The organism is Flavobacterium sp. RSSA_27, from assembly GCF_051547125.1.
Classification (GTDB): domain Bacteria; phylum Bacteroidota; class Bacteroidia; order Flavobacteriales; family Flavobacteriaceae; genus Flavobacterium.
The window spans coordinates 173,015-230,685 of sequence record NZ_JBPTTN010000001.1; the positions used below are offsets into that span (position 1 = coordinate 173,015).

Annotated in this window: 46 protein-coding genes (2 of these 46 running past the window's edge); 23 read left to right on the forward strand and 23 right to left on the reverse strand. The window is 33.9% G+C overall.

The features are described 5' to 3' along the window. A protein-coding gene (tpiA, locus tag ACSVH5_RS00760; RefSeq protein ID WP_438059553.1) for a triose-phosphate isomerase crosses the window boundary here: on the forward strand, nucleotides 1-301 show its end. Its footprint begins 452 nt before the window's first position; only the last 301 of its 753 coding nucleotides appear in the window; its start codon lies beyond the left edge, outside the window; the stop codon is at nucleotides 299-301. 359 nt (nucleotides 302-660) lie between these two features. Continuing rightward, a complete protein-coding gene (locus ACSVH5_RS00765; protein WP_438059554.1) occupies nucleotides 661-2,097 on the forward strand; it encodes an amidohydrolase in 1,437 nt (478 codons plus the stop codon). 61 nt (nucleotides 2,098-2,158) lie between these two features. Here ACSVH5_RS00765 and ACSVH5_RS00770 read toward each other — a convergent pair whose 3' ends face one another. Together ACSVH5_RS00770 and pta are read right to left on the reverse strand one after the other, a co-directional pair. Further along, nucleotides 2,159-3,355 carry an acetate/propionate family kinase gene (locus tag ACSVH5_RS00770; RefSeq protein ID WP_438059555.1) on the reverse strand — a complete coding sequence of 399 codons (1,197 nt, stop codon included), beginning with the start codon at nucleotides 3,353-3,355 and terminating at the stop codon, nucleotides 2,159-2,161. Between the two features lie 45 nt (nucleotides 3,356-3,400). Next, complete coding sequence (gene pta / locus ACSVH5_RS00775; RefSeq protein WP_438059556.1) at nucleotides 3,401-5,494, reverse strand: phosphate acetyltransferase; 2,094 nt, start codon at nucleotides 5,492-5,494, stop codon at nucleotides 3,401-3,403. Nucleotides 5,495-5,916: 422 nt separating this feature from the next. On the opposite strand from pta, the gene ACSVH5_RS00780 reads away from it, so the two are divergent. Then, entirely contained in the window at nucleotides 5,917-8,472 is a 2,556-nt protein-coding gene (locus ACSVH5_RS00780) for a zinc-dependent metalloprotease (RefSeq protein ID WP_438059557.1), read from the forward strand. 417 nt (nucleotides 8,473-8,889) lie between these two features. On the opposite strand, the gene dnaK is transcribed toward ACSVH5_RS00780, so the two are convergent. Next, complete coding sequence (gene dnaK, locus ACSVH5_RS00785) at nucleotides 8,890-10,773, reverse strand: molecular chaperone DnaK (protein WP_438059558.1); 1,884 nt, start codon at nucleotides 10,771-10,773, stop codon at nucleotides 8,890-8,892. Nucleotides 10,774-11,227: 454 nt separating this feature from the next. Between dnaK and ACSVH5_RS00790 the strand changes: the two genes are divergently transcribed. Beyond that, a complete protein-coding gene (locus tag ACSVH5_RS00790) occupies nucleotides 11,228-11,782 on the forward strand; it encodes a hypothetical protein (protein WP_438059559.1) in 555 nt (184 codons plus the stop codon). An 83-nt stretch (nucleotides 11,783-11,865) separates the two neighbouring features. Here ACSVH5_RS00790 and ACSVH5_RS00795 read toward each other — a convergent pair whose 3' ends face one another. After that, nucleotides 11,866-13,521 (reverse strand): M1 family metallopeptidase, encoded by a 1,656-nt coding sequence (locus tag ACSVH5_RS00795; protein WP_438059560.1) that lies wholly within the window; start codon nucleotides 13,519-13,521, stop codon nucleotides 11,866-11,868. A gap of 371 nt (nucleotides 13,522-13,892) precedes the next feature. Between ACSVH5_RS00795 and ACSVH5_RS00800 the strand changes: the two genes are divergently transcribed. The 4 genes from ACSVH5_RS00800 to ACSVH5_RS00815 are packed head-to-tail and all read left to right on the forward strand — an operon-like array spanning nucleotide 13,893 to nucleotide 16,831. Beyond that, on the forward strand, nucleotides 13,893-14,498 hold the full coding sequence (locus ACSVH5_RS00800; protein WP_438059561.1) for an RNA polymerase sigma factor: 606 nt from the start codon (nucleotides 13,893-13,895) through the stop codon (nucleotides 14,496-14,498). Continuing rightward, a complete protein-coding gene (locus ACSVH5_RS00805) occupies nucleotides 14,488-15,033 on the forward strand; it encodes an anti-sigma factor (RefSeq protein WP_438059562.1) in 546 nt (181 codons plus the stop codon). The genes ACSVH5_RS00800 and ACSVH5_RS00805 overlap by 11 nt, the downstream gene beginning before the upstream one ends. Continuing rightward, complete coding sequence (locus ACSVH5_RS00810; RefSeq protein ID WP_438059563.1) at nucleotides 15,017-16,078, forward strand: hypothetical protein; 1,062 nt, start codon at nucleotides 15,017-15,019, stop codon at nucleotides 16,076-16,078. Before ACSVH5_RS00805 ends, ACSVH5_RS00810 begins: the two co-directional genes overlap by 17 nt. 18 nt (nucleotides 16,079-16,096) lie before the next feature. Beyond that, complete coding sequence (locus ACSVH5_RS00815) at nucleotides 16,097-16,831, forward strand: head GIN domain-containing protein (protein WP_438059564.1); 735 nt, start codon at nucleotides 16,097-16,099, stop codon at nucleotides 16,829-16,831. A gap of 14 nt (nucleotides 16,832-16,845) precedes the next feature. Here the strand turns inward: ACSVH5_RS00815 and ACSVH5_RS00820 are convergent, their stop codons facing one another. From ACSVH5_RS00820 to ACSVH5_RS00870, 11 genes are all read right to left on the reverse strand, one after another. Continuing rightward, nucleotides 16,846-18,192, reverse strand: coding sequence for an MFS transporter (locus ACSVH5_RS00820; protein ID WP_438059565.1), 1,347 nt, complete (start codon nucleotides 18,190-18,192; stop codon nucleotides 16,846-16,848). Nucleotides 18,193-18,321: 129 nt separating this feature from the next. After that, the gene (locus ACSVH5_RS00825; protein WP_438059566.1) at nucleotides 18,322-19,137 is read right to left on the reverse strand and encodes a M48 family metallopeptidase; all 816 of its coding nucleotides are present in this window, start codon (nucleotides 19,135-19,137) and stop codon (nucleotides 18,322-18,324) included. A gap of 193 nt (nucleotides 19,138-19,330) precedes the next feature. After that, entirely contained in the window at nucleotides 19,331-19,753 is a 423-nt protein-coding gene (locus ACSVH5_RS00830; RefSeq protein WP_438059567.1) for a hypothetical protein, read from the reverse strand. A gap of 73 nt (nucleotides 19,754-19,826) precedes the next feature. Next, entirely contained in the window at nucleotides 19,827-20,699 is an 873-nt protein-coding gene (sucD, locus tag ACSVH5_RS00835; RefSeq protein ID WP_438059568.1) for a succinate--CoA ligase subunit alpha, read from the reverse strand. Between the two features lie 85 nt (nucleotides 20,700-20,784). After that, nucleotides 20,785-21,147, reverse strand: coding sequence for a nuclear transport factor 2 family protein (locus tag ACSVH5_RS00840; RefSeq protein WP_438059569.1), 363 nt, complete (start codon nucleotides 21,145-21,147; stop codon nucleotides 20,785-20,787). Nucleotide 21,148: 1 nt separating this feature from the next. Further along, nucleotides 21,149-22,078, reverse strand: a complete 930-nt coding sequence (locus ACSVH5_RS00845; RefSeq protein WP_438059570.1) for a UDP-3-O-(3-hydroxymyristoyl)glucosamine N-acyltransferase — start codon at nucleotides 22,076-22,078, stop codon at nucleotides 21,149-21,151. Nucleotides 22,079-22,251: 173 nt separating this feature from the next. After that, nucleotides 22,252-22,818 carry an elongation factor P gene (gene efp, locus ACSVH5_RS00850; protein ID WP_438059571.1) on the reverse strand — a complete coding sequence of 189 codons (567 nt, stop codon included), beginning with the start codon at nucleotides 22,816-22,818 and terminating at the stop codon, nucleotides 22,252-22,254. Nucleotides 22,819-22,848: 30 nt separating this feature from the next. Further along, a complete protein-coding gene (lpxA, locus tag ACSVH5_RS00855; protein WP_159684876.1) occupies nucleotides 22,849-23,634 on the reverse strand; it encodes an acyl-ACP--UDP-N-acetylglucosamine O-acyltransferase in 786 nt (261 codons plus the stop codon). A gap of 75 nt (nucleotides 23,635-23,709) precedes the next feature. Continuing rightward, entirely contained in the window at nucleotides 23,710-25,098 is a 1,389-nt protein-coding gene (locus ACSVH5_RS00860; protein WP_438059572.1) for a bifunctional UDP-3-O-[3-hydroxymyristoyl] N-acetylglucosamine deacetylase/3-hydroxyacyl-ACP dehydratase, read from the reverse strand. Continuing rightward, the gene (gene lpxD / locus ACSVH5_RS00865) at nucleotides 25,091-26,131 is read right to left on the reverse strand and encodes a UDP-3-O-(3-hydroxymyristoyl)glucosamine N-acyltransferase (RefSeq protein ID WP_438059573.1); all 1,041 of its coding nucleotides are present in this window, start codon (nucleotides 26,129-26,131) and stop codon (nucleotides 25,091-25,093) included. Before lpxD ends, ACSVH5_RS00860 begins: the two co-directional genes overlap by 8 nt. 130 nt (nucleotides 26,132-26,261) lie before the next feature. Then, nucleotides 26,262-27,491, reverse strand: a complete 1,230-nt coding sequence (locus ACSVH5_RS00870; protein WP_438059574.1) for an HD domain-containing protein — start codon at nucleotides 27,489-27,491, stop codon at nucleotides 26,262-26,264. 230 nt (nucleotides 27,492-27,721) lie between these two features. Here ACSVH5_RS00870 and ACSVH5_RS00875 point away from each other — a divergent pair, with 230 nt between their 5' ends. From ACSVH5_RS00875 to ACSVH5_RS00895, 5 genes are all read left to right on the forward strand, one after another. Then, the gene (locus ACSVH5_RS00875) at nucleotides 27,722-29,275 is read left to right on the forward strand and encodes a PglZ domain-containing protein (protein WP_438059575.1); all 1,554 of its coding nucleotides are present in this window, start codon (nucleotides 27,722-27,724) and stop codon (nucleotides 29,273-29,275) included. A gap of 85 nt (nucleotides 29,276-29,360) precedes the next feature. Then, the gene (gene tsaE, locus ACSVH5_RS00880; RefSeq protein ID WP_438059576.1) at nucleotides 29,361-29,768 is read left to right on the forward strand and encodes a tRNA (adenosine(37)-N6)-threonylcarbamoyltransferase complex ATPase subunit type 1 TsaE; all 408 of its coding nucleotides are present in this window, start codon (nucleotides 29,361-29,363) and stop codon (nucleotides 29,766-29,768) included. Nucleotides 29,769-29,783: 15 nt separating this feature from the next. Continuing rightward, a complete protein-coding gene (locus tag ACSVH5_RS00885; RefSeq protein ID WP_438059577.1) occupies nucleotides 29,784-30,263 on the forward strand; it encodes a GNAT family N-acetyltransferase in 480 nt (159 codons plus the stop codon). A gap of 171 nt (nucleotides 30,264-30,434) precedes the next feature. Continuing rightward, nucleotides 30,435-31,628, forward strand: a complete 1,194-nt coding sequence (locus ACSVH5_RS00890) for an alanine dehydrogenase (protein WP_438059578.1) — start codon at nucleotides 30,435-30,437, stop codon at nucleotides 31,626-31,628. A gap of 36 nt (nucleotides 31,629-31,664) precedes the next feature. Further along, nucleotides 31,665-32,039: a DUF4258 domain-containing protein gene (locus ACSVH5_RS00895; RefSeq protein ID WP_438059579.1), complete on the forward strand. Its 375-nt coding sequence runs from the start codon at nucleotides 31,665-31,667 to the stop codon at nucleotides 32,037-32,039. Here ACSVH5_RS00895 and ung read toward each other — a convergent pair whose 3' ends face one another. After that, a complete protein-coding gene (gene ung / locus ACSVH5_RS00900) occupies nucleotides 32,040-32,711 on the reverse strand; it encodes a uracil-DNA glycosylase (RefSeq protein ID WP_438059580.1) in 672 nt (223 codons plus the stop codon). Nucleotides 32,712-32,869: 158 nt separating this feature from the next. Here ung and ACSVH5_RS00905 point away from each other — a divergent pair, with 158 nt between their 5' ends. Continuing rightward, nucleotides 32,870-35,035, forward strand: coding sequence for an endonuclease MutS2 (locus tag ACSVH5_RS00905; RefSeq protein ID WP_438059581.1), 2,166 nt, complete (start codon nucleotides 32,870-32,872; stop codon nucleotides 35,033-35,035). 108 nt (nucleotides 35,036-35,143) lie between these two features. Beyond that, complete coding sequence (locus ACSVH5_RS00910; RefSeq protein WP_438059582.1) at nucleotides 35,144-35,566, forward strand: thiol-disulfide oxidoreductase DCC family protein; 423 nt, start codon at nucleotides 35,144-35,146, stop codon at nucleotides 35,564-35,566. A 209-nt stretch (nucleotides 35,567-35,775) separates the two neighbouring features. Here the strand turns inward: ACSVH5_RS00910 and glgB are convergent, their stop codons facing one another. From glgB to ACSVH5_RS00930, 4 genes are all read right to left on the reverse strand, one after another. After that, entirely contained in the window at nucleotides 35,776-37,683 is a 1,908-nt protein-coding gene (gene glgB / locus ACSVH5_RS00915) for a 1,4-alpha-glucan branching protein GlgB (RefSeq protein WP_438059583.1), read from the reverse strand. Between the two features lie 32 nt (nucleotides 37,684-37,715). Continuing rightward, the gene (locus ACSVH5_RS00920; protein ID WP_438059584.1) at nucleotides 37,716-39,350 is read right to left on the reverse strand and encodes a trehalose synthase; all 1,635 of its coding nucleotides are present in this window, start codon (nucleotides 39,348-39,350) and stop codon (nucleotides 37,716-37,718) included. Between the two features lie 2 nt (nucleotides 39,351-39,352). Beyond that, nucleotides 39,353-41,287 (reverse strand): alpha-1,4-glucan--maltose-1-phosphate maltosyltransferase, encoded by a 1,935-nt coding sequence (locus ACSVH5_RS00925; RefSeq protein ID WP_438059585.1) that lies wholly within the window; start codon nucleotides 41,285-41,287, stop codon nucleotides 39,353-39,355. A gap of 79 nt (nucleotides 41,288-41,366) precedes the next feature. Then, nucleotides 41,367-42,647: a glucose-1-phosphate adenylyltransferase gene (locus ACSVH5_RS00930; RefSeq protein ID WP_438059586.1), complete on the reverse strand. Its 1,281-nt coding sequence runs from the start codon at nucleotides 42,645-42,647 to the stop codon at nucleotides 41,367-41,369. Between the two features lie 352 nt (nucleotides 42,648-42,999). On the opposite strand from ACSVH5_RS00930, the gene ACSVH5_RS00935 reads away from it, so the two are divergent. Next, a complete protein-coding gene (locus ACSVH5_RS00935) occupies nucleotides 43,000-43,716 on the forward strand; it encodes an alpha/beta hydrolase (protein ID WP_438059587.1) in 717 nt (238 codons plus the stop codon). 373 nt (nucleotides 43,717-44,089) lie between these two features. On the opposite strand, the gene ACSVH5_RS00940 is transcribed toward ACSVH5_RS00935, so the two are convergent. After that, on the reverse strand, nucleotides 44,090-48,460 hold the full coding sequence (locus ACSVH5_RS00940) for a translocation/assembly module TamB domain-containing protein (RefSeq protein WP_438059588.1): 4,371 nt from the start codon (nucleotides 48,458-48,460) through the stop codon (nucleotides 44,090-44,092). Nucleotides 48,461-48,770: 310 nt separating this feature from the next. Between ACSVH5_RS00940 and tsaD the strand changes: the two genes are divergently transcribed. The 7 genes from tsaD (at nucleotide 48,771) to ACSVH5_RS00975 (ending at nucleotide 55,426) form a co-directional block, all read left to right on the forward strand. Next, complete coding sequence (gene tsaD / locus ACSVH5_RS00945) at nucleotides 48,771-49,793, forward strand: tRNA (adenosine(37)-N6)-threonylcarbamoyltransferase complex transferase subunit TsaD (RefSeq protein ID WP_438059589.1); 1,023 nt, start codon at nucleotides 48,771-48,773, stop codon at nucleotides 49,791-49,793. 1 nt (nucleotide 49,794) lies between these two features. Beyond that, a complete protein-coding gene (locus ACSVH5_RS00950) occupies nucleotides 49,795-50,499 on the forward strand; it encodes a 16S rRNA (uracil(1498)-N(3))-methyltransferase (protein ID WP_438059590.1) in 705 nt (234 codons plus the stop codon). 38 nt (nucleotides 50,500-50,537) lie between these two features. After that, complete coding sequence (locus tag ACSVH5_RS00955) at nucleotides 50,538-51,179, forward strand: DUF4159 domain-containing protein (RefSeq protein WP_438059591.1); 642 nt, start codon at nucleotides 50,538-50,540, stop codon at nucleotides 51,177-51,179. A 367-nt stretch (nucleotides 51,180-51,546) separates the two neighbouring features. Further along, nucleotides 51,547-52,503, forward strand: coding sequence for a zinc metalloprotease (locus tag ACSVH5_RS00960; RefSeq protein WP_438059592.1), 957 nt, complete (start codon nucleotides 51,547-51,549; stop codon nucleotides 52,501-52,503). Nucleotides 52,504-52,584: 81 nt separating this feature from the next. Continuing rightward, nucleotides 52,585-53,682, forward strand: coding sequence for an AI-2E family transporter (locus ACSVH5_RS00965; protein ID WP_438059593.1), 1,098 nt, complete (start codon nucleotides 52,585-52,587; stop codon nucleotides 53,680-53,682). After that, nucleotides 53,679-54,851: a THUMP-like domain-containing protein gene (locus ACSVH5_RS00970; RefSeq protein WP_438059594.1), complete on the forward strand. Its 1,173-nt coding sequence runs from the start codon at nucleotides 53,679-53,681 to the stop codon at nucleotides 54,849-54,851. The genes ACSVH5_RS00965 and ACSVH5_RS00970 overlap by 4 nt, the downstream gene beginning before the upstream one ends. A gap of 5 nt (nucleotides 54,852-54,856) precedes the next feature. Next, complete coding sequence (locus ACSVH5_RS00975; protein ID WP_438059595.1) at nucleotides 54,857-55,426, forward strand: hypothetical protein; 570 nt, start codon at nucleotides 54,857-54,859, stop codon at nucleotides 55,424-55,426. Here the strand turns inward: ACSVH5_RS00975 and ACSVH5_RS00980 are convergent. Continuing rightward, the gene (locus tag ACSVH5_RS00980) at nucleotides 55,423-56,082 is read right to left on the reverse strand and encodes a M15 family metallopeptidase (protein WP_438059596.1); all 660 of its coding nucleotides are present in this window, start codon (nucleotides 56,080-56,082) and stop codon (nucleotides 55,423-55,425) included. The two genes, ACSVH5_RS00975 and ACSVH5_RS00980, sit on opposite strands and share 4 nt — an antisense overlap. A gap of 479 nt (nucleotides 56,083-56,561) precedes the next feature. Next, on the reverse strand, nucleotides 56,562-57,671 hold the 3' portion of the coding sequence (locus ACSVH5_RS00985; RefSeq protein ID WP_438059597.1) for a Gfo/Idh/MocA family protein. The gene runs 270 nt beyond the window's last position; only the last 1,110 of its 1,380 coding nucleotides appear in the window; its start codon lies beyond the right edge, outside the window — the gene reads right to left on this strand; it ends in the stop codon at nucleotides 56,562-56,564.

Below are 57,671 nucleotides of genomic sequence, written 5' to 3' on the forward strand. Positions count from 1 at the left end.
GTTTCACATAGCAGCAGCTGATTGGGAAAAAGTAGTTCTAGCATATGAGCCTGTTTGGGCAATCGGAACTGGAGAAACAGCTTCCCCAGAACAAGCTCAAGAAATGCATGAATTTATTAGAGAAACAGTTCGTAAAGCCTTCGGTAGCGATATTGCTGAAGATTTAACGATTTTATATGGAGGTAGTGTAAAACCAGATAACGCCAAAGAAATTTTTTCTAAACCAGATGTGGATGGAGGATTAATTGGAGGTGCTGCTTTAAATGCAAATGATTTTGTAGCTATCGCCACAGCTATATAATCAAATTTATACCAACTCTTTTGTTGACTTTTAAAACATACGTAAACCTGATTGTTATTCAAATCAGGTTTTTTTTATGGTTATTTTGGATCCTATACTAAGTATTTGTTTTTAGGACAAACAAATAAATAACACAAATCAGACAAAGGAAGATAAAATTCGTTTCATTCAAATTTTAGTACCACAAAAATTAGTGCGTAGTAGTGTCATTCGTGCCGTAAAAGTAAATGGTGCGTTTTCCCTGAATCCTTTTACTAAAGTTCATGTTTTGTAGCAAAAAAGGAATATATTTGAAATATTATATGGGGTTATTTGATTTTGTTTTTAATAAAAAAAACTATAAAACGTAACATTTGAATATGAAAAAAACAATTTTGGTTATAGCTGCAACTACTCTATTTGTTCAAAATCATTGGTCACAAAAAAACACCGAAATCTTAAAGCAAAAAGTAAGTGCTAGTATTGAAAAAGAAAGGGATACTTATAAAAAAACGGCTTTATCCATATGGGAGTATGCAGAACTGGGTTATAAAGAAACCAACAGTTCAGGTTTGTTATCAATGCAATTAAAAAACAATGAATTTGAAGTGACCAATGGAGTTGCAGGAATCCCAACTGCTTTTGTGGCGACTTATGGAAGTGGTAGCCCGGTAGTAGGTATTTTAGCAGAATATGATGCTTTGCCAGGTTTGTCACAAGACACTTCGCCAAATAAAAATCCAATTCCAAACAAAAATAACGGACATGGTTGCGGCCATCATTTGTTTGGAACAGGTTCCATTGCTGCAGGAATTGCCATAAAAAATCTAATAAAAGAAGGTAAGCTTAAAGGAACCATAAAAATATTTGGTTGTCCTGCCGAAGAAGGCGGAAGTGGAAAGGTCTATATGGTTCGTGATGGCGTCTTTAATTCGGTTGATATTATGTTACATTGGCATCCATCAGATAACAATTCGGTAACTTACACAAGTGCTTTAGCCAACAAATCGGCCAAATTTAGATTTTATGGAATTTCTTCGCACGCTTCAGCCTCACCTGAACAAGGACGTTCTGCCTTAGATGCAGTCGAAGCTATGGATTATATGGTCAACATGATGCGAGAACATATTCCTCAAGAGACCAGAATTCATTATGTGATTACTAATGGTGGTAAAGCACCCAATGTTGTTCCAGATGTTGCAGAGGTATATTACTATATAAGAAATCCCGAAAAATCTGTTGCTGTTAGTGTTTTTGACCGAGTAGCCAAAGCAGCGGAAGGTGCTGCAATGGGAACAGGAACTCGTTCCGAATATGAAATTATTGGAGGAACACACGATTTACTTATCAATACTACCTTGGCAGATGCCATGCAAATTAATTTAGAAAAAGTTGGAGGCGTACAGTATACAGCAGAAGAAATTGCATTTGCCACTAAAATACAAAGTAGTTTTATAGATAAGAAACCTCCTATAATCAACGCTGCTAAAGTAAATCCAATGCATATTGAAAAAAATCTTGGTTCAACTGATGTTGGAGATGTGAGTTATACCGTTCCCACTGTTGGAATCGAAACCGCGACTTGGGTTCCAGGAACTGGAGCACATAGTTGGCAAGCTGTATCGTGCGGCGGAACTGATATTGGTATCAAAGGAATGCTTATAGCTGCCAAAACACTTTCATTCATGGCAATTGATTTGTTTACGAATCCTACTTTAGTTCAAAAAGCCAAAGATGAATTCAAATCCAGCAAAGGCGACTATCAATATAAACCTTTACTTGGTGACCGAAAACCCGCTTTGAATTATAGAGATTAAAAAATCCCCTAAACTTTTTAAAATAAGTTTAGGGGATTTTCTTTTTTATTTTTTCAACTAACTACGAAAGCAATTCATATACTTGATTGGCAATTTCAGCTTCTTCGTTGGTTGGAATAACCAAAATTTTAGTTTTAGAATTGGAAGTATTAATTTCTCTGATTTCTTTTGAGCGAATGCCGTTTTTTTCTTGATCCAAATCAATTCCAAAATAGTCCATATCAGTACAAACCATTCTTCGAATACATTCAGAATTCTCCCCTATTCCAGCTGTAAAAACAATGGCGTCAATGCCGTTTAAAACTGCAGCATACGAACCAATAGTTTTTTTAATTCTATAGGTATTCATTGCAAGTGCCAATTGACAATCTTTGTTACCAGCATTAGCATTACTTTCTATATCTCGTAAATCAGAATAGCCTGTTAGTCCGAGCATTCCACTTTGCTTTTGAAGCATGGTATTCACTTCATCCATGGAATATCCTAATGATTTTACCAAATAAAAAATCACGGACGGATCAACATCTCCACTACGTGTTCCCATTACCAAACCATTCATCGGTCCGAAACCTAGTGTATGATCCACACTTTTGCCATCTTTAATAGCTGTCATACTGCATCCATTCCCTAAATGAATTGTAATTATTTTGGAAGCGGTGTGATTGGCTTGTTTCGACAAATATTGAATTGCTTTTTCGGATACATATTTATGACTTGTTCCATGAAATCCATAAGCGCGAATTTTATTTTCGGTTAACAAATAATTTGGAATTGCATATTTATACGCTTCAACGGGCATTGTTTGATGAAATGCGGTATCAAAAACGGCAACTTGTTTTGCTTCATCAAAAATTTGTTCTGCCACGACTATGCCTTCCAAATTGGCTGGATTATGCAATGGAGCTAGCTCAAAAAGGTTTCGAATTTCCTCTTTGACTTCCTTTGTGATTTCAACTGTATTCGAAAAAGAACTTCCACCATGTACTACTCTATGTCCAACCGCCTTGATTTCTGAAGTAGATTTAATTACACCTACTTTTTCATCCATAAGTAATTGAGCGATTTTTTGTAAACCTATTTTATGATTTGCAATAGGCATTGATTCCTCAATTTTATTTGAATCGGTAGTATAGGTAAGGTTTGATGTGTCCAAGCCTATTCGGTCTATCATACCATTACAGATAACCTTTTGCTCTGGCATTTCAATCAATTGATATTTAATAGATGAACTTCCAGAATTTATAATTACAATTTTCATAGCAAACTTTTTTTGTTGTTAGTATCCGTTTTATTTTTCACCTTTTTATAATCCTTGAGCTTGAATGGCAGTAATTACCACAGTATTGATAATGTCATCAACAGTACATCCTCTACTCAAGTCATTCACAGGTTTATTCAATCCTTGCAACATAGGGCCAATTGCCAATGCGCCTGTTTCTCTTTGAACCGCTTTATAAGTGTTATTTCCGGTATTTAAATCCGGAAATATTAAAACGCTAGCTTGTCCAGCCACTTGTGAATCGGGCATTTTGCTTTTCCCTACATTCATATCTACAGCAGCATCATACTGAATAGGTCCTTCAATTTTAATATCAGGTCGTTTGGCTTTAACAATTTCGGTTGCAGTTCTTACTTTTTCTACTTCATCTCCTTTGCCTGAATTTCCAGATGAGTACGATAACATAGCTACTTTAGGATCAATACCAAATGCCAAACTAGAATCAGCAGATGAAATAGCAATTTCTGCCAATTGTTCTGCCGTAGGATTAGGATTAATTGCACAATCTCCAAAAACAGAGACTCTATCTTCTAAACACATAAAAAACACAGATGAAACCACCGATGAATTAGGCTTTGTTTTGATAAACTGAAGTGCTGGCAAAATAGTATGTTGTGTAGTATGTGCTGCTCCTGAAACCATCCCATCAGCATGACCTTTATACACCATCATAGTACCAAAATAAGAGACATCTTCTAATAAATCTCTTGCCATAGCTAAGGATACATTTTTAGCTTTTCGCAATTCGTAGTAAGTGTTTACATAATCTTCGTAATGTTCTGAATTCTTTGGACTTATTATGGCAATTTTATCAAAATCCAAATCAATTCCTAATTCAATAATTTTAGCTTCAATACTTTTCTTTGAGCCTATTATAGTTAGATCGACTACATTCATTTTTTGTAATCGAGCTGCAGCTATCAGAACACGATCATCATTCCCTTCTGGTAAAACTATATGTTTACGGTGCAATTTAGCGCGTTTAACGAGGTTATACTGAAACATTTTAGGAGTAATTCCTTCAGATTCAAAAGCAATAAATCGTTCTGCGAGGGCATCAATGGCTACATATTTATCAAAAGTACTGATTGATGTTTCGATCTTTTGAAGATTATTGGCATATATTTTAGAATTAATTGCCCCTACTTGATTGGACACGCTATAGGTTCCTCCTTCTACAGCAAGTATGGGGACAACTGATGAAAGCCCTTCAATTAATTTCAATACACTTTCTTCTGGCATAATATTTCCTGTTAAGAGAATACCAGAAACATTTGGATAGTTAGCCGACTCGTTTGCTTGTAGCGCTCCTAAAATAATATCAGCTCTATCTCCAGGAGTAATAATAAGACCATTTTCTTTTAAATTATTTAAATAATTTGGTAATTGCATGGCTCCTATGCTATAGCTCCCAATTTGATTGTTTAAAAATTCATGTCCAAATAAAATTTTAGCGCCTGTTTCGTCAACAATTTCTTGAATAGTAGGGTTATTTAAAACAGGAATTAATGGAATTGTATTTACCAAAATTCCTTCAGGCAAATGCTTTTGCAAATTTGTAGTAACTAAAGCAACATTTTCTGGTTGCACTTTGTTAGCAACAACTGAAATTACCTCGACATCTTTCACTTTAAAGGTATCATAAGCAAGATATAAACTATCAACTAACTCTTCTAACGTTTTACCCACTCCAGATCCAATAACAATTGCTGGAATCCCTAAGTTTTTAGCAATTAAAACATTGGTATCTAATTCAATTGCAGTTCCTTCACCAGTAAAACTAGTGCCTTCAACCAAAACAAAATCAAATTTCTCTTCCAGTTTCTTGAATTTTTCTATAATCACATCAAGTACTTCACCAATCTTGCCTTTATTTTTTTTCTTGATTAATTTGCTCTTGGTAAAAGCGTAAGCCTCATCAAACTTCATATCCAAACCAAAATGTGTAATAACAGTTTCTATATGGTTATCAAATTGCCCTTCTTCAAAATCCTCAATAATTGGTCTAAAATAAGCTACTCGTGGTGTTTTGCCAATTAATAATTGCATTAAGCCCAAACTAATGATCGATTTCCCACAATTTTGCTCACTTGTGGCTATGTATATTGCTTTATTCATTTAAATAAATTTTATTCAATTAATACTATGTTCTCTAAATTTAAAACCAATACTTACTTTTTAAAATATAACTCTACTACACTATTAGAATTGTGTTTATATAGTAATATTACAAAAAATAAATCAATATTTAACTGATAGTAAGATATTTGACTTTATAAAAAGTATTGCGTTTTAAATAAATCACATTACAAAGACTACAAAATTAGATAATTAAAAAATTACAGATTATGAGAAAAATCAGGTTTACTTAAAAAAACACTATTACTATCAACATTTGTTAATGTTTGAAGTTAAAATTACAAATTGCCATTTTTTTTGATTTTTTTTAATAGGTTTGGTACTAGAAATCTGTTTAAATGCAGAATCTTTAAAACTATATCAACTATCAACCTATTTCAATTTAAAAAATTCAAAGTAACATGTCAAAAACCAAATTACTCTTACTTAGTACCGCGTTACTTTTTTGCTGTACCGAAGTAACCGTTGCACAAAGCAAAAAAAAGAAGGATGCAGGTAAAGAAGCTCCGAAAGTAGAACAAAAGGCTCCTGAAAAAAAAGGACCTAAACCGTATAACAAAGTAGTCGACTCTACGGCAGTTACTCAAAAAGGACTTTTCAATATTCACAAAACAACCGATAATAAGTTCTTGTTTGAAATCAACGATACGCTTATCGGAAAAGAAATAATGACGATTACACGTTATTCTAAAACTCCAGCTGGTGGAGGTGTTTTTGGAGGTGAAGAAGTAAATCGTCAAGTTATCAAATGGGAAAAAGGATTGAACAACAACCTTTTGTTACGCTCTATTACACACGTAATTACTTCTCCAGATGAAGACAAACCTATTGCTCAAGCAGTAAAAAATTCATCAGCAGACCCAATTATTGGTAACTATGAAATTTTAGCCTTTAAAAAAGAAGGAAAAGAAACTACAGGTTATGTAATTGATGTAACTCCAACATTTGAATCGGATTTACAAACTTTCTCTTTGGATCCTATCAAAAAACAATTACTCAATATTCAAGGGTTTCAAAAAGACCGCTCTTTTATTCAAAAAATGAGCAGCTACCCAATTAATGTTGAAATCAAAACCGTAAAAACGTACGCTACAACAGCGCCGCAGTTATCGCTGAATCCAACACCTAGAATTGGAACCAACTTACCTGCTGGTTTAGATGCAGGTGTAGTAACCATCGAGCTGAATACTTCGATGTTGTTGTTACCAAAAGTGCCAATGCGTAAAAGAACGTTCGATGCTCGTGTTGGTTTCTTTGCTAACCAAATCGATGTTTTTGAAGAAGAATCTCAAAAATCGGATACTGAAATTTTTGCCGTTCGTTGGAAACTAGAACCTAAAAACGCTGAAGACGCTGCCAAACAAAAAAGAGGCGAATTGATCGAACCGAAAAAACCAATCGTGTACTATATCGACCCTGCTACTCCAATCAAATGGAGAAAATTCATCAAACAAGGAATTGACGACTGGCAAGTAGCTTTTGAAGCAGCAGGTTGGAAAAACGCTATTCGCGGTGAATATTGGCCAGAGAATGACCCAACTATGAGCTTAGAAGATGCGCGTTTCTCAGTATTGCGTTATTTTGCTGCCGATATTCAAAATGCTTACGGTCCGAACGTTCACGATCCAAGATCTGGAGAAATCCTAGAAAGCCATATCGGATGGTACCACAACATCATGAGTTTGTTGAGAAACTGGTATTTAATCCAAACTGCGGCTGTTGATCCAGCGGCAAGAAAAAAACAATTTGATGACAACCTAATGGGCGAATTGATTCGTTTTGTATCTTCTCACGAAGTAGGACATACTTTAGGTTTACGTCACAATATGGGAGCAAGTACCGCTACTCCAGTAGAAAAACTTAGAGATCCTGCTTTCCAAGAAAAGAACGGTCACACTTCTTCTATTATGGATTATGCTCGTTTCAACTACGTAGCACAGCCAGAAGACGGGGTAAAACACTTATTCCCAAGAATTGGAGATTATGACAAATGGGCTATCAAATGGGGCTATTCTTATTTTGCTGACGCCAAAGATGAAAAAGCAGAAAAAGCCATCTTGAACGAGATGACCAAAGAAGCCTACAAAAACCGTCGTTTGTGGTTTGGAACAGAAGCTAGTCCTTATGACCCAAGATACCAAACAGAAGATATTGGTGATAATGCTATGAAAGCTTCTGCTTACGGAATCAAAAACTTAAAACGCATTTTGCCAAACTTAATCATTTGGAGTGCCGAAAAAGGAGAAAGCTATGCAGAATTAGAAGAAATGTACAATGCTTTGACAGGACAATTCAGACGCTATATGGGACACGTGACCAAAAACGTTGGAGGTATTTATGACACACCAAAAACCTATGATATGTCAGGTAACCAATTTGAAGTAGTTCCAAAAAGCATCCAAAAAGAAGCAGTTACCTTCTTAAACACTCAATTATTTGCTACACCAAAATGGTTACTAGATACTAATGTTTTATCTAAAATTAGTCCAGAAAGTGGTGTAGAAGCCATCAAAGCGATGCAAGACGGAACCCTTTCTAACTTATTAGCTGGAGACAGAATGGTACGTTTGATGGAAAGCGCAAGTAATAGTCCTGAAAACTATTCTGTAGACGAGTTAATGACCGACTTGAAAAAAGGCATCTTCTCAGAATTAGCTGGTGGCGCCAAAATAGACATTTACCGTAGAAACATTCAAAAATTGTATGTAGACAAAGTAATTGCTATGCTAAAACCAGGTAATGCAGTAGTACGTTCTAACAGTGTAGGTGCTGCTTACGGTATGAATTCAAGAACTGTAAATTTAGCCCAAACCGATTTGCCTTCTATCGCTAGAGGACAATTGGTAGGATTGAAAAATGAAATGAAAGTGGCTGCGGCAAGAATGGATCGTTTGAGTAAATTCCACTTATTGGATTTAGTAGCTCGAATCGATGCTGCTTTGAATCCAAAATCATAAGCAACCTTTTAGTGTAATATCAAAAGGTCTCGTTTTATAGCGAGACCTTTTTTTGTATGAGTTAATATTGTCTATTTATCCCGCTAGGAAAACCATAAAACTGAGCATCTTGTCAGTTCGAGCGCAGTCGAGAACCCTCTTTATATCTCTACTGCGATACCATTGACGTTTTTTGTTTTAAGAAGGGTTTCGACTGCGCTCTACCTTACAAAGTTAATATCATTTTATAGCATAAAAACACCTCGATATGACAAAAAAACGATAAGACTATATCCAATAACGGTTGTATTACTTTTCCTTTTTCTATATAATTAAAAGCAAACCATTTGCATCAAAATCTGAGTCTAGGGCACAAAAAAAACCGAGCCATTACTGACTCGGTTTCAATCTTACTACTTAGTACAAAGTACTTAATACTTATTTTACTTCTTCGAATTCAACGTCTTCAACATTGTCTCCTTGTGCTTGAGCTTGTGGCTCAGCAGCAGTTTGACCTTGTTCACCTTGAGCGTACATCGCTTCAGTTGCTTTTTTCCAAGCAGCGTTGATGTTATCCAAAGCAGTTTGAATAGCTGGAATGTCTTGAGATTGGTGTGCCATTCTCAATTCAGTTAAAGCGTACTCTACAGCCACTTTGTTATCGTCAGATAATTTATCACCAAGTTCTTTCAATTGAGATTCTGTTTGGAAAATCATTGCGTCAGCTTCGTTCAATTTTTCTGCTTTTTCTCTCGCTTGTTTATCAGCCTCAGCATTTGCTTCAGCATCTTTTTTCATTTTCTCGATTTCTTCAGCAGTTAAACCAGAAGAAGCTTCGATACGAATGTCATGCGATTTACCAGTTCCTTTGTCAGTAGCCGATACTTTGATGATACCATTAGCATCAATGTCAAAAGTAACTTCAATTTGAGGAACACCTCTTGGGGCTGGTGGAATTCCGTCTAAGTGGAAACGACCAATAGTTTTGTTATCAACAGCCATTGCTCTAGCTCCTTGCAATACGTGGATTTCAACAGATGGTTGAGAATCAGCAGCTGTTGAGAAAACTTGAGATTTTTTTGTTGGGATAGTAGTGTTAGCTTCGATCAAAGTAGTCATTACACCACCCATAGTTTCGATACCTAAAGCCAAAGGTGTAACGTCAAGTAACAATACATCTTTTACATCTCCAGACAAAACACCACCTTGAATAGCTGCACCAATAGCTACAACTTCATCAGGGTTAACTCCTTTAGACGCTTTTTTACCGAAGAATTTTTCAACTTCTTCAACGATTCTTGGGATACGAGTAGAACCACCTACTAAGATTACTTCATTAATATCAGAAGTAGACAAACCTGCATCCTTCAATGCTTGAGCAACTGGAGCCATTGAACGTTTAACTAAACTGTCAGACAATTTTTCGAATTGTGATCTAGTTAATTTTTTTACTAAGTGTTTTGGTCCTGAAGCCGTAGCCGTAACGTATGGCAAGTTGATTTCAGTTTCTGCAGAAGAAGACAATTCAATTTTTGCTTTCTCAGCAGCTTCTTTGATACGTTGTAATGACATTGGATCTAAACGTAAATCAATACCTTCTTCAGCTTTGAATTCGTCTGCCAACCAGTCAATGATTACTTGATCAAAATCATCACCACCTAAGTGTGTATCACCATTAGTAGACAATACTTCGAAAACTCCGTCTCCTAATTCTAGAACAGAGATATCAAAAGTACCTCCACCTAAATCGTAAACAGCAATTTTTTGATCCGTTCCTTTTTTATCCAATCCGTAAGCCAAAGCCGCAGCAGTTGGTTCGTTAATGATACGCATAACTTTCAAACCAGCGATTTCACCAGCCTCTTTTGTAGCCTGACGTTGTGCATCGTTAAAGTAAGCAGGAACAGTAATAACTGCTTCAGTTACTGTTTGACCTAAATAGTCTTCAGCAGTTTTTTTCATTTTTTGAAGTGTCATAGCTGACAATTCTTGAGCAGTGTACAATCGACCGTCAATATCCACACGTGGTGTATTGTTGTCACCTTTTACTACTGTGTAAGGAACTCTTTTTGCCTCTTCTTGAGTTTCAGCAAAAGTGTGTCCCATAAAACGTTTGATAGAAGCAATAGTCTTAGTTGGATTAGTTACTGCTTGTCTTTTTGCAGGATCACCCACTTTAATTTCTCCACCTTCTACAAAAGCGATGATAGATGGCGTTGTTCTTTTTCCTTCTGCGTTAGGAATAACAACTGCTTCATTACCTTCCATTACAGAAACACAAGAGTTGGTCGTACCTAAATCAATTCCGATTATTTTACCCATTTTTACTATATTTAATTTTTATTGTATACTCGTTTTAACAACTCGAGGTCGGTAAGTCAAGTACTGTGCCAAGCCGATGTCAGTCTATAAATTGTCAGTTTACTCCAAAAATGGCGGAAAAAATATGACAAGATGACATTTTTAATTCCAAAAAGCAAAAAGCAAATTCCAAATTCCAAATTCCAAAAACGTCACCCTGAACGCAGTTGAAGGGTAAATTCCACACAAACCCTTGTTTGAAAAAAAGGGCCACTTACTAAATAGTAGTCGCACCATTTCTGAATTTTGTTTTTTGGCTGAGAAAATTTAATAAAAGCTACAACTGTGTATTCTTTTGGTGCTTAAAAAAAAGCTTTCGGTTAATTAATTAGAGACCCACAAAATCCTGTAACTATTCTGTTTTTTTGCTACTAATGACTAAAGATTTAAACAAAACCCATTAAATAGGAAAACTTTGCAGCAATCATCATCTTTAAAAAAGCGTATTTATTGTACTATCCTAGTAACAGTGTTCATTTGGACTTTATTGCTTTGGGATTATTTTCACGGAGGCGTGACCAGTCATCATCTTTTGCAAAACAAAGACTTGCCTTCATTTTCGAATTGGTGGAGTGGTATTTTGCTTCCTTTGCTAACTTGGTTCTTGCTGTACCGCTCACAAGTACGAATAGCCAAAGAAGCAACGAGTAGTGCTTTACCAAGCAGTTTTATTGCTTATTTTGTAGGCGCTCTTCTTTTTGGGATAGTACTTTCGGTATTTTTTACACTTAGCAATCAAGATGTCCCATTTTATATGATTGTCGGCTTGTTAATGCTTGCTTTATTCTTGCCCATTTATCGTTCAGAATGTTTTCTTGGTTTTGTAATTGGAATGACCTTTACTTTTGGGGGTGTACTCCCCGTTCTTATTGGAACTATTTTAGTACTCATTTGTAGCATTCTGTATTTAGCACTTCGACCTATGGTACTCTTTGTTTACTCGAAAATTGCCAATCTACTTCATAAATAATTCCATCACTGAATAACAATAAAAAAAGCTTTCTGAACTATTGCTAGAGATCAGAAAGCTTTTTTTATTTTTTGTTCTTGGAACTACTCCGTTATATTGTAGCTGCCCACATAATAGTTGTTATCCACTTCAAGTGTTGGTTTTTCTTTTGTTACTAAAGGCAACATTTTCCACTCGTTATTAGGCTCCAAAATTTGTGCGGTACCATTCAGATAAACTTTTACAGGGAGATTGAAATTGGCCACACTATTCGCCCAACGATAACCTAACTGATTATTTTTAAAGAAATACTCCAAAGTTGGAATGCGCGTATCACGCAAGTACTGATTAAAAACAGGTGTCAAATCTCTACCTATTTTTTCGCTCAAATAACTTTCAATTTGTTGAGTAGTGACTGTTTGATGGTAAAAAGTAGCATTTAAACCTCGCAAGATAGCACGCCATTTTTCGTCATTGTTTACCACTTGTCGCAAAGTATGCAGCATATTGGCGCCTTTGTAATACATATCGCCAGAACCCTCATTGTTTACGTCATAGTTACCAATAATTGGTTTGTCATTTTCGATGTTTTTTCGAATACCACGCACATAAGTGTAGCCCGCTTCTTTACCAAAATAATACTCCAAAAACAAACTCTCAGAATAATTGGTAAAACTTTCGTGAATCCACATATCCGCGATGTCTTTATAGGTAATGTTGTTCGCAAACCACTCGTGCCCCGACTCGTGAATTATGATAAAATCAAACTTCATTCCCCAACCTGTACCACTCAAATCACGTCCTAAATAGCCATTCAAAAATTTATTGCCATAGGTAACGCTACTTTGGTGTTCCATTCCTAAATAGGGAGCCTGTACCAATTTGTAACTGTCTTCATAAAACGGATAAGGACCAAACCAATGTTCGAAAGCCTTCAACATTTTGGGTACATCTTGAAATTGCTTTTTTGCCTTTACCAAATCATCACGCAATACGTAATAGGTACAATCTAAGTCGCCTTTTTCACCCTCGTATTTTTCAGAAAAAGAGACGTAATCGCCAATATTAATATTCACACCATAATTATTGATTGGATTCTTAACCACCCAATGAAAGGTTTTGGTTCCATCTTTTTCCTTTTGTACGCTTTGCAAGCGACCGTTAGAAACATCCGTCAGATTTTCAGGAACGTTTACACTAATTTTCATTCCCTCATCAACTTCATCATACATATGGTCTTTGTTGGGCCACCAAACACTAGCTCCCAAACCTTGACAAGAGGAGGCGATAAAAGGATTTCCATTTTTATCTTTTTTCCAAGTAATCCCTCCATCCCAAGGCGGATTGACCCCTACTTTTGGTTTTCCTTCATAAAACACCACTATTTCTTTGGTAGTACCTACATTTTGAGGTGCTGCTAAAGTGATAAAATAAACATTTCCCTCTCGCTTGTAGGTCAACGGTTTTCCGTCTTGGGTTACATTGGTAATGGCCATCGGATTTTGCAAGTCAATTTGCAGCACAGAATTTTCCTGAAGCACTTGATAGCGAATCGTATTCGACCCCAAAATAGTGCTATCCGATGGATTCACTTTTATAGCTAGGTGATAGTGCTTCAAATCCCACCACGCACGCTCTTTGGTAACACTTCCTCTAAGACTGTCTTGTCGGGTAAAAGTGGTTTCATTTTTATTCAATAATCCTTGCGCTTTAATGATTGAAAACGAACTCATCAAAAGAAGGATAGCAATTTTTTTCATTGGGTATAGTTTTTTTCAAAACTACATACTTTTTTAGATTTTAGGTATTAAAGAAATAAGAATTCCATAAATTATAGTTATTTGGAACAGAGAAAATTTACTTTTGAAGTTATAATTTGGGGTTTGAATTTAATAAAAGTAAATACAAGAAAAGAAATGATAATACATCAAAATTGAAAAGCATATAGAATGGCAGCGGTATCCTTTACATTTTTACTTTTAAAAAACAAAAATAGAAAGAACATACAAAGGTTTACAAATACAAAAACTTTCTGCTTCAAATCAACTAAAAGAAATTAAGAATTAAGCATTTCATCTTCTAAACATTTAATTTGATACCTTTAAAATTCTTTTTTTTACAAAACTGTAACATGGCTCAAAACGAGACGTCTTTCATTAAAACGATCAATCACTACTTGTCCTATCAGCAATTACATATCGAAGAATTGGTAACCCTTTGCCAACAACAAAACCAAAAGGCTCAGTTTGAAGTCTATAATAGGTATTGCAAGGCTATGTATAATGTGGCTTTTCGTATGGTAAAAGATGAGCATTTTGCTGAGGATGTGATGCAAGAGAGTTTTTTGAAAGCATTTACCAAAATTGACTCGTATAAAAAAGAAGTGGCTTTTGGCGCATGGTTGAAACGTATTGTAATTAATTACAGCATTGATTTTTGTAAAAAGAACAACAAACTAAAAGTAGATGATTTCGAGAAAAATTTATATAAAATAGAAGATAAAGAGACCGAATTTACCGATGTTATCAATTTTGATGAAATAAAAGTAAAAGAGGTTTTGCAAGCTATACAATCGCTAAAAAGCAGTTACAGTACAGTATTGACTTTGTTTTATATTGAAGGTTACGACCAAGAAGAAATTAGCGAAATTCTAAAGATAAGCTATGCAAATTGTAGAACAACTTTGAGCAGAGCTAAAGAAAGTTTAAGAAATAAATTACGTGAATATGACCAATGAAGATGAAAAATTAGAACAATTGTTTAGCAAATTCGACTCAGAATGGGATGTTTTAGCAATGCCCAATAATCATGAGAGTCGTTTTTTGAACAAGCTTGAAAACACAAGCCTCAAAAGAAAGAAAAGAAATATTTATACCATGATTGCAATTGCGGCATCATTAGTAGTGATGTTCAGTTTATCTTTCTTTTTTAAGCCCGAAGCCAAGACCAATCACTTGACATTTGCCTCTAAAGAAACCAAACAAACGGATTCGATTTTTACAGTTTTGATTAAACATGAATTGAATAAATTGAAGGAGAAAAATTCGCCTAGTAATCAAAAAATTATTGCTGATGCGCTACAACAAATGAAAATTTTAGACAATGATTATCAAAATATCATCAAGGAAATTGCCACCAATGGAGAAAACAAACAAATTATTTATGCGATGATTAGCAATTTGCAAACTCGAATTTCATTCTTACAAAACGTACTGACCCAAATAGAAACAACAGAACAACTTAATACTTCAAATGATGAAAAAACTTTATAAAACTATCATTGTTTTCTTGCTATTTCCACTACTTGGTTTTGCCAATGATGATGCAATTATTACTAAGCAAAAAAACATCAAAAAAGCTTTCATGGTCAACGCTGATGCAGGTATTGATATTACTAATACCTACGGAACTGTGTTCGTAACAACTTGGGATGAAGATAAAATTGAACTTGACATTTTGATAAAAGTAAGTGGTGATAATGAAAGCTGGGTTACTCAAAAACTAAATGATATTACCATAGACATCAACGCACTAAAATCAATGGTAACCGCCAAAACCCTAATTGAAAATAATAATTATCGCTCTAAAGGAAGAAACAACAGTTTTGAAATCAATTATGTAATCAAAATTCCAAAAAATGGAAGCGTAACAATTGATAACAAATACGGAAATATCTCTACTAGCGATTTGAATGCTCCCACAAATATCATTTGCAAATATGGAAAAATTACTTTGGGTAGATTGAATAGCAACAAAAACAACATCACAATAGAATACTGCTCTAATTCCAGCATTTCTTATTTAAAAAATGGTTTCATCACTGGACGTTATTCAGGACTTAGTATTGATGCCCTCTCTAAAATTGATTTAATTTCTGACTACACAGACACTTCGATTGACGAAGCCGGTGATGTAAAATATACCAGCAAATACGGGACAGTAAAAATAAAAGAAGTGAATTCGCTTGAAGGAATCGGAAATTATTTAACCATTAAAGTGGGAACGTTGAACAATCAATTAAAATTACAAACCAAATACAGCAGCATAGATGTTGGATTAGTGCAAGCCAAAGCCAATTCAATTGCAATTAATGCTGGATATACTGGAGTAAAAGTAGGTTTTAGCCCAAATTATGCTTTTGATTTTGATGTAACCCTTCGTTATGCAGACTTCAAATACGATAGCGATTTTGAATTCTCAAACAAAGCGGAGACCAATTACACCAAAAATTTTAACGGCTATTATAAGAAAAAAGGAGTGAATACGGTCGTTATTACTTCTGAATATGGAAATGTAACATTAACTAAAAAACTATAACTATAAAAAATAACACCTATGAAAAATCTATCTATTGCGAGTGTTTTACTACTCACTTTTAGCACTTTTTTGTCTTATGGACAATGGAATATGGGAAAACAAATTAAAGGCAACGGCAATGTGATTACAGAAACCCGAACTACTACAAGTTATGATGCAATAAAAGTTTCTGGCTTTTTTGATGTGGATTTAGTATCTGGAAAAGAAGGAAGTATCACTATCAAAGGAGAAGAAAATATCTTGGATTATATTGATGTAGAAGTAGTTGATAATGTCTTAAAAATTGGAACTGAAAAAGGATATAATTTCAAGTTATCTCCAGGGAAATCAGTTCATATTACCATTCCTTTCGAATCGATTAATGGCTTGGTATTAAGCGGTTCAGGCGATATTGTTTGTAAAGATGTTATCAAAACGGATGCTTTCGACGCCAAACTTTCAGGTTCTGGGGATTTAAAACTAGCAGTAGATGCTCAAAAATTCAACATGAGTTTGAGCGGTTCTGGAGACATTGTTTTAAGCGGAACTGCCAATGATTTTACTAGCAGTATTTCTGGTTCAGGAGACATCAATGCTTCAGACTTAAAATCAAAAACAGCCTCAATCAGCATTTCAGGTTCTGGTGATACGAAAGTAAGTTGTTCCGAGAGTCTATACGCACGAGTTTCTGGTTCAGGAGATATTGTGTATTATGGAAATCCAACCAAAAAAGACACTAAAGTGGTTGGTTCTGGAGAAATATCTAAAGGGTAATTATTTTTTTCAATTTAATGATCAAAAGCGTCTTTATTTAGGACGCTTTTTTTTGGTGGTACACGTTTTAACAAAAGAACTGCAATAAAAAAGAATAAAGCCAAGAAAACAATGGCAAATCTTGGACTACCAGTCACTTGGTCGATTATGCCATACACACACATACCTATTACGATACCCACTTTTTCAGCTACATCATAAAAACTAAAAAAGGAAGCAGTATCAGTAGTCTCTGGTAAATATTTAGAATAAGTGGATCGCGATAAAGCCTGAATCCCTCCCATTACTAGACCTACAAAAGCAGCCATAATATAAAACTGAATAGGTAATGTTATGATAAAAGCACCAATACAAAGTAATAACCAGAAACTATTAATCACGATTAGGGTTTTGATATTCCCAAATTTCTCTGAAGCTTTTGATGTCAAATAAGCACCAAGAACCGCCACCAATTGAATCAATAGAATACATATTATCAATCCTGTCGTGCTATCTTCCTTTGTTTTCCATTCGATTTCTTGAGCTCCAAAATAAGTAGCCACTAACATCACTGTTTGCACCGCCATACTTGAAACAAAAAAACCATACAAATAACGCTTCAAAGGCAAATTTTCACTCAGTATAAACCATACTTTTTTTAGTTCTTTAAAGCCATTGAAGATGATATCTCTATTGATAGGTTCATCTGCTTTTTTATTCCCTTTTGGTAAAAAATAATAAGTATACTGACTGAATAAAATCCACCAAACTCCAACCATTACAAACGAATAGCGCATTGCTTTCATTGCTGCTTCACCTTCAGTTCCTGTGATTCCAAATAATTTTGGCTTCATAATCATAGCCAAATTGATAATCAATAAAATCACACTACCTATGTATCCCAAAGAATAACCTTTGGCACTAATCGCATCTTGTTGCTCTGTAAAAGCAATATCTGGTAAATAGGAATTATAAAAAACTAAACTTCCCCAATACCCTAGTAATCCAAGAAAATAGAATAATAATCCACTGTAAATTGAATCTAAATCAAACCAATACAATCCCATACAAGACAAAGCTCCTAAGTAGCAAAAAAACTTCATAAAGCTTTTTTTATTCCCCACATAATCAGCAATTCCTGATAACAATGGCGAAATAAAAGCTACCACCAAAAAAGCCAAAGCAGTTATAAAACTTATCAAAGCTGAGTTTTTTAAATGCATTCCAAATACATCAATATAATGACTCTTACCAGTAAATAAAGCTTCATAAAATATTGGAAAAACAGCCGATGCAATGGTTAAAGTATATACTGAATTTGCCCAATCATAGAATGCCCAAGCATCTAGTAATTTTTTATCTCCTTTAGGTAAGTTTGCCATAGATTGTTGGTTCTTTTTATGTGGTGTAAATGTATCTTTTTTCTTTGATTATAAAATAATTCTCTTTAAACAATAGCAAAATAAAAGCCAAGTCAAAGCTTGGCTTTAGCATCAATCTACTACATTAACTTAATATATTTTTCCAAATTTCGCAGCCATTGCTTTAGCTTGTGGTACTAAATTTTGCAAATTAGCGACACGAGTTGCGTCTGAAGGGTGAGTACTCATAAATTCTGGTTGTGTTTTACCACCAGATTGCGCTGCCATTCGTTTCCAAAAAGCTATGGCTTCTTGTGGGTTATAACCTGCTATTGCCATTAAAGTTAACCCAATTTGATCAGCTTCACTTTCATGCGCTCGACTAAATGGGAGCATTACTCCTACTTGAGAACCTACGCCATATAGCTGTTGCCATAAAAATTGATTCTCAGCTGATTGACCCCCAGTTGCCAATGCAACACCTACAGCTCCAAGTCCTTGAAGCTTTGAGGCACTCATGCGTTGAGCACCATGATTTGCTAATGCATGTGCAACTTCATGAGCCATTACTGTGGCCAAACCTGCTTCATCTTTAGTAACCGCTAAAATACCTGTATAAACTACAATTTTTCCTCCTGGTAAACACCAAGCGTTTAAATCTTTACTTTCAACTAATTTATATTCCCAACGGTAGTCGTTCAAATATTGATTTTGACCAACAGAATTTAAATACTTTTCTGCTGCTTCTTTTATTTTAACACCAATATTTTCAACTTGTTTGGCTTCTGCAGTTCCTTGAACTACTTTATTTTCTTTAATGAATTTGCCATATTGCTGAAATGAAGCTGGAAACAATTCGCTATTCGAAACAAGATTTAATGTTTTTTTTCCAGTCATTGGATTAGTGGCACATGAACTGTAAATCAGCAATACAAAAATTGTAAGTAATAAAGCATACTTTTTCATAATTATAATTTTTTTGAATACACAAAATTAAGGCATTTTTTAAGCCATTTACCATTTTTTAAACAACTAAAAGCATTTTACTTTTCAGTACAATTGCAAAGCAAAACAAAACAAATGATACTGCTATATAGAATAAATAAAAAAATCTCACAGCTAATAAACTATGAGATTTTTTTAGAGTTATTTTTTTTAATTAAAAAGCAACATTCCATCGAGGTAATCTACCCTTTTCATCTAGAAAATACTGTAAAATCTGACCTTCAACACTAGTAGGTATTGCTTTTACTTCATCATTAAAGGTTTCATACCAAACCACTTCAAGCGAGGTGATGCTTTCTAATTTCATTTGTGCTGGCCATGAATACTTTCTTCCTGTTTTAGCGAATTGATGTCCTTCAATAATTTTATCTGCCAATCCGCCTTTTTTTATTTTCAACGTCCCGTTATTTTGAACTGTCCCTGAAGACCCCACCATAATCAACTCCCTGTGGGCTGTTAAATCATAGACCAAAAAAACACCACAACCATCAGAAGCATTACAAACTTGCTCTAAACTATCCTCTGTAGAAAACATAAAACTATTGGTAACTGTAAACTTTTCTAATTCTTTATACATTTTACTTTATTTAAACAAAATGCCTCACAAAATCGTGAGGCATTTTGAGATTTATAATTTTTAAATTAGGAAACTATCCTAAAACTTCTTTTACTTTTTTACCAATTTCGGCTGGAGAATCAACAACGTGAATTCCGTTCTCTCTCATGATTTGTTTTTTGGCAGCAGCAGTATCATCAGATCCTCCAACAATTGCTCCAGCATGTCCCATAGTTCTACCTGCAGGTGCTGTTTCACCAGCAATAAAACCTACGACTGGTTTACGGTTACCATCTGCTTTAATCCATTTAGCAGCATCTGCTTCTAATTGACCACCAATTTCACCAATCATAACAATACATTCTGTTTCAGGGTCATTCATCAATAATTCTACTGCTTCTTTTGTAGTAGTTCCAATAATTGGATCTCCACCTATTCCAATAGCTGTAGTGATACCTAATCCTTGTTTTACAACTTGGTCAGCTGCTTCATAAGTTAAAGTACCAGATTTAGAAACAATACCTACTGTACCTTTTTTGAAAACGAAACCTGGCATAATTCCAACTTTAGCTTCTCCTGGAGTAATAACACCTGGACAATTTGGTCCTATTAATCGAGCATTTCTTTCTTTTACATAAGCATTAGCTTTGATCATATCTGCAACAGGAATTCCTTCTGTAATTGCAATGATAACTTTAATACCCGCATCAGCAGCTTCCATAATAGCGTCGGCAGCAAAAGCAGGTGGAACAAAAATGATAGTAGTATCTGCTCCAGCTTGTTCTACAGCGTCTTTTACTGTATTAAAAACTGGCAAATCTAAGTGTGTAGACCCTCCTTTACCTGGAGTTACACCACCCACAACATTTGTTCCGTATTCAATCATTTGAGAAGCGTGGAAAGTTCCTTCGCTACCAGTGAATCCTTGAACAATAATTTTAGAATCTTTATTAACTAAAACACTCATGATATATTTTTTATGTAGTTTTTAAAATTGTGTTGCAAAAGTAAGGTTTTTGAAATTATTTCAAACTCATTTGGTCTCAAATTATTTAGGATAATTGACTCATTTGATACCCTCGGTATAATTTATCATCTTTAATTTCCCAAATTGTCATAAAATGTGCCAACAACATTTCTTCTCTTGGGTTTTCAATTGTTTTTACAAAATGAGAATAACGTACAGAAATCATCTCATTTTCTTCCACAATATGACTAATTCTGGCTTTGGATCTAACATAGGCTTTATGAAGTTGATTGGCTAAATTGATCAAAGAATCATAATTTAATTGAACAAAACCTTCTGTAGAATACCAATCAATAATAATTTCTGGATGAATAAACTCTTTTAAAATTGAACTATCAATCAAAGCATCCGACTTGTAAAATGCTTTAACAAAATCTTTTGCAGACATATTATTTTAATTTATTTAATATTTCGGGAATCTTTTTAATATTCGCTAATTGTTTTAATTTTTCTCTAGATTCTTGTATTGGTGTTCCAAAATAAGACTTTCCTCCTTCTACAGATTTTGTAACACCTGTTTGCCCCATAACAACTGCTTTAGAACCAATTGTTATTCCGCTAGTGGTTCCTACTTGTCCCCACAAAGTAACCTCGTCTTCAATAATGACACAACCTGCAATTCCTGTTTGAGAGGCTATCAAACATTTTTTACCGATTACTGTATCGTGTCCTACATGAACTTGATTATCCAGTTTAGTTCCTTCTCCAATAGTTGTATCACCAGTAACTCCTTTATCTATCGTACAAAGAGCACCAATACCCACATTGTCTTCAATAACAACTCTTCCACCAGAAATGAGCTGATCAAAACCTGTTGCTCTTTTTTTGTAATAAAAAGCATCCGCGCCTAAAACCGTTCCTGCATGAATAATTACATTGTTTCCTATTACTGTATTGTCGTAGATGGCAACATTTGGATGGATAAAACAATCGTCACCAATAACTACTCCGTTACCAATGAAAACATTAGGCTGTATTACCGTATTTGCACCAATCTTTGCCGATGGTGAAATCGCAGTATTTGAAGCAACAAATGGCTTAAAATGCTTCGTTAACTTGTTAAAATCCCTAAATGGATCATCAGAAATCAAGAGCGCTTTGCCTTCTGGACAGGCTACTTCTTTATTAATTAAAACTATAGTTGCAGCAGATTGCAAAGCCTTGTCATAGTATTTCGGATGATCAACAAATACTATGTCACCAGGCTCTACTACGTGTATTTCATTCATCCCAAAAACGGGAAACGCAGGATCTCCAACATATGTACATTCAATTAAGGTAGCTATGTCTTGTAAGGAATATTCTTTGTGAAACTTCATATGTGTATTTTTGTTGGGTGATCACATATGGTATCGCCAAATTTCAAGGTAGTATGCAAAGAAATTACTATTGGCGATTTCATAAAATCATTTGTTTTAAAACAAAGTATTCAGTCATAGCCCATATATATATTAAAATTGTAAGCCATGACTGAAAACCTATACTTATAGAATTATTCCTTTACACGTTCCATATAAGAACTTGTAGCGGTATCGATTTTAATTTTATCTCCTTCATTTATAAAAAGAGGAACGTTTACAGTAGCACCAGTCTCTACAGTAGCTGGTTTAGTAGCATTTGTTGCCGTGTTCCCTTTTACACCTGGTTCGGTGTAAGTCACCTCTAAAACTACTGAAGGAGCCATATCAACAGAAAGTGGCAAATCTGTCTCAGTATTGATCTGAATCATTACATTTTCACCTTCTTTTAATAAATCTGGAGCATCCAAAACATTTCTGTTTAATGTAATTTGCTCGAATGTTTCAGCATTCATAAAATGAAATTCGTTCCCTTCTGGATACAAAAATTGGAAAGTATGTGTCTCTACTCTTACCACATCAATCTTATGTCCAGCAGAAAACGTATTATCCAACACTTTACCATTCGTCAATGATTTTAATTTAGTTCTTACAAAAGCAGGACCTTTTCCTGGCTTTACATGAAGAAACTCAATGATTTTATAAATATCGTGGTTGTGTTTGATACAAAGTCCGTTTTTAATATCTGAAGTAGATGCCATTGTTTTTTATTTAATAATTTTTGTTTGTTTTTAATAATTTCCTGAGTAGCCTTTCATTACTCCTCTTGAAGAGTTACGAATAAAATCAATTATTTCGTCACGCTCTGGAGTCGCTTCCATTTCTGCCTCAATAATACCTAAGGCTTGGGTTGTATTGTAATTTTTTTGGTACAAAATTCTGTAAATATCTTGAATTTCTTTGATTTTTTCGGTAGTAAAACCTCTTCTTCTTAATCCAACCGAGTTAATACCTACATAAGATAATGGTTCTTTTGCTGCTTTTGTAAAAGGAGGAACATCTTTTCTAACCAATGAACCACCAGAAACCATCGCATGATCCCCAATATGAATGAACTGATGTACAGCTGCTAAACCTCCAATAACGGCATATTTACCTACAATTACATGACCTGCTAAAGCAACTCCATTTACAATAATTGCATTGTCACCGATATGACAATCATGAGCGATATGTGCTGTTGCCATCACTAAGCAATTATTACCTAAAGTTGTTTGTCCCGAAGCAATTGTTCCTCTATTAATGGTAACACATTCTCTAATGGTGCAATTATCTCCGATGATAGCTAAGGAATCCTCTCCACCAAATTTTAAGTCCTGTGGAACTGCTGAAATTACTGCTCCTGGAAAAATATTACAATTTTTACCTATTCGAGCTCCTTCCATAATGGTCACGTTCGAGCCTATCCATGTTCCGTCACCAATCACAACATTATTATGTATAGTAGTAAAAGGTTCTATTACTACATTTTTGGCAATTTTTGCCCCTGGATGAACATATGCTAATGGTTGATTCATACTTTTTGTTTAATCGTTTACCTGATGAATTGAATTAATATATTCCTTCTTTAACAGATCAATTCAGCAAAAAAATTATTGTTTTCTAGCAATTTGAGCCATTAATTCTGCTTCTGCTACTAATCTACCATTAGCATAAGCATTGGCTTGCATATGACAAATTCCACGTCGGATGGGTGTAATTAAGTCACATTTAAATATTAATGTATCTCCTGGTAAGACTTTTTGTTTGAATTTAACATTATCTATTTTCATGAAATAGGTAAGGTAATTTTCTGGATCGGGTACTGTACTTAAGACCAATATTCCTCCTGTTTGTGCCATGGCTTCAACAATTAAAACACCAGGCATTACAGGTGCGTCTGGAAAATGTCCCACAAAAAAGTTCTCATTCATGGTTACATTTTTCATACCGACAACATGGCTTTCAGACATTTCAATGATTCGATCAATCAGTAAAAATGGTGGTCTATGAGGCAATACCGACATAATTTTATGGATATCCATTAAAGGCTCCAAATTCAAATCAAAAACGGGAACATGATTGCGTTGCTCAATTTTGATAAGCTTAGCCATTTTTTTGGCAAATTGAGTATTCACAAAATGTCCTGGTTTATTGGCGATAACTTTTCCTTGAATTTTGGTTCCAATTAAAGCCAAATCACCCACTACATCAAGTAATTTATGACGAGCCGCTTCATTAGGATAATGCAATGTAAGATTATCTAAAATGCCGTTTGGCGTTACAGAGATCGAGTCTTTACCAAATGCTACTTTAAGATTTTGCATGGTGTTTTCAGAAATTTCTTTATCAACATACACTATCGCATTATTAAGATCTCCTCCTTTGATAAGACCATTATCTAAAAGAGATTCTAATTCATGTAAAAAACTAAACGTTCTTGAGGCACTAATTTCAGTTTTGAAATCAGCTATGCTTTTCATATTTGCATTTTGAGTTCCTAAAATTTTAGTCCCAAAATCAACCATGGTAGTTACGCAATAATGATCGTTAGGCATTACCAAAATTTCACTACCCGTAGTTTCATCAGTAAAAGAGATTATTTCCTTAACTACATAAACATTTCGTTTAGCATTTTGTTCTTCAATACCAGCTTTTTCAATGGCCTCAACAAAAAACTTTGAAGATCCATCCATAATTGGTAACTCCGAAGCATTCAATTCAATGATAACATTGTCTAAATCACATCCTTCTAAAGCCGCCAACACATGTTCAGGAGTTTGAATCTTGACCCCTAATTTCTCAAGATTTGTCCCTCTTTGAGTATTTACAACATAATTTGCATCAGCTTCAATGATTGGCTGTCCTTCCAAGTCAATTCGAACAAATGTAAAACCATTATTTACGGGAGCAGGTTTAAATGTCATGGTCACTTCTTTCCCTGTGTGTAATCCAACACCAGTTAAAGAAATCTCCGTTTTGATGGTTTTTTGTTTAACCATTATTTCCATTTTTTTGATTTATTATTTTTTTCAATTCTTCTATTTCTGCCACTAACTGTGGTAACTTTTTAAAATAAACATACGATTTATTAAAATCATTGTATCCAAATGTAGGACTCCCTTGAAGTACTTCATCATCTTTTATGTTTCTAGTGACACCGGACTGTGCTTGAATTCTAACATTATCTCCAAGAATAACATGTCCTGAGATCCCAACCTGGCCGCCAATCATGCCGTTTTTTCCTATTTTTGAAGAACCTGCAATACCGGTTTGAGCTGCAATTACTGTATTTTCACCAATTTCAACATTGTGAGCAATTTGAATTTGATTGTCTAATTTCACCCCACGCCTAATAACTGTAGAGCCTAAAGTAGCTCGATCTATGGTTGTATTGGCTCCCACATCTACCCCATCTTCTAAAACCACATTACCTATTTGCGGAATTTTATCAAAAGTTCCGTCTGGTTTAGGCGCAAAACCAAACCCATCGGACCCTAGCACCACTCCAGAATGTAGAACACAATCATTTCCTATCACAGTTTCGGAGTAAACATTAACACCGGCAAAAATAGTAACATTATTACCAATGACAACATTATCTCCAATAAAACAATTGGGATAGATTTTTACATTGTCACCTATAATTACATTTTGACCAAGGTAACTAAAACTACCTAAATACAAATTGGAACCGTATCTTGCAGTATCAGAAATAACAGAAGGTTGTTCTATTCCAGATTTATTTCTTTTAACTTCATTGTAAAATTCTAAAAGTTTAGTAAATGAAGCATATGCATCTTTAACTTTAATTAAGGTAGTGGCTATTGGAGACTCAGGTTCAAAAGTGTCATTTACAATAGTTATGGATGCTTGTGTTGAATAGATATAATTCAGATACTTGGGATTGGAAAGAAAAGTCAACGACCCTTCTGTACCTTCTTCAATTTTGGATAATCTCGAAACAGAAGCGCTTGGATTCCCCACTACTTCCCCTTCTAAAATACCTGCTATTTGTTCTGCTGTAAATTTCATCTTATTGGATTGTTTTATTCATTAGAATAAGATGGAACTCACTATAAAATGGTCTGTTTATTTTAAAAAATAGAGTACCGGTTCGTTTCATCGCGACAAAAATATAAAAAATAGGTTTTAATTGTAAAAATTATAACAGTTGTTTTGGGAAACAGAGGTAATACTTTGTTACAAACTTAGATACAGACTTAAAATTCAATTGGTCAGATGCATCAACAATATCCTCAATGGTCTTGTCTTTTTTGAGTATCCGAATAGGCTCAGCTTCCTTGCTGTATGCTTGATTTTTGATTTTTCCTCTATAAACAAAGTAATTAGCCTCGGCCAATGTAATTCCATTTTCTAAAACAATTCGTTCTTTTAGTGGTAATAATTCTTCAGTAGTAACTTTTTCACTACTCAACTTTATTTTTAATAAATCCCGATTAATAATCATTTTACTCAACGATGATAAAATAAAATCAGGATGTTCCTGCCACGATTTTAAGGCACTAATGATATCAAAATCATCTAGTTTGGAAAATAGATTCAAGGTTTCTGCATCAAACGTTTCCATTGTTACTTTTTTATGCATAAAAAATGACAGAGGAGAACTTGCCGTTAACTCTTCACCTTTCATAGTAAGCTCTTTGGCTCTCTTTAAAATTTTAGTCAAAATTAATTCAGCAACCAAACTCGTTTTATGAAGATACACTTGCCAATACATCAATCGGCGAGACATCAAAAACTTTTCAACAGTATAAATTCCTTTTTCTTCAATTACCAAAACATCATCAACCACATTCATCATTTGGATAATTCGTTCAGAATTAACATTACCCTCAGAAACTCCTGAATAGAAACTATCTCGTTTTAAATAATCCATTCGATCCATATCCAACTGACTCGAAATCAACTGCAACATAAACTTTCTATGATATTCGCCCTTAAAAACCTGAATCGCTAAGCTTAATTTACCATCGAATTCTTTATTCAATTGCTGCATAAACAACAAAGAGATTTCCTCATGATGTACATCTTCTACAATACTACTTTCCATAGCATGAGAAAAAGGTCCGTGACCTATATCATGCAATAATATGGCAATATACAATGCATTTTCCTCCTCAAAAGAAATCGTAACACCTTTAAAACGAAGTGATTCTACTGCCTTTTGCATGATATGCATACATCCTAAAGCATGATGAAAACGAGTATGATTAGCGCCTGGATAAACCAAATAAGAGAGACCCATCTGAGAAATACGGCGGAGACGTTGAAAATAGGGATGTTGAATTAAATCGTAAATGAGCGCATTGGGGATAGTAATAAACCCATAAATAGGATCATTAAATATTTTTAATTTGTTGATTTGACTCACTTGTACTTGTTTTTTTTTTAGGACGACAAATATAAACAATTTAGACCTTATGCTATTTACTTCAACAAAGTAAAAAATAGTAAGCTTACTGTAAACCAATACGAAAGTCGATTTACCAATACACAAAAAACAAATAAATAGCTAAAAAAATCACAATACCTCCTCAAAGCCTAAGATAATTAATTAATTTGGCTAAAAGTTTTACTAATTTTGATACTTTACCACCAAATATGGATACAATAAAAATACTTTGGGTAGATGATGAAATCGACTTGCTCAAACCACATATTCTGTTTTTAGAAAAGAAAAATTATAGCGTTACAACCTGTAATAATGGTCTTGACGCAGTAACTATTTTTGAAGAAAATAATTTCGATATCGTGTTCTTGGATGAAAATATGCCTGGAATGAGCGGTTTAGAAACCCTTTCTGAAATGAAAGAAAAAAAATCTGCTATCCCCATGATTATGATTACCAAAAGCGAAGAAGAATACATCATGGAAGAAGCTATTGGCTCAAAAATCGCGGATTATTTGATAAAGCCCGTAAATCCAAACCAAATCTTACTTAGTTTAAAAAAGAACTTAGACCACTCTCGATTAATTTCTCAAAAAACAACTTTAGATTATCAAAAGGAATTCAGAAAAATTACCCTAGAGATGGCTATGGTTAATACTTATGAAGACTGGATTGAGCTATACAAAAAACTGTTGTTTTGGGAATTAGAATTAGAAAACATTGATGACCAAAGTATGATCGAGATTTTAGAATCTCAAAAAGTAGAAGCCAATTCGCAGTTTGGTAAATTCATTGAACGTAATTACGAAGATTGGTTTGCACCTAAAAGCGATAAGCCTATACAATCCCATACGCTATTCAAAGAATTGGTCGTACCTGAAATTCTAAAAAAAGATAAACCAGTACTATTTATAGTCATTGACAATTTAAGATACGACCAGTGGAAAGCCTTCGAAAATGTAGTAGCCAACTATTACAAACTTGAAAAAGAAGTCCCCTACTACTCGATTCTTCCTACAGCAACGCAATATGCTCGAAATGCTATTTTTTCTGGATTAACACCACTAGACATGGAGAAAAAGTTTCCACAATACTGGAAAAACGATCCCGAAGAAGGCGGCAAAAATCTTTACGAAGCTGAATTCTTAACCGCCCAACTCAAACGATTAGGACTTGATATTAAAGAAGATTATTTCAAAATCACCAACATAGCTGGAGGAAAAAAACTAGTTGAAAATTTTAAAGCACTAAAAAATAATGACTTGGTAACTATTGTTTACAACTTCGTAGACATGCTTTCACATGCCAAAACAGAAATGGAAGTTGTTAAAGAATTAGCCGCAGATGATAAGGCCTATCGCTCTTTAACCTTGAGTTGGTTCAAAAATTCTCCTTTGCTCGAAATTATCCAACAGGCTCAAAAATTAGGCTTCAAATTGATTTTAACTACCGATCACGGTACTATCAATGTAAAAAACCCATCCAAAGTAGTTGGTGACAAAAACACCAGCTTAAATTTAAGATACAAAACAGGAAGAAGTTTGACCTATGAGCAAAAAGATGTGTATGCAGTAAAAGAACCAAAAGAAATTGGATTACCCGCTATAAATATGACCAGTTCGTATATTTTTGCAAAAAATGATTTGTTTTTGGCCTACGTAAACAATTACAACCATTACGTTAGCTATTACAAAAACACTTATCAACACGGCGGTATTTCATTAGAAGAAATGATTATACCCTTTTTGGTATTCAATCCAAAATAATTGTTGCTTAATGTTTTATAACAAATCACTAAAACTAAAAAGTAAACTCAAAATAGCTAATAATAGCCTGTAAATTTTTACAAAAATGACTGTACTATTTTCAATTGATGAGCTAGATCAAGTAGCTAAACAAATACTAGAACAAAATCCAAATAAAGTACTCTTATTCAATGGAGAAATGGGTGCAGGAAAAACTACCTTGATAAAAAAGCTTTGTGAGAATCTGGGAGTAAACGAACCTACAAGCAGCCCAACTTTTTCTTTAGTTAATGAATACTACACTACTAATAATCAATATATTTATCATTTTGATTGTTATCGATTAAAAACAGAAATCGAAGCTTTAGATATGGGAATAGATGAGTACCTCTACTCCGGACATTGGTGTTTTATTGAATGGGCCGAAAAAATCACGAATCTCATTCCAGAGCAACATTCAGTAATTACCATAGAAGTACTTGATGACGGAAATCGAAAACTGGTTTTAGAATAAAAAGCGGCATCCAAAATGAAAAATCATAAAAACAATAGTAACATCATTCCTTTTTCTATTGCCCATAAAGAAGCCATTAAAACATTAAATTTAGAATGGCTGCAAAAATACTTTAAGGTCGAACCAAAAGACGAATTGGTACTCAGCAATCCTGTCGAAGAAATTATAAACAAAGGCGGGAAAATATTTTATGCGCAATATTTAGACGAAATAATTGGCACAGTTTCGTTGTTAAAGATAAACACAAACACATTCGAACTATCCAAAATGGCCGTTACCGAAAAAGTTCAAGGATTAGGAATCGGGCGACAATTAATAGAATTTTGCATAGAAGAAGCTCAAAAACACGGAATTCAGAAGTTAATTTTATACTCCAACAGACAATTAAAAACAGCATTACACTTGTATGAATCATTTGGTTTTAAAGAAATTCCTTTAGAATCTGGCGTATACGAAAGAGCCGATATCAAAATGGAATTGCTTTTACCTTTATGAAATCGCCATTAACAACAGGTTTGTTGCAAACAAACACCAATAAGTAAGAGGCGATACCATATATGACCTATAAAAAAACAAAATTTACATATATGAAAAAGAGTTCCAGCATTCTAAACCCCAAAAACTTAAATACTTTTTGTAAATTGTACGCTTAAATTTTTAACAATTATGTCGATTAGCCCATTCACCAAACAACAGTTGATGCCCCAAGAAGAAAAATTGGAAGTTGCCAGACATAAAAGTGAACTTTTTATTGGAATTCCCAAAGAAACCAGTTACCAAGAAAAACGCATTTGCTTAACTCCAGATGCTGTTAATTCCTTGACTTTTCAAGGGCATCGAGTAATGATTGAATCGGGTGCTGGAGAAAGCTCAAGCTACACAGACAAAGAATATAGTGATGCTGGAGCCGAAATAACTAAAGATACTGCGAAGGTCTTTAGTTGTCCGATGATTTTAAAAGTAGAGCCGCCTACTCTAGCAGAAATAGAAATGCTCAACAATAAAGCGATTGTTCTCTCTGCTATTCAATTAAAAACAAGACAAAAAGCCTATTTTGAAGCTTTGGCAAGAAAAAAAATTACCGCTTTAGCTTTTGAATACATTAAAGACGAAGACGGTTCTTATCCAGCTGTAAAATCATTGAGTGAAATAGCTGGAACAGCTTCTATACTCATTGCTTCAGAATTAATGATTACTACCGAGTTTGGTAAAGGATTATTATTTGGCAATATTACAGGTGTACCTCCAACAGAAGTAGTGATTCTGGGCGCCGGAACTGTGGGTGAATTTGCAGCCAAAACAGCTATTGGACTTGGTGCTAATGTAAAAGTCTTTGACAACTCAATTACCAAATTAAGACGTTTACAAAACAATTTAAACCAACGCATCTTTACTTCAACCATACAACCCAAAACTTTATTAAAAGCATTAAGGAGATGTGATGTCGCTATTGGAGCCATGCGTGGTAAAGAACGATGCCCAATTGTAGTTACAGAAACTATGGTCGAACACATGAAAAAAGGGGCAGTAATCGTTGATGTAAGTATTGACACAGGAGGCTGTTTTGAAACCTCAGAAATAACCACTCACGAAAAACCAACATTTATTAAAAGTAATGTTTTGCATTATTGTGTTCCCAATATTCCCTCACGCTATTCCAAAACAGCTTCTCTATCCATAAGCAACATCATTACTCCTTATTTGTTACAAATAGCTGAAGATGGCGGAATTGAAAGCGCGATACGGTGCAACAAAGGGCTTAAAAATGGCGTGTATCTTTACCACGGAATACTAACAAATAAAGCTATTGGGGACTGGTTTGACATTCAGGATAACGATATTAATTTAATTGTTTTTTAAGCTAAGTTTCAATTACCTTTGCAAAAAAAATACTTCATGAAATTTACATATCGTTTCGCTTATTATTTGATTGGTTTGTTGATGGGATTATTTGTGGTAGCTGCTATATTTTCTGGCAAAGACACCCGCTGTAATTATTTTCCAAACGCCCGTGTGTTGAATGATTTAAGAAATAAACCTTTTGTTTACTCAGACAAAGCTTCTCAAATTCTAAACGAAAAATGGGTAGACACCGCTGATATTAAAAATACCCTGAAATTCGGCGATGTAGATTTTGACAAAAGTAACCTTCCCCTTGAAAAAGGAAAGCTATATACAATTTACGGAAAAACTGCCAAAAATCAAGAAATCACTGTAGAAGTAATTAATTACTCAGACAAAGCAGTTTTAAGAGATATTATCAAGAGATAATTACAACCAATCAATAGGTTGCAACCCTTTTGAAGTTAAATAGGCATTGGTTTGTGAAAAATGTTTATTTCCAAACCATTTTCCTTGGTTAGCACTCATAGGCGATGGATGACCCGATTCTAAAACCAAGTGTTGCGTTCGGTCGATTTTGTTGCCTTTTTTTTGCGCAAAACTTCCCCAAAGTAAAAAAACAAGCTGTGGTTTTTCAGAAGCTAATTTTTCGATAACGGCGTCTGTAAATCGACTCCAAGCTAAGTGTTTATGGCTATTGGGACTGTCTTTTCTGACACTCAAAGTAGCATTCAACAACAAAACTCCTTGTTTTGCCCAAGCCTGTAAATTTCCCGAAGTAGGCATAAAAATAGCGCCCAAATCATCTGTTAATTCTCTATAAATATTACGCAAAGACGGTGGAATTTTTACTCCATCATTCACAGAAAAGCTCAGACCATTAGCCTCGCCTTCTCCATGATAAGGGTCTTGACCAAGGATAACTACTTTTACATCTTCGAAAGCACAATGATTAAAAGCCGAAAAAATCAAGTCTTTTGGCGGAAAACAGTTATAATTTTGATATTCTTCATCAACTTCTTGCATCAAATTTAAGAAATAGTCTTTTTCAAGTTCTTCGGATAAAAAGGTTCGCCAAGAAGGATTAAGGTTGGATAGCATATTCTAAATTTATTCTACAAAGATACACTAAGAATCAGAAAAAAGCTTCGAGAAAATGAGATACAGTATAACGTAGTAGCTTTGTGAAGCTGCGTGAAATAACATTATGTTTCTCCTTGAAATAGTCTTATTTTTGCATACCAAAATTAAACGATTTCATGATTGCTATCACCGAAAAAACATTACAAGATTTACAATTCCCCACTGTACTCGAAACCCTATCGGACATTTGCAATACCGATATTGGTAAAGAGAAAGCATTAAAAATTACGCCTTTTAGAGAGAAAGAAACATTAATGCAATCTTTGTTGCAAACTTCAGAATATGTTTCTTCTTTTCAAAATAACAATGCCATACCCAATCACGGCTTTGACGCCATTACTTATGAAATCAAATTCCTTGGAATTGAAGATAGCTTTCTTGAAGTAGGCAGTTTTAGAAAAATTGCTACGCTCTCCAGCACAAGTAATTTCTTGTTGAATTTCCTAAAAAAATTCGAAGACTATTATCCTAATTTGAATGCTAGAGCCGCTAGAGTAGAATACACCAAAAACATCATTACGCTAATTGATGAAGTCGTAGACAAATATGGTGAAATCAAAGACAATGCTTCTCCAGATTTACTCAATATTCGAAGAAACATGAACGTGGTTCGTGGTAAGGTAAACCAAAGTTTTGGCGTTGCTTTGTCACAATACAATGGTTTGGGATATTTGGATGATATCAAAGAGAGTTTTGTTCAAAATCGTAGAGTTTTGGCCGTTTTGGCGATGTATCGTCGTAAAGTAAAAGGAACCATTTTAGGAAGCTCGAAAACAGGCAGTATTGCTTACATCGAACCCGAAGCTACTTTGAGATATTCACGCGAATTGAGCAATCTCGAATATGAAGAAAAAGAAGAAATCACCCGAATCTTAAAGCAATTATCAAATGCTATTCGTCCCTATTTGCCTTTACTTATTGAGTACCAAGAGTTTTTGAGTGATATTGATGTTATTGCAGCCAAAGCCAAATATGCCAACAAAATCAATGCTATTTTACCTCAAATCAGCGAAGAAAGAAGGTTATTTCTAAGAGATGCTTACCATCCTATTTTGTATTTGAACAACAAACAAAAGAACGAAGTCACCCATCCACAAACAATAGAACTGAACCAAGATAACCGAATCATCGTTATTTCTGGTCCTAATGCGGGTGGAAAAACCATTTCCTTAAAGACCGTTGGCTTATTGCAATTAATGTTGCAATCGGGTATGTTGATTCCGGTACACGAACGCAGCGAAACCTTTTTGTTTGACCGAATTTTAACGGATATTGGCGACAATCAATCCATAGAAAATCATTTGAGTACCTACAGTTATCGCTTAAAAAACATGAATTATTTTCTAAAAAAATGCAACAGAAAAACCATGTTTTTGATTGATGAATTTGGCACAGGTTCCGACCCTGACTTGGGTGGTGCGCTTGCCGAAATTTTCTTGGAAGAATTCTACCATCGTGAAGCTTTTGGAATTATTACAACGCACTACTCCAATTTAAAAATTTTGGCCAATGAATTGCCTTGTGCTCAAAATGCCAATATGCTTTTTGATGAAAAAACGTTAGAACCCATGTACAAACTCGTTCTGGGTCAGGCGGGTAGTTCTTTTACTTTTGAAGTAGCACAGAAAAACGGTATTCCGTTTGGCTTAATCAATCGTGCCAAGAAGAAAATCGAAACCGGAAAAGTACGTTTTGACAAAACCATTGCCACGCTGCAAAAAGAACGTTCTAAACTCGAAAAAACCTCTCAAGTACTAAAAGAAGAAGAATCGAAAGCCAGAGAGGAAAGTAAAAAAATGGAAAGCATCAATGTAAAAATCAAACAAAAATTGGAAAGCTATCAAGAATTGTATGACAGCAACCAAAAAACGATTTACATTGGCCAAAAAATAGAAGATATTTCAGAGAAGTATTTCAACAATAAAAACAAAAAAGAACTGATTGGTGAGTTTTTGAAAATTATTGAAATAGAAAATTCTAAGCGTAAAAAGATTTCGGCCAAAGAAGCCAAAGTCATCACCGAAAAGAAAAAAGAGATTATCAAAGAGGTTGAAGTGAAGGTAGAGGAAATCAGAACAATCAAAAAAGAAAAGAAACTGAAACCCGTTGTTGAAAAACCAAAACCAATCTTAAAATTAGGCGATAGAGTACGGATGGCTGATGGAAAAGCAGTAGGAACGATTGATAGTATTGAAAAAAACAAAGCCACTGTCAATTACGGTATTTTCACCTCGAAAGTAAGTTTAGACGAATTAGAATTAGTGGAAGCGGTTAAGAAATAAAAATTCATACCGCAAATTCGCAAATTTTTATTGCATAAGCCTCAAATTAATTTGTGAATTTGCGGTAATTCAACATATTCTCAAACCTAAATTAAGACCAACAAACAAATGCAACATTCCTTATCACTTCCTGAAAACAAGAAAATCGTCCTATTTGATGGGGTTTGTAATTTGTGTAATACTGCTGTGCAAACCATTATACAACACGATAAAAAAGATGTCTTCCGTTTTGTCGCTTTGCAAAGTGAAATGGGTATAGCCATACAAAAACATATTGGGATTGACACGCGCAAAATAGACAGTCTTGTTTTTTATGCGCCTGGGGTTTCGTATTCGTATAAATCGGAAGCAGTTTTAGATATTGCAAAGGAACTTGGAGGCATTTACAGTTTGGCTATTGTTTTCAAAATCCTTCCTACTCCCCTTTTGAATTCCGTTTATGATTATGTGGCGAAAAATAGATACAAATGGTACGGTCAACAGGAACACTGCTGGATGCCGACTCCTGAATTGAAAGCTAAATTTCTATAATTCCAATGATTGTCATCTCGAAGACGCTTGCGTGTGTGATGGCAGTGGAGCTCTTTTTATATTTTTCTTTTTTCGGAAAAATATAAAAAAGCGGGAACGTACAGCACGACCTCCTCTAGCCTTTTTCTGGCTAGAGGAGGGCACGCCCAAATAAAAAAACGTTTGTAAAAACTAGGTCTTACAAACGTTTTTATTTTGAATACGTTATGTTATTTCATTTTGAATACGGAAATAGCCAAAGGAGGCAACGTTAGGGCGATAGAATAATCTCTGCCATCATAAGGTGTGGCTTCAACTTTTAGCTTTCCGCTTTGTTGCACGCCACTGCCACCAAATAACTTCGCATCGCTATTGAATAGTTCAACTAATTCTCCTTTTCTAGGAATCCCTATGCGATAATTTTCTCGAACTACTGGAGTGAAATTGCAAATCACAATCAAATCGTTCTTTGGATTGTTCCCTTTTCGGATGTAGGTCATAACTGCATTCTCGTGGTCAGAATAATTAATCCATTCAAATCCCTCGGGACTAAATTGCTTTTCGTACAAGGCAGGCTCAGACTTATACAAAGTATTCAAGGCAGTTATCACGGCTTTGATTCCTTGATGAAAAGGATATTGTAACAAATGCCAATCGAGACTCGCTTCAAAATTCCACTCGTTGCTTTGCCCAAACTCACTACCCATAAACAACAGTTTTGTTCCTGGATGTGTGAACATGTACCCATACAACAGCCTTAGATTTGCATACTTTTGCCATTCATCACCAGGCATTCTTCCTGCTATAGAATGTTTACCATAGACCACTTCATCGTGTGAAAGTGGTAACATAAAATTCTCAGAAAAAGCATAAGTCATAGAAAAAGTCAACTCATTTTGATGGTATTTTCTATAAACCGTCTCTTTTTGAAAATAATGTAAGGTATCGTGCATCCAACCCATCATCCATTTCATTCCGAAGCCTAATCCACCAGCAAAAGTTGGTCGAGAAACCATAGGAAATGAGGTGCTTTCCTCAGCTATGGTTTGTACGCCTTCATAATTGGCATAAACGGCTTCATTAAAATCTTTAAGGAAACTTATTGTATCGAGGTTTTCACGTCCACCAAAAATGTTGGGTTCCCATTCCCCATCTTTTCTAGAATAATCTAAATACAACATAGAAGCTACAGCATCAACTCGAAGTCCATCCACATGATAATGATGTAACCAAAACAAAGCATTACTTATCAAGAAAGAGCGCACCTCATTACGACCATAATTGAATACCAAACTCTTCCAATCGGGATGGTAGCCTTTTCTGCGGTCTGGATGTTCAAACAAGTTAGAGCCATCAAAAAATCCTAACCCGTGTGCATCATCAGGAAAATGAGACGGTACCCAATCCAAAATTACCCCAATTCCTGCATCATGTAAACGATCCACCAGATACATGAACTCTTGAGGGTTTCCAAAACGAGAAGTTGGCGCAAAATAACCAACCAACTGATACCCCCAAGAAGGATCGTAGGGATATTCCATTACGGGCATAAACTCTACGTGTGTAAATCCTGTTTCTTTGACATACCCCACAAGGTCTTCGGCCATTTCAGTATAACTCAAGAAACTATTATCATCCGCATGGCGTTTCCAAGATCCCAGATGCACTTCATAAACAGAATAGGGTTTATCTAGCGCATTGTGCTCTTTTCGAGACTTCATCCATTTGTCATCATCCCATTTATAATCCAAATCCCAGATTACTGAAGCGGTGTGTGGTGGTTTTTCGCAATAAAAAGCAAAAGGATCCGCTTTCTCAGTAATTATTCCGTTGTTGGATGACTGAATTTTGTATTTATAAGTTGTGCCTTTATTGATATTAGGAATAAATCCTTCCCAAATTCCTGAAGAATCCCAACGGACATACAACTCATGATTGCCTGCTATCCAATAGTTAAAATCTCCAATCACAGAAACTGACTCCGCTGAAGGTGCCCAAACTGCAAAATATACACCTTTCACGCCATCCACTTCAATTGGATGTGCGCCTAATTTTTCATAGAGACGAAAATGCTTCCCAGCTTTAAATAAATCGATATCAAATTCAGTGAAAAGAGAATGTACTTGTACTTTATTCATTTTTTATTTTTTAAACTGATTGCTCAGTACTGTCATTTATTTGTTTTAAAATTCATTATGCTTGCAATACCTGAAAGCGGTATTACAGACCAAGTAGGCCTTGAATTAAGCTCATATCCTAATTCATAAACAGCTTTTTCGAGTAAACAATATTTGAGTAAAAAATTAATTTCATTTTTATATCCAATATTTAGATTTCCTCCTTGTGCAACCTCTATGTAAGTATAGAGAAATACACCAACAAAATAATTATACAACAATTCACCTGCTTTAAAAAGATCTGCTTGTTCGTATAGATATTTGTCTTTATTATTAAAAATGGTAGCATAAATTGCATAATGAAATGATCTAAACATTCCTGCAACATCTTTTAGCGGTGGTTGTTTTACTTTTCGATCACGTATAGTGCTTTCTGGTTCGCCTTCAAAGTCCAAAATATAAAAGTCATCATCTTTGACTAGCACTTGTCCTAAATGGAAATCACCATGAATACGTATTCGTTCTGATTTCATTTTTGTCCAATCAAAATCTACAAATACTTTTCGAATACTTTTTTTATTATCTAAAAACTGATTGGCTAATTCCAAGGCAAGACCATCTAATTTATGCAAATTATTTTCTAGAATATTCAATCGGTTCTGAAATTGATAAGTTAGCCTATTTTTTAACCAAACGGAATAATCTCCATTATACGTCAATGGTGTAAAAGCAGTTTCGTGAATGTCACTACCTAGTGCAATGTGCATTTCAGCTGTTCTTGTTGCAAGGGTTCTAATTCGCATAAAAATTTTCAGACCTGCCCAATCGATGATTTCATGAGGCACATCATTCAAACGTAAACGAGCAAATAATTCTACATTAGGCAAACGACTGATTACAATTTTTCGATATGCTAAATTTTCAAAAATTTTATCTACTTCTTCTAACATAAACTTCCATGCGTCCCCTTGATTTTCAACTAATTCCTGCATTAATCCTAAAGTAACATTTCCTTCTGGAAAATTCACACTAATACTACCTTTGTAAGCTGGAGAATTTTTAAAATGCATTCTTTCGGTCAAAAACCTACTAATTTCATAATCAGGATTCATATTGATATAAATTCGCCTAAAAATCTTCAATACAAGATTATCATTATAGATTATAGAAGTATTACTTTGTTCAACTCCCATAAAACTTGAACTTTCATATCTTTTGGCATCCAATTTTACCCCCCGATGAAATTCTAAATTATCTTTTGGAAATTGTGCAGAATGTACAATATTTTCAAACAATAACTTTCTGAAATCTTCTTGATGTAAGGCATCAACTAAATAACCTTTTTTCTCATTCATAATTACCGGAGCAATAATGGTATGAGTTTCAAGATCTCCTTCAGATATAAATGAAATAGGCATAAAATAATGCTGATAAAAGGCTTCCTTGAAATTAACTTCAAACAAAACTCCATAATAAGTATGTTGTTTAGACATCAATTTAAAGGAATCTACAATTTCAATATACTTTAAAGTACTTGCTTTTCCACCATACCACCTTTTGTTAATGATGTAATTTTGAAGTATTTCAGAAGAAAACACTTTAATAAAGTCTTCTTCATTAAAAGCATTGTCCCAATTGATATTGAATACAAATGGATCTTTTATCTCATCCTTATTAATTTTATCCATCTTTATTTTATTATTTTAAACAAATGAAAAGGTAAGTGTGGTCCTAATTCAATAAAATTCCATTCATTATCCCAATAATAAGTTGCCTCTGTGATCAAATCATGAACACGAATGGGTTGATTTCCTAATTGTTGATAGGGCAATCTTACCATTGCTTGAACTGTATGCTGATCATTTAGACTGACCACCATCAAGGTTTCATTTTGTTTAGAATCATCGTATTTGTAATAGGCAATAACTTGGTCGTTATTGGTCTCACAAAAAACAATGTTATTGGTTTGTTGCAATGAATTTTGCACCTTTCTTATCGTGTTGATTTGAGTAATTCTATGAATCAAATTATTTTGAATGTTCCAATCCCATTTGACAAACTCATACTTCTCCGAATTTAAATATTCTTCTTTCCCTACTGCTAAAGGAGTACTAATCATGTATTCAAAAACTGGCCCATAAATACCCACATTAGAACTTAATGTAGCAGCCAAAAAATACTTTTGCAAATGAATGGATTCATTGCCCCCTTGCAATGAAAATGGATTAATATCTGGAGTATTGGGCCAAAAATTAGGTCTATAAAACTCTTTTTGAGAAGATTGGGTCAACTCGGTAACATACTCCATTATTTCATGTTTGGTATTTCTCCATGTAAAATAAGTATAGGATTGACTAAATCCTTGTTTGGCCAATTCATTCATAATTTTAGGACGTGTAAATGCTTCTGCTAAAAACAAAACATCAGGGTGTTTTTTCTTAATTTCACCAATCAACCAACCCCAAAAATAAAATGGTTTGGTATGAGGATTATCCACACGATAGACTTTTATATTGCATTCTTCAATCCAAAACAAAGCTACATCCAACAACTCTTTCCAAAGGTTTTTCCAATCTTTTGTTTCAAAATAAATAGGCTGAATGTCTTGGTATTTTTTAGGGGGATTTTCAGCATATTGAACCGTCCCATCGGGTCTCCACTTAAACCATTGTGGAAATTCTTTAACATAAGGATGATCGGGAGCCGCTTGTAAAGCATAATCCATGGCAACCTCAATGCCTAAATCTTGGGCTTTTTTTACCAAAGATTTAAAATCTTCAATAGAACCTAACTCTGGGTGTGTTGATTTGTGTCCACCATATTGTGAACCAATGCCCCACGGAGAACCAACATCACCTTCTTGTGCATTAGTGGCATTGTTTTTCCCTTTTCGATTGATTTCTCCAATAGGATGAATCGGCGGAAAATACAAAGTGTCAAAACCCATAGCAGCTACTCGTGGCAATAATCTTTCGCAGTCTTTAAAAGTACCGTGTTTACCTTGTTCATCAGATGAGGATCTTGGAAAAAATTCGTACCAAGTACTAAACAACGCTTTTTTTCTATCCACATAAACCTTTAGTTCTACCGACTTATTTTCAATGTAACGAATAGGATATTTTTTAAAAATGCTTTTTAATTCATAGGAAGTAGCCTCCTTTATGGCTTGATCATAATCTGCTTCGGATTTGAAAAGTCGAATCAATTTTTTTAGATATTCTTTCTCAGAAGCATCAACCTTTTTTACAATGGCTTCTATATACTCTGCTCCTTCAAGTAACTCAGATTTTACATTTTGAAGATCTTGAATTTTACGTTCGGTTCCATGTTGCCAATTCAGAGCATAATCAACCCATCCTTCTACTAAATAGCTATAAAAACCTTGTTTTTCAACTTTAAAACTTCCATTCCATTCATCGTTATGTGTTGGCCACATTCTTACTTCCTGCCATTTCTTTTCAGATTCATGTTTGTATTTAATACAACATTCTATTACATCATGACCATCCGAAAAAACGTCTGCAGTAACAGCTATTGTTTGTCCTACTATTCTTTTGATAAAATGAGCCCCACCATCTAATTGAGGCATTACATTTTCAATAACAATTCGAGTTTGCTTTTGCATAATAAAAAAAAAAAATTAAATCATTTTCTATTCTATAGAAACTGATGCTATATCTATAAAGTTATACTAATTTGCTGTATTATTCAATTCTAAAATTATCGGGTAAGGTTTTTCCTTTTTTAACAACTACAATTCCATCTTTGATACAATACAAATCCTCTGAACAATTGGCAAGATGCTTACCTCCATTAATATAGACATCATTGCCAATTCTACAATTTTTATCCACCAAAGTATGATTGATATAGCAACGCTCACCAATTCCAATAAGTTGATTGCCATTTTCAAAATCTTCTTTCATATCTGAAATACTTTGATAAAAATCATTCCCCATTATATAAGAATTCTCTATTACAGTCCCTTCCCCTATTCTAGAACGATTACCAATCACCGATTTTTTTATTTCTTTAGCATTGATAATACATCCTTCTGATATCAAAGAATTGTCTATATGGGTACTTTTAAATTTTGAGGGAGGCAATAATCTCGGTCTTGTATAGATTTTATTGTCATTATCAAACAAATTAAAATCAGGAATATCGTCTGTTAGTCCAATATTTGCATCAAAAAACGATTCAATATTACCAATATCAGTCCAATATCCTTCATATTGAAAACTGATCAACTTTTTATTACCCACTGCTTGTGGAATAATCTCTTTCCCAAAATCCTTAGTATCCGGATTTTTCATCAGTTCAATCAAAAGTTTTCTATTAAATATATATATCCCCATTGAGGCCAAATAATGTTTGCCTTGTTTTTTCATTTCATCACTTACATCCGATTCCCATTGAGGCAAAAGTTCAGCGGCTGGTTTTTCGATAAAAGCTTCAATAGCATTCTCATTATTTGTTTTTAAGATACCAAACTCAGGGGCATCTTTTGCATTTACAGGTAATGTTGCTATTGAAATATCGGCACCATTTTCAATATGTGATTCCAACATTTCATTGAAATCCATTTGATATAATTGATCTCCGGATAAAATCAAAGCATACTCAAAATCATGATTTAAGAAGTGGGGCATACATTGTCTAACGGCATCAGAGGTTCCTTGAAACCATGTCGGATTATCAGGAGTTTGTTCAGCTGCTAAAATATCAACAAACGCATGGCTAAAAATGCTAAAGTTATAGGTGTTTTTGATGTGAGCATTTAAAGATTTTGAATTGAATTGTGTCAAGACAAATATTTTAAAAATATCCGAATTCATACAATTCGAAATAGGAATATCCACTAAACGATACTTTCCTGCTATGGGTACTGCTGGTTTTGATCGAAATTCAGTCAAAGGATACAATCTTGACCCCTGACCACCTCCTAAAATAATAGCAATTACATTCCTTTTTTGTTGTTTCATTTTTTTTGTTTAAAACATTACACTTTTAAAACGCAATAAATACTATCCTTTCATTAAAAAATATCAAAATTTATTATTTAGTATAAAGTAAAATACAAACTTTTACATTAGATTTTATAGTATTTTTATGCTTCCCTAATTTAGTAAAAAAGATAGTTGCTTCAACTTTTAAAAGAAAATTAATAAAATGCCTAAAAAAAAGACTAATTCTCCAAAAAATTTACGAATTCCAAAAATAATTTTAATAACTGCTAAAATATTCGCTTTTATTTCAACAAAATTAGTCACCCGTTTTGCAGCAAAACTTTTCGTTACTCCTATAAAACATAAGATTCCGAAAAGAGAATTTGATATGAATTCAAAATCCATTAAACAGTATATACACGTATCAGAAATTGATAAAAAAGTAATGGTATATCATTTTGGAAATGGAGATCGAAAAGTTCTTTTAGTGCATGGATGGTCAGGTCGTGGTACACAATTGTGTAAAATTGCAGACGAATTAGTAAGACACAACTTTACCACTGTTAGTTTTGACGCTCCTGCTCATGGCAAATCTCCTGGAAAGACAAGTGTAATGAGCGATTTCATTGCCTCAATTTTAGAAATAAACAAACAGTTTGGTCCGTTTGAAGCGATAATTGGACATTCTTTAGGAGGAATGTCTGCATTAAATGCAATTAAAAAAGGGCTCAAAGTAAATAGTGCAACTATTATTGGAAGTGGAGATGTTGTTCAGGATATTATAGATGACTTTATTTCGAAATTAAAAATCAGTCCCAAAATCAGCATTCAACTTAGAACGTATTTTGAAACAAAATACAATGTGATTATGGATGATTTTTCAGCCTATAAAGCAGCTTCATCAATAGCTATCCCTATTCTTATAATTCATGATCAAAACGACACTGAAGTTCCTGTTACATCTGGTATACACATACATGAACATTGTAAAAATGGAACTCTTTTACTGACCAATAATCTGGGGCATCGTAAAATTTTAGGAGACAAAGAAGTGATTGAAACTATTATTGAGTTTGTCAATAAAAATCAGGCTAAGCATTCTTAATTTCAGGGCAAACGAATGAGTTTAAAATAATAAAAATTAGTCACAACCCGAGCTATAGCTAATTGGCGAAGCAATTATAACAACTAACACAAATTAGAATAGCTTAAATAGCCGAAATCTGCCAAAGTAAGATACGATTCTTGTCATTCAAATTTTAATATCACAAATAGCAGTGCTTGGTAGTGTCATTCTATCAAACACTTTTTTTTATCTTTGAAAATCAGCAAATCGCGGTAAACAAAATTAGCCAAGCTACAGTCATAGTTTTACCACTTTCTTTAAATTCGTAACGAAAAATAAGTGATGCTTTTGCTCTGAAGCAAAGCATTCTTAATTTGCTTGTTAACACAAAGTCAATATATCGATTATGGTATTACTCTTCCTCAGGAATTAGTCCTTCTTGATTATTTTTGGGTTTTTCAGGTAACTGTTTTTTGGATTTATTAAAGTTGATATAATCTGGTGTCAATGGGGAATCGTCTTCGATATGGTCATTTTTAGAAGGCGTATTAAGTTTGTGTTTTTTGAATAATTGTTGCACAAACTCTTTAAAAGTATCAAAATCAAGGTCGTAAGAAATACCCAAGCCTTGCGTATACCCGATTCCTTGTCCTATATAATTGATATCATTCTCTTTGTTAAATAATCGCAAGTTAAAATTACCAGACTCATTTACACGGTATAAAATTTCAACGTCTCCAATAATTGCAGACTCATTAACCCCTCCGAATGGCACACCCAATTTACCGTTTATAGTAATTCTTTCATTTAATTGAGAAGAAACAGTTGCTACAAATCGACCGTCTGTTTCTTGACCTGCTCTTCGATCTGCTGTAATTAAATTTACTCCAACTTTAAATTTATCATTATCAGATTTAATAATATCTCCAAACAAGCTTGAGGCAGTTTCAAAAAGACTGGTAGAAAAATCCGATTGATTTATCCCTTGTGGACTCAAAAAACTTCCAGAAGACAAAAGATAAAGTGCTTGAGTTTGACGGATGTCTTTATCGTTCAATTTATATTGAATTTCAGATTCCAAAACAGAACTCACAGTCGGAAAATCAATATTAAATTCAGGTTCAGGGCGCGCTAAATCACCATGAATTCCAACGACAACTTCTACAGGAACTTTGGTGTTAAAAGAAGAATTCTCTAATAATACTGATGGATTTGCAGTGGTCTTATATACGGCTTCAAGATTTAATTGTGCTTTCATCGGATTTCCTTCCCAAATAATGGAGCCTCCTTTTTTTACTGCAAATTTTTTGTCAATAATCCCTCCCCATTTAAAGTTGTAAGTCCCCTCATAAGCCTGAAAATCACCCCACATATTAAATTTACCTAAAGTATTAATTTTAAGTAGCAACGATCCAAAACCTTTGCCTTTCATGCCATGACCTGTGTTTCGATCTAGAATCACTTCTACTTCTGCATTGGGGTTAAGATTCAAATCAAATTCTAATTCTAGACCATTATAATTGTTAACATTCTCCAGAAGGCCTTTTTTAGCATTATTCTTTTCTGTTGCAGTTATAAAGCGAATAAAACCATTTTCACTAACGCTTTCTGCATTATTAATTGGAATTTTCACTGAGGTACCTTTTTCAGATTTAGCATCAACTTTAATGAAAAGGCCATTTACAGGTCCTTTAATTAAGGCATTCCCATCAATAAAAGCCGTCCCAAAATAAGCTGCATCTTCACTATCTTGCGTGTCTAAAGCCAAAAATCGTTTTGAAGCAATATTCAAATCTAACTTCCAATCCGAAAATTGATTATGTTCTACCACTCCATTTAATATCCCTTTAGTATTGTATTTTGTATCAAAAATGGAATTGTTTCGGAATAAAAATTTCTCATTCGTTAAATCTACTATTGTTCTGTCTACCAACTCATAATCCACTTTCAAATAAGGAATTGTCATTCCTGCACCTTCTAAATACAAACGCCCATTAATATCAGGTTTTGATAAAGTTCCTAGTATTTTAGTATTGCCTGATGCTAATCCTCTGATATTATTTACTACTTCGCCACCAACTGGACTTAAAAAAGCCAAATTAAATTTATCCAATTTAATATCTAAATCCAGAAAAGTTTGATCATTAATAACTTCAAAATGACCGTTGGTACTGAAGGATTCAAATCCATCATTTTCAAGATGAGAATGTATGGTAAATTTTTTAAGACTTTCATCCCCTTCTATATTGAAATTTAAGTCTCCGAAAAACACCTCATTTATTTTTAAGCGATCTACCGCTACTGAGGCAGTTGGTTTATATATTGCTCCATTTTGCTCATAATTTACTTGCCCATTGATATTACCATTAAAAGTAAATTGACTACTCGAAGGTGTTATTTTTTTCAAATCAACCCCTTTAAAATTAAGATGTAATTCCTTGTAGTTACTTCCTTTTATCAATCCTTTAAAATCAATCTCTTGATCTTCATGAGTCAAAATAATATCATTGAAAGCAAAATTATGTAGCGACTTATCAAAAATAATTTGATTGTTTTCAGAATCTACTGCATTAATATTCCATACATAATTTTTGAATGTAATATCAGATTTACTAAAACCAATAATGTTATTTTTATTTTTATCAATGGTATGATATAAATTAAGATTGAAAAGGTCTTCGCCATTGTTTCCTCCTTTAAATTCAGTTCTTATTTTTAAAGAATCTTTCATTGTAACATTGATCAAGCTAAAATCTCTAATTTTATACACCCCCGTTTTTATACTATCCAATTCGATAAAAGCATTAAATAAAGGGTTTTTGTTATCAATAGCCAATCGAACATTGTCTAAGGTTGTTCCTGCTGCTGTAATTTTATCAGAATTAAAATTTAATTTAAATTCGTTTTTGTCCGAGTTAATGATACCTTTTACTTTAGCTTCTGAAGCCAAAATAACTTCGGGCAATACCGCTTCTACTATCTTATTATAAATTGTGAAATCAAATTTCAAGTACTGACCTTTAATTACATTAATTGGTTTATAATTACCATAAAGACTTCCTAAAGAATTCTCAACTAGTCCAATTAATTGATTGAATCTAAATTTACCAATCACTTGACCTTGTCCCACATCGGATGAATTTATGGTAAGCGTGCGTTCATTTGTTGCATCAAAAACTGAGGAAATATGTACATCATCAAATGCATACACTTGTTTTGAATTCGTATACTTAGCATTTTTTATGTAGACATTTCCAAAAACAGTATCAATAGAATTACCTGTTGCCTCAAGATCAATAGTTGCTTTGAAGTTGGAAACCATTTCTTTGTCAAAATGCAATTGATGGAGATTGGCATTATCAATGGCAATATGAAAATCGTATTTGTTTTGCTTTCCGCTTAAATCTACTAAACCTTCAAAATCCAGCGCTAAATTCGGGTCTTTTATTGCGATTTTTCCTTTGTATAAAGGCAATTTAAAATGGCCATCCAAAACTAGATTGCTGTAGTTGTAATTATTATAACTAATTTTTGCAACAGTACCTTTTACATCGGTATCTAAGCTTTTTTGAGTAAAACCGACACCATCAATCGCTAGATTTAAAGTTGTTTGTCCCAAATCTTTCCGATCCAAAAACGAGCCTAGGTCAAAATTTAGCAAGTCAACGGTTCCTTTATAATTAGCAATATCAGATTGGTCCATATCCAAAATAACCAGATCTGAAGTAACCCCACCTATTGAGGTATTCATTTGAAACTTAGCCTCAATGTTTTGTGTTGTTAATTCGGTAGTACCTACTACATCAACTTTTCCTAATTTTTGTAGCATTTCGGGTAGGGTTTTACCCAAAACATTGGGCAAAATTGTAACCAAATCATCGTAACTAGTTGTCAATGATTCGAACTTTGCTTTCATATAAAACTCTTGCCCTTTTGTTGGGAATAAATTTTTGAAATTTATATTTCCAACTATTTTTGACCCATTTTTATCATTTAGCAATAGATTGGTTAATCGCAAATTATTTAAGGTTCCTTCGATTCTTGAACGAGCATTAAAGTAAAGATTTTGTCCTAATTCATTATAAAAATAGCGAATGTCATTCGAAGCAATTGTAGCTGATTTTAATTGAATATCGAAATTGACTTTATTGTTAAAGTCTGAAAAGTCTTCAATTTTATAATTCAATTGTACTTCACCTCTCAAAGTAGATTCTTTTGTTGCTAAGTTCAAATTTCGAAGACAAATTTGCTTTTTATTGTAACTAAATATGGAGCTAAGTTTTTTTACATATATCCCTCGATAGTCTTTAAATGAAAGGTGATTAATATTGGTACTTACCTCTGGTCCTATAATTTTAAAACTACTAATTTGCGCATTAATTTTAGTAAAATCGACATCCTTTGGATTTGCTCTATTTTCATCAGTCAATATAAAATGTCCGTTTGAAATAAAAACTTCTCGAGCCGTCATTAAAAAAGGTTTCGATGAAGGTTTTCCAGTTTCAAAAGCTTCAATAAATACATCCAAATTAGTATGCTTTTCTTTCTTATAGGTTTTTAAATTAAAAAGTAAACCTTCTAATCGAATCGTATTAAAAATTAAATCGCCATCAATAGCTTTTTTAATTTCGATAAGATTTGTTTTAATTCGATTAGAGTAAATCAAGGTATCTTTATGATGGTCTAAAATCACCACTTTTTTCAATTTTACACCACCAAAAATAGAAATCGCTACTTCATCAATAATTATTGAAGTCCCATAGGAAGTATTAATTTCATTCATTATTTTTTTGGCAAGACTTGTTTGCACAACGGGTAAGGAAAGCGCAATTCCTACTAATAAAAGTAGTAGCAAAAGTGCCAATGCGGAACGTAATAGTATTTTTCTAATTTTTATGATAACTGAATTATTAAGTATTCTAAATGGTTACAAAATTATGCATGAAAATTTAAGAAGTGATATCCTTTATAAAACTATAAATCTAATGACTTCAATCGCCATTTCATAAAAAATAGCTAATTTTGACCAAGCGGTAAAAATAAAGAATTTTACGACTATACAATCTAATTTAATTTAAAATTTGTCCCTTCTTATGCAAAATCAAGACGTTTTTATTCTTGCTATTGAAAGCTCTTGTGATGATACCGCAGCAGCGGTTCTTTATAACGACAAAGTCTTATCAAATGTTGTGGCCAATCAACTCATACATAATCAATACGGAGGTGTAGTTCCAGAATTGGCATCAAGAGCACATCAACAAAATATAGTTCCCGTCATTGATGCTGCGTTAAAAAAAGCCAATATTACCAAAGAACAACTGTCAGCCATTGCCTTCACCCAAGGTCCTGGATTGATGGGATCTTTACTTGTAGGAAGTTCTTTTGCTAAATCTATGGCCACAGCGCTGTCCATTCCTTTGATTGCTGTAAACCACATGCATGCTCATATTTTGGCTCATTTTATTGAAGAAGAAGGGTATGAAAAGCCAAAATTTCCTTTTTTGGCTTTAACCATAAGTGGAGGTCATACCCAGATAGTGCGTGTTGACGGATTTTTTGACATGACCATTATCGGAGAAACTACCGATGATGCTGTAGGAGAAGCATTTGACAAAAGTGCAAAAATACTAGGATTACCTTATCCTGGAGGACCATTAGTAGATAAACTAGCACAATCTGGTAATCCTAAAGCCTATACATTTACCAAGCCTAAAGTTGCTGGATTGGATTTTAGTTTTTCAGGATTGAAAACAGCTATATTGTATTTTATTCAAAAGCATCAAAAAGAAAATCCGAACTTTATTGAAGAAAACAAAAATGACATTTGTGCTTCTATACAATATACTATCATTGCTATTTTGATGGACAAGCTGAAACAAGCCGTCAAAGAAACAGGAATAAAGCAAGTAGCTATTGGTGGTGGTGTCTCTGCCAACTCGGGAATTAGAACTACTTTACAAGAAGCAGAAAAAAAATACGGTTGGAAAACCTTCATTCCCAAATTTGAATACACTACAGACAATGCCGCAATGATAGGAATAGTAGGTTATCAAAAATATTTATCGCAACATTTTGAAGCTGCTTCTGTTGTTTCAAAAGCAAGAATCCCATTTTAATATGCAATTATTTTACAATTCCTCGATAAACGAAAACAGTACTTCTTTTGTATTTGACAAAGAAGAAAGCAAACATATCATTAAAGTTCTACGTAAAAAAGATGGCGATATTCTATTTGTTACCAATGGATTAGGGTATTTGTTTAAAACCGCAATCACTTTGGCTTCAGATAGCAAATGCAACGTTTCTATTTTGTCTTTCGAAAAAATTGCACCTTCTCCCCATCCTTTGCACTTGGCAGTTGCGCCAACCAAAATGAACGATCGTTATGAATGGTTTCTAGAAAAAGCTACTGAAATTGGTATTCAAGAAATAACCCCAATCATTTGTGACCGCTCTGAAAGAAAAGTGATCAATAAAGAACGATTTGAAAAGATAATCTTGACAGCAATGAAGCAATGTAATACTTGCTATTTACCCAAATTGAATGAGGCGATTTCATTTAAAGACTTCATAAAACAAGAACACGATGGGTCTTTATTGATTGCACATTGTGAAGAAACCGATAAAAAATCATTAAAATCTGTTTTAAAAAAGAATACAAAAACAACCCTACTTATTGGTCCTGAGGGAGATTTTTCTGAAAAGGAAATTGAAACTGCACTAGCCAATAACTATATTGCTGTGACATTAGGCAAAACTAGGTTAAGAACAGAAACAGCGGCTGTTGTAGCCTGCCATAGTGTAGCTTTTTTTAATGAATAACAATATTTGAGATAAATTCTCTTTTAACAATTTTGATAATGATAAAACCTCTTTTATTATTTATTTTTTTAATTTCTTTCGGAAGCAATGCGCAAGAAATTGCATTACTAAAATACAATGGCGGAGGAGATTGGTATGCTAATCCCACCTCCTTGCCCAATTTGATACGATTTTGCAATAGCAACATCAATACCAAAATAAAAACCAAACCGGCTACTGTTGAGCCCAATAGCCCAGATTTATTTTCCTATCCATTTATACACATGACAGGACACGGAAATGTTGTTTTCAATGATTCGGAAGCAGAGAATTTAAAAAAATATCTTGAAGCGGGTGGCTTTTTGCACATTGATGATAATTATGGAATGGATCAATACATTAGAAAAGAAATAAAAAAATTATTTCCTAATTATGATTTGGTTGAGATACCTTCTAGTCATCCAATTTTCCAAAAACCCTTTGTTTTCAGTTCTGGCTTGCCAAAGATTCACGAACACGATGGCAAAAGACCTCAAGCCTACGGAATATTTATAGCCAATCGTTTAGTGTTACTTTATACCTACGAATGTGATTTAGGCGACGGCTGGGAAGATGCCGAAGTAAACAATGACCCAATAGAAGTTCGACAAAAAGCACTAAAAATGGGCGCAAACATCATTAATTTTATTTTCAATAATTAAAAAAAAGAACATAATTAAAAAATAGTACCAATATTATTAATCTAAACCTTTTTCTCAATAATTATTTATTCAATCACCCAATATACAAAGTAATAAAGTAAAGATATTTCTTATTTATTTTTTATACAACCCTGCAACTAACTCATCTTAAACTAAATGAGAAATTTATACACTAAATTTCATTTATGTCAATAAAATCAGGCTCTAGAACACGTTTAAAATAAATTCAGCCGCCCAAAGCATTGTTTATCAACATATTATTTTACTCTTTTTAGATAAAAATAATTGGAAGTTTAAAAAATATGTTATAAAATTGTTAAAGAATTAACCAAATTAACTATTTTATAACAATTAACAATTTTCAATTATGAAAAAAATTTTATTAAGTGCAAGCTTATTATTAATGCTCTTTTCTTGTCAGAATGAAGAAACTTTAAACACAAACTCTAATGGACAAGCTGTTGCTAGAAGAGGATGTGCTACCAACGAAGTATTTCAAGCACAGTTAGCAGCTGATCCTTCTTTGGCTGTAAGAATGAACCAAATTGAAGAATTTACCCAAAAAGCAAGAGTAACTGGTAGATTAGTAAATGGGAAAGTAGTTATCCCTGTAGTAGTAAATGTATTATACCGCACTGCAGCTGAAAATATTTCAGATGCCTTAATTCAATCCCAAATAGATGTATTGAACAAAGATTTTACTGCTACAAATTCAGATTTTTCAAGTACTCCAGCACTATTTGCAGGGGTAGCTGCTAATGTAGGTATCACTTTTGAATTGGTGACTATTAACCGTAAGGCAACCACAAAAACTTCTTGGGGAACTAGAGATGCAATGAAGAAATCAAAGCAAGGAGGTATTGACCCTACTTCGCCATCAAATACATTAAACTTATGGGCTTGTACCATTGGTGGAGGTATTTTAGGATACGCACAATTTCCAGGAGGATCCGCTTCCACTGATGGGGTAGTAATAGACTCTAAATACTTTGGAGTTACTAGTGACTCTGGACCAAGTTATCCCTATAATTTAGGAAGAACAGCTAGCCATGAAGTAGGTCACTGGATGAACCTAAGACACATTTGGGGTGACGCAACTTGTGGAAGTGATTTAGTTTCTGATACACCTACACATGACTCTGCTAACTACGGAGTTCCAACTTATCCACATTTAAGTACTTGTACTGGAACACCTGTTGAAATGACAATGAACTATATGGATTATACAGACGATAGAGGAATGTACATGTTTACAAACGGACAAAAAGCTAGAATGGCTGCCCTTTTCATAAGCGGAGGTGCTAGAGCTGGATTCGGAATATAATCTTAAATAAATAATTAAAATCAAAACTCGCTTCAACAAGCGAGTTTTTTTTATATTTATAAGCTAAATCGAGAACCATTTATGATCACATCAAAACTAATTGCTAACGGTATTCTAAGAGCCATTATACTACTTTTAGTATCTGCGATTGGCCTCTATTTTTTGTATCAAATTCAAATCGTATTAATTTATATTCTAGTTTCGATTATATTGACTTTGATAGGCAATCCCATAGTAGATTTTTTTAAAAAGAGATTGAAATTTTCGCATACACTAGCAACCCTTTGCACTATTAGTATTTTTATTGCCATGATATTTGGACTTCTCATTCTATTTGTCCCTCTGATAAGTTCTCAAAGTCAAAATTTATCCTTGTTAAACACTTCAGAAATAGAAAAAAATGCTATTGCTCTGATCAATCAAATGAATATTTTTTTAGAAAGTCATCATATCAACCCCAAAAAAATCTTTAACTTTAATGCGATGGCTTCCAAAATAAATTTTGGGATAATTCCAAATTTTTTAAATTCATTGTTATCCACAATAAGCAGTTTTGGCATGGGCTTAGCCTCAGTAGTTTTTATTACTTTTTTCTTTTTAAAAGATCGCGTTTTGTTTTTGAAGGGTGCAAGAAGATTAATCCCTGACAGTCATGAAGAGCAAATACTTAATTCATTCGAAAAAATTAACCATTTGCTTTCGAGGTATTTTATTGGATTATTGCTACAATTGTTTATTGTATTCATTTTATACTTGGTGGTTTTGCTAATTTTTGGAATCCCTAATGCGTTCATCATTGCTTTTTTGTGCGCTGTATTAAACGTAATTCCTTATTTAGGCCCATTAATCGCATCTGTTTTAGCAGCAATACTTACTATGATTAGTCATTTAGGTGAAAATTTTCAAACCGAAATACTCCCTGCAACTATCTCTGTTCTTATTGGTTTTTGGGTGGTTCAACTTATCGATAACAATCTTTCTCAACCCATAATATTTTCAAAGAGTGTAAGTTCTCATCCACTAGAAATATTTTTAATTATTCTTATAGCTGGATTTTTATTTGGAATTTTAGGAATGGTGATTGCTGTACCCTTTTATACTATTTTGAAAGTAATTGGAAAAGAATTTTTTCCTGAAAATAAAATCATTCAATTGTTAACCAAAGATCTTTACTCTTGAATTTAGAAATTTTACATGTTGATGTTCAGAATTTTATCAACGATCAACTACAACAAAACTTTGCAAAAGTAGCTTTTCAAAAAAACCCTTTCCCATCCATAGAATGGCTTGCCATTTTGAATCAAATTGAAAGTAAAACGAAAGCCAAAGAAAAATTACCTACTTGGTTTGCAACAAAAAACATCCTTTATCCACCAAAAATATCCATTGAACAAACGTCTTCAGAGATTACCGCTCGCTATAAATCAAATTTAATATCGGGGACAACATTAATTGATTTGACTGGAGGTTTTGGGGTTGATGATTTTTATTTTTCCAAGAAATTCAAAACCGTCGTTCATTGTGAAATCAATGCCGAGCTTTCAGCAATTTCAGCCCACAATTTCAAACAATTAAACGCTTTAAATATCGAATGTAAAATTGGAGACAGTGACCTTTTTTTAAAGCAAACCGATCAAGTTTGGGATTGGATTTATATTGATCCTTCAAGGCGAAACGAAAGCAAGGGAAAAGTCTTTATGCTCAAAGACTGTCTGCCCAACGTTCCTGAAAACATAGATTTTTATTTTTCTAAATCAAATGCTATTTTGATAAAAACGGCTCCACTGTTGGATATTTCAGCAGGATTATCTGAATTAAAAAATGTAAAAACTATTCACATCATCGCTTTAAACAATGAAGTAAAAGAACTTTTGTGGGAACTAAAAAAAGACTATACTGGAAATGTTACAATAAAAACGGTAAATAGTACTAAAGAAACCGAAGAAAAATTTGAAATTCCTAAAAACGATAGTGTTGCTAACTATGGGGTGCCAGAAGTATACTTATATGAACCCAACAGTGCAATCATGAAATCTGGGGCATTTAATGCGATAAGCACATCTTTCAATTTGAACAAATTACATGCTCACTCCCATTTATACACCAATACTGAACTTATAGAATTTCCTGGAAGAAGATTTAAAATAGACCAACAATTAAACTACAATAAAACAGCACTTAAAAACATCTTAGCCCATCAAAAAGCAAACATTACTACTCGAAATTTTCCAGAAAGTGTAGAAAACATCAGAAAAAAATGGAAAATAAAAGAAGGCGGAAACATTTATTGTTTTTTTACTACTGATGTAAATAACCATAAAATAGTTTTAATTTGCACCAAAATTTAAAATCCATGAAGCATTTACTACTTTCTTTTTTTGCATTACTTCACTTTTCACTATTGGCACAAAAAAATTGCGAATACAGTACAAACATTACTGATTCTATTGGTTCCTATAAAGTAACTAAAGAATACATGATAAGTGAAAAAAATTTCGCTGGAACGGCAAGTTATATTTTCTTTTCATTAGCCTTAACTGATGGTGTTCCCACTTTAAATGTACAATTGATTCAAAAAAGCAAAGGGTTTATAAAAGCCAATTGTTTCGACAAAAATTCCAAATTATTTCTTCAATTAAATGACGGAAACATCATCTCATTAATTCATAAAGATCAAGAAAATTGCGGAACCTTACTACGAGATGACAAAGGATTTGACAATAGAGTTACCACTGGAGAATTTTATTTTTTAAAAGACAGCTTCGAAAAGTTAAAAAACTCTCCTTTATCAATAATGAGAATAAAATACTTGACAGATGTTGAAGATTATATTATCAAAAAGGAATTTACCTCTGAATTAAACACTACTATTTATCATCCGGATAGTTATTTTATAAAAAACATTTCTTGTATAGAAAACTAATCGCAACTCCATTTTGTATTGGCTACTTTGTCGGTCAATCCAGCTACCAAATTATAATGCCACCATTCAGAATCAAAAGCTTTGAATCCATTTTGTAGCATTATTTTTTTTAGCATTTTACGATTATCCATAATTTTCTTATCGGTAAATGGATAATCGTGACTTGCTTCTTTACCGAAAAAATCAAAAGGAGTTCCCATAGCAACTTCTTGCCCATCTAGGCTTACTAAAGTTATATCAACTGCTCCTCCTCTATTGTGTATGGAGCCTTTAGCAGGATCAGCCACATAGATAGGATTAGGTACCAGTGCCCACATTTTCTTCTGAATATCTAATGGCCGATAGCAATCAAACAACTTAATTCTATACCCTTTTTTAATAAACTTTTCATTGGCTTTAAGTAGCGCTTTAACCGTTTTCCAACGCAAAAAACAGGCTGCACAATCATACACCTTAGCTTTCAAAAAATTATCGGCTGTAGCATATTTCATGTCGTATACAAACCCATCACTGAAATCACTTAATTTGACAAATGTTGTGTCTGAAATTGATTTTTGGGCTATAGTTTTTTCTACGTCTTGCAGCGCTTGAGATTGACTAAAAAGACCTGAAGTTAAAAAAAAAGTAAAAAAAGTGGTTAAAAGTGTAAATCGCATACTCAAATTTATTTGTTTAAACCCAGAATCCGTAATAGACTTCGTAGCAAAACTGAATTGTTCAATAAAAGCATGAGCTCACGGACTATTTTTGAAGAAGTAATACTTTTGTATTTTGAATTTAAAAACAGGAGTAAGCTCTTGGTTTTGAAGAAGAAATTCATTCACTGAACTCCACTAAAAAATATAAAAATAGTAAAGTAATTTAGTTGTAGTAAATTTCTAATGTGGAATCTGGGTTAAATGTAGAAAGATTTTCCTTGATTCCCTAATTCTGTCAAGGATAGTAACGCAAAGCCCGTAAAGGAAGCCGTTCTTTTTATAAAACAAACCCAAAAAGAGCGACCAACCGAAGCTCCTTTTGGGGTTATGTTTTATGAACGGGTTCCTGCGGACTTGTAGTGGATAGCCTGCCCGGACAGCCAAATCGTTTTACAAATTCTAAAGTATAAAATACCTATCTTTAAGACTAGGTATTGTTATTTGGAAAATTCTACTTTTTTTAATTTCTCCCAACCGCCGCGTGTGAAGTCAGGGATTTGAACAGGAGCTGAGTTATTTTCTAACGACAGCTCTGTGAGTGGTGCTAAACAGGACCACTCGGCCAAATCGTATACGTCCATATCTAGCGGCAATCCGTTTTGCAAACAATAAATCAAACGATAATCCATGATGTAATCCATTCCGCCGTGCCCTCCTACTTTCTTAGCTTTTTCTTCGATATCGATTACAATTGGGTTTTTGTACTTTTTCATTAACGCTTCTTTTACTTCTTTGGGTACGAAACTATGGGCGTTTAAATTTTCATGATTTGGCGCTACCTCTTTGTCTAGGTTTTTAGAATCCAAAGCATAGCCTTCTAATGGATATTTGTTGGCAAACCCTTTGGTACCCGTTAATTGATACATTCTTGAATAAGGTCTTGGGTTAGCCACATCGTGTTGAATCTGAATGGTTTTTCCTTTTTCGGTGCGAATCATGGTCATAGTATGATCACCATTGCGAAAATCTTTCAACTCTTGTCCTTTGGTTTCTTTTATGAATGCTGGAATCCCCACTGCTTTGGTATCCATAGACACTAAATAATTCATTTTGTCGCCACGATGAATGTTCAACGCCAAACAGGCAGGCCCCATACCATGAGTTGCATAAATATCGCCACGGTGTTTGGTATTGTAATCTAAGCGCCAATTGTTCCAATATTCACCCCAAAAAGGTTCTAAATTATGAATATAAGCACCTTCAGCATGTAAAATTTCACCAAAAAGGCCTTGTTGCACCATATTCAATGTGGTCAATTCAAAAAAGTCGTAGACACAATTTTCTAACTGCATGCAATGTTTTCGGGTTTTCTCGGAGGTGTTGATTAAATCCCAAATTTCGTCCATCGTCATGGCTCCAGGTACTTCAATCGCAACGTTTTTACCATCTTTCATAGCTTGTACTCCCATTTGTGCATGATGTTTCCAGTCGGTAGCAATGTACACCAAATCAACATTAGGAAGCGCTGTAACTTGACGCCAAGCGTTTTCATTGCCAAAAAATTCTTTGGCTTTTGGGAAACCATTTTTTACTAAAGTTTCGTTGGA

What these genes read in the sequence shown, in the direction of transcription:
- ACSVH5_RS00765 (WP_438059554.1), top strand. Translation starts at nt 661, where the DNA reads ATGAAAAAAACAATTTTGGTTATAGCTGCAACTACTCTATTTGTTCAA.
- ACSVH5_RS00770 (WP_438059555.1), bottom strand. Translation starts at nt 3,355, where the DNA reads ATGAAAATTGTAATTATAAATTCTGGAAGTTCATCTATTAAATATCAA.
- pta (WP_438059556.1), bottom strand. Translation starts at nt 5,494, where the DNA reads ATGAATAAAGCAATATACATAGCCACAAGTGAGCAAAATTGTGGGAAA.
- ACSVH5_RS00780 (WP_438059557.1), top strand. Translation starts at nt 5,917, where the DNA reads ATGTCAAAAACCAAATTACTCTTACTTAGTACCGCGTTACTTTTTTGC.
- dnaK (WP_438059558.1), bottom strand. Translation starts at nt 10,773, where the DNA reads ATGGGTAAAATAATCGGAATTGATTTAGGTACGACCAACTCTTGTGTT.
- ACSVH5_RS00795 (WP_438059560.1), bottom strand. Translation starts at nt 13,521, where the DNA reads ATGAAAAAAATTGCTATCCTTCTTTTGATGAGTTCGTTTTCAATCATT.
- ACSVH5_RS00800 (WP_438059561.1), top strand. Translation starts at nt 13,893, where the DNA reads ATGGCTCAAAACGAGACGTCTTTCATTAAAACGATCAATCACTACTTG.
- ACSVH5_RS00805 (WP_438059562.1), top strand. Translation starts at nt 14,488, where the DNA reads ATGACCAATGAAGATGAAAAATTAGAACAATTGTTTAGCAAATTCGAC.
- ACSVH5_RS00810 (WP_438059563.1), top strand. Translation starts at nt 15,017, where the DNA reads ATGAAAAAACTTTATAAAACTATCATTGTTTTCTTGCTATTTCCACTA.
- ACSVH5_RS00815 (WP_438059564.1), top strand. Translation starts at nt 16,097, where the DNA reads ATGAAAAATCTATCTATTGCGAGTGTTTTACTACTCACTTTTAGCACT.
- ACSVH5_RS00820 (WP_438059565.1), bottom strand. Translation starts at nt 18,192, where the DNA reads ATGGCAAACTTACCTAAAGGAGATAAAAAATTACTAGATGCTTGGGCA.
- ACSVH5_RS00825 (WP_438059566.1), bottom strand. Translation starts at nt 19,137, where the DNA reads ATGAAAAAGTATGCTTTATTACTTACAATTTTTGTATTGCTGATTTAC.
- ACSVH5_RS00830 (WP_438059567.1), bottom strand. Translation starts at nt 19,753, where the DNA reads ATGTATAAAGAATTAGAAAAGTTTACAGTTACCAATAGTTTTATGTTT.
- sucD (WP_438059568.1), bottom strand. Translation starts at nt 20,699, where the DNA reads ATGAGTGTTTTAGTTAATAAAGATTCTAAAATTATTGTTCAAGGATTC.
- ACSVH5_RS00840 (WP_438059569.1), bottom strand. Translation starts at nt 21,147, where the DNA reads ATGTCTGCAAAAGATTTTGTTAAAGCATTTTACAAGTCGGATGCTTTG.
- ACSVH5_RS00845 (WP_438059570.1), bottom strand. Translation starts at nt 22,078, where the DNA reads ATGAAGTTTCACAAAGAATATTCCTTACAAGACATAGCTACCTTAATT.
- efp (WP_438059571.1), bottom strand. Translation starts at nt 22,818, where the DNA reads ATGGCATCTACTTCAGATATTAAAAACGGACTTTGTATCAAACACAAC.
- lpxA (WP_159684876.1), bottom strand. Translation starts at nt 23,634, where the DNA reads ATGAATCAACCATTAGCATATGTTCATCCAGGGGCAAAAATTGCCAAA.
- ACSVH5_RS00860 (WP_438059572.1), bottom strand. Translation starts at nt 25,098, where the DNA reads ATGGTTAAACAAAAAACCATCAAAACGGAGATTTCTTTAACTGGTGTT.
- lpxD (WP_438059573.1), bottom strand. Translation starts at nt 26,131, where the DNA reads ATGAAATTTACAGCAGAACAAATAGCAGGTATTTTAGAAGGGGAAGTA.
- ACSVH5_RS00875 (WP_438059575.1), top strand. Translation starts at nt 27,722, where the DNA reads ATGGATACAATAAAAATACTTTGGGTAGATGATGAAATCGACTTGCTC.
- tsaE (WP_438059576.1), top strand. Translation starts at nt 29,361, where the DNA reads ATGACTGTACTATTTTCAATTGATGAGCTAGATCAAGTAGCTAAACAA.
- ACSVH5_RS00885 (WP_438059577.1), top strand. Translation starts at nt 29,784, where the DNA reads ATGAAAAATCATAAAAACAATAGTAACATCATTCCTTTTTCTATTGCC.
- ACSVH5_RS00890 (WP_438059578.1), top strand. Translation starts at nt 30,435, where the DNA reads ATGTCGATTAGCCCATTCACCAAACAACAGTTGATGCCCCAAGAAGAA.
- ACSVH5_RS00895 (WP_438059579.1), top strand. Translation starts at nt 31,665, where the DNA reads ATGAAATTTACATATCGTTTCGCTTATTATTTGATTGGTTTGTTGATG.
- ung (WP_438059580.1), bottom strand. Translation starts at nt 32,711, where the DNA reads ATGCTATCCAACCTTAATCCTTCTTGGCGAACCTTTTTATCCGAAGAA.
- ACSVH5_RS00905 (WP_438059581.1), top strand. Translation starts at nt 32,870, where the DNA reads ATGATTGCTATCACCGAAAAAACATTACAAGATTTACAATTCCCCACT.
- ACSVH5_RS00910 (WP_438059582.1), top strand. Translation starts at nt 35,144, where the DNA reads ATGCAACATTCCTTATCACTTCCTGAAAACAAGAAAATCGTCCTATTT.
- glgB (WP_438059583.1), bottom strand. Translation starts at nt 37,683, where the DNA reads ATGAATAAAGTACAAGTACATTCTCTTTTCACTGAATTTGATATCGAT.
- ACSVH5_RS00920 (WP_438059584.1), bottom strand. Translation starts at nt 39,350, where the DNA reads ATGGATAAAATTAATAAGGATGAGATAAAAGATCCATTTGTATTCAAT.
- ACSVH5_RS00925 (WP_438059585.1), bottom strand. Translation starts at nt 41,287, where the DNA reads ATGCAAAAGCAAACTCGAATTGTTATTGAAAATGTAATGCCTCAATTA.
- ACSVH5_RS00930 (WP_438059586.1), bottom strand. Translation starts at nt 42,647, where the DNA reads ATGAAACAACAAAAAAGGAATGTAATTGCTATTATTTTAGGAGGTGGT.
- ACSVH5_RS00935 (WP_438059587.1), top strand. Translation starts at nt 43,000, where the DNA reads ATGAATTCAAAATCCATTAAACAGTATATACACGTATCAGAAATTGAT.
- ACSVH5_RS00940 (WP_438059588.1), bottom strand. Translation starts at nt 48,460, where the DNA reads ATGAATGAAATTAATACTTCCTATGGGACTTCAATAATTATTGATGAA.
- tsaD (WP_438059589.1), top strand. Translation starts at nt 48,771, where the DNA reads ATGCAAAATCAAGACGTTTTTATTCTTGCTATTGAAAGCTCTTGTGAT.
- ACSVH5_RS00950 (WP_438059590.1), top strand. Translation starts at nt 49,795, where the DNA reads ATGCAATTATTTTACAATTCCTCGATAAACGAAAACAGTACTTCTTTT.
- ACSVH5_RS00955 (WP_438059591.1), top strand. Translation starts at nt 50,538, where the DNA reads ATGATAAAACCTCTTTTATTATTTATTTTTTTAATTTCTTTCGGAAGC.
- ACSVH5_RS00960 (WP_438059592.1), top strand. Translation starts at nt 51,547, where the DNA reads ATGAAAAAAATTTTATTAAGTGCAAGCTTATTATTAATGCTCTTTTCT.
- ACSVH5_RS00965 (WP_438059593.1), top strand. Translation starts at nt 52,585, where the DNA reads ATGATCACATCAAAACTAATTGCTAACGGTATTCTAAGAGCCATTATA.
- ACSVH5_RS00975 (WP_438059595.1), top strand. Translation starts at nt 54,857, where the DNA reads ATGAAGCATTTACTACTTTCTTTTTTTGCATTACTTCACTTTTCACTA.
- ACSVH5_RS00980 (WP_438059596.1), bottom strand. Translation starts at nt 56,082, where the DNA reads ATGCGATTTACACTTTTAACCACTTTTTTTACTTTTTTTTTAACTTCA.